The organism is Lysinibacillus xylanilyticus (genome assembly GCF_001183605.1).
Lineage (GTDB): Bacteria > Bacillota > Bacilli > Bacillales_A > Planococcaceae > Lysinibacillus > Lysinibacillus xylanilyticus.
Window position 1 is genome coordinate 233,186 of sequence record NZ_LFXJ01000002.1, and the last position, 57,671, is coordinate 290,856.

Consider the following 57,671-nt stretch of genomic DNA (forward strand, 5'->3'; position numbering starts at 1 on the left):
AAGAATTTGCCACTATGGTAAAACGTACAATTGATGCAGTTACAAATGTAACACCAGCTGTAGCATCTGTAAAAGGGCTTAATGCGAAGGAACTTGAAGTAAAGTTCAACACAGCTGTTGATAAAAAAGACGCTGAATTGACAACAAACTATGCTATCACAGGTGTAGCTATCACGAAAGCAACAGTATCTGAAGACGGTATGACTGTTATTTTAACAACTGATAAAGAGTTAAAATTAACTAATGATAAAGTTACTGTAAAACCAATCAAAACGAAAGCAGATGCTAAAGTTCTAACTGAAGAGTTTAACAAATTGCTAACATTTGCAGACACAACTCCTGTAAGCGTTAATTCTGTTGAAGCAAAAGGTACTGAAGCAGTAATCACTTTCGATGAGCCTGTACAAAGCGCAGGAACAGTAAGTTTAAATGGTACTGAGCTTTCTAAAGATCGCTATGAATTATCTGGTAAAACATTAAAAATCAAAGGCTTAACTGCTGAACAGACTTATAAAGTGGACATTGTTGGCGCTATTGATTTCGCTAACAATATCGCAAACCCTATTGCTGTTAACTTCACAGTTGCTAAAGCAGACGTTGATAGTTCAAATCCAACTGTTTCTACAGCAGTGAACGGTACAGAAATCACTTTTGATTTCTCAGAAGAATTAAAGAAACAAAACATTGATGGAACTGAAGCGTATGCAAAAGTAACTGTTGGAGCAACTACTTTCTTCTTAACAGATAAAGAGATTAAAGATGCTGATGATAAAACAGTATTCACTATTGATGCAAAAGATGCATTAGGTACAAATTCATTTATTAATGCAGACATTAAAGTAGTTAAAGGGTACAAAGATTTAGCTGGTAACGAGGGAGATGCATTTGAGTTCAATGCTACTCTATCTAAGGATTTAACTCCTGCTACACTTGTAACAGTTTCTTCTAAAATGTTAGTAGCTGATGATGTGAATTCTACTAAAGACGTAGATGCTTTATACCTTACTTTCAGTGAACCTGTAACAGTAGATGGAAAATTAACGCTTAAAACTCAAAATGGTATTGCTTACACTGCTGGGAAAACAACAGCGGTAAAAGCTGAAGCTGGTTTCGACGTGGATGGTAACGGTAAAATTGAGGGTGCTGAGAAAAACACAGTGAAAGTTGACATTGATTTAGATAGCAATTCAACATATACATTTGAATTATCTGCTAAAGCAGTTAAAGATATGGCTGGCAACGTGACTGCAGAAACAATTACATTCAATGTTACAACTGGAACTTTCGAATCTAAACCTGAAACTTCTACAGATTCATTAGTATTTGGAGCAACACCAGTTGTGGTAACAGATAACAATGTATTTACTGTTGAATACGCTGCAGATGTGACTGCATCAGCAACAACAGCTGCTAACTACACACTTGGAGGAAAAGAACTTCCAGCTGGAACTCAACTTCAATTTGTAGATGGTACTAAGAAAGTAAGATTCACTTTACCAGAAGGCTCTATCATTGCTAATGGTCCTTATGTACTTGAAGCTAAAAATGTTGTAGATACTAAAGGGAACACACTTAAAAATGGTAAAGCTACAACTACAGTAACACTTAAAGAAAATGTTGCACCTGTAGCTTCTAAAGTAACTGTAAAAGATAGCAAAACATTTACAGTAGACTTCTCTGAAAGTATTGCTGACCAAGCTACTGTAACAGGTTTAACAGTTAAGATTGCTGGTTCAACTGTAAAACCTACTACTGCTACTGTTACTGGTGGTAAACTTACTGTGACAACTAAAGATGACTTTGCTACAACAGATAGCATTGTAGTTGAATTCAAATCAACTAACTTAGTAGATGCGAATAACAATAAAGTTAAAGACGGTTCTGTTTCAAACTAATAAGTTTGTAATGTAAACTGTTCAATTAGAAAAAGCCTTGTGGAGATTCTCTACAAGGCTTTTCTTTTTTAGAAACAGTATCAGGATTGATATACATATAAAATGGCCAAGTATTTGTGGTTTTTCGGGCAGATGTAAAATTGGGAATATTATCATATTTAGTATAAAATCGAGTGGTGGTGTATGTATATTTTCAAACGATGTTTCATTCAGGAAATAAGACCACTCAATATGGCGAACACGCTGTAAGCCATTCTCCTGCACTTGACGTGGGTAAAAGGGTAAATGCGCTCTTCTTAGTAAAAATTAGTGTACATATAAACATAAAAAAAATACAAACTAATTTTAACGTCAAAATTTTAGGAGGTTACCTTGGCTAATTCAAGACACTCGAAACCGGATGATAGATCCAATAACGTTGAACGAATTCGTGATATCGTTAAGAACACTGAAGAAAAACTTCATGAAGCGGAAATTAGTTTGGAATTTGCAGACCCTATGCAAAGTGAAATGATTAAAGAAAAAAATAAGCGACGTCAAAAGTCAATTGAAGGATTAAATGAAGAAATGAAAGATGAAATGGCGGCACGTAAAAAAGGCGAAGTATAGAATTAGGGACTTAGGAAGAGGAACTAACTTATCTCCATCTTTCTAATGATAAAAAAGTGTTTGCCTACAAAAGCGGATGGTTTAGAAGTTCTATAAAGGACCTCTACATTGCCATCTGCTTTTATTATGAGTGTAAATGACTTATTACACCCCATTTAGAACAAGGATTATCAAACACATGTGGTTTAAAGGTGATATTAAAGGAGGAGGTAAGTATATGAAGATAAGATTAGCTAAATTAGATGACTTACAGCAATTGCTGTATATTTTAAATACCGTTACTTTGGATTTACAACAAAAAGGGATACACCAATGGGATTACCCTTGGGATCACAATAAAATCGCAAATCAAATAAAGAATAATTTCTGTTACGTTTTATTAGTAGATAAAAAAATAATAGGAACCTTTTGTATAAATGAAATAGATAATATCAATGAGTTCCCAGTAGAATTAAAAAGTAAATATTTATATCAGATTGCTATATTACCTGAATTTCAAGGAAGGAATTTTGGTTCCTCAATAACACAATTTGCTTGTTCTTTTGTAAAAGGATTAAGGAAAACACTATATTTAGACTGTTGGGCTGGAAATGAAAAGTTAAAAGAATTTTATTCAAGAAATGGACTGGAATACATCGGGGACTTTCCAGAAGAAGACTATTACATTAGTATTTTTAAATATAGATAAAAATATTCGAGTCAGAAAAAATACATATATTTAGGTGTTAACATCTGATCTTAAAATTAAATATCGATAAAATTTGAGCCACGCATATTGACCAATGTTTCAAAATGCGTGGTTTCTTTATGAATAGAAGCTTTCTCTTCCATTGTGGTTGTGAATAACAAAGTTTGCAAAAATAATTCTATGTAAAAAAAGAATGGATTTACCAAAAAAGATGAACCTTTTCCAATAGTCATTTGTTTATAAAGTATAACGCATAGAAAGGAGTGCCTTGGAGTGACAGAACGAGAATTATTCGATTCTTATAACAAGGATGTATACCGCACATGTTATTACATGTTACGGAACGCACAAGATGCGGAAGATCTCTGCCATGACGTATTTATCACCGTTTTTCGTCAGGATTGGCAAAGCGTTGAGCATACGCGTGCCTGGATCATGCGCATCGCAATGAACCATTGTTTAAACTTGCTAAAGCGAAATCAGACTCAGCGTGATAAACAGGGTCAGGTTCAATGGCTTCATGAGCAGGCCACATCATCAATTAAATCCATAGACACCATTGTAGTAGAAAAAGCGGCTGAGGAAGAATGGGAGGAACTGCTGAAGCAGCTGCCAGACAAATTGATGGCTGTTGTTACCCTCCGTTATATCGGTGAGCTGTCCATGGTAGAGATCGCTGAAACCCTGAAGATTCCTGTGGGTACAGTGAAGTCGAGACACCATAAGGCATTGAAAATCATGCGCAGAAAACTTGAACACAATAACAACTTATGGCTGAAGGGAGAGAACCAATATGGAACGCATTGAAAATAAGGTTAAAAACCAAATGAAGGAATCAAATAATGTTGATTACCCTGACTTTGATCAGATGTGGAGCAGTATCCAGCAGGACGAACTAAAGGTCGCTGGTGGTGAACCCGTTGAGCTCCGTCCTCGAAAGCGAAAGCGTTTTGCATTGGTTGCAGGGCTATCTGTAGCTTTGATGGCTACACCAGTTTACGCAGCTCTGAATTATGATTGGTCCAGCATGCTTTCGCATAGGGAAGGTATTCAGTCCGCATTAGAGCAGGGCTTAGGTCAAACGATTGAGCAATCCGTTACAAAGGATGGTGTTACGTTAACCGTACATACGGCTTTTGTAGATGAGAACAGAACTTTCCTGCTGTATAGTATGAAACCTGGAACATCTCAGGATGTAAAGGATATAGATTTTGAAGTTATCGGACTAAAAGACTCGAAGGGCAACTTTATTGAAGGGAATTATGGGGGTAAGTGGAATGAGGAGCTTGGTGAATTCCAGGGATATTTTGAGACGGACTGGGTTGCCGAAGGGCAGAAGACTGATGTTAAGTTTATAATGGAGAATATTCAATTGATCAGCAATAAGAAGCAGTCCATCAGCTATAATCCTAATGACTCTACTACGCAAGTGTTCCCAATTCAAAAGGATGGGATGGACAGTGTGACCTTGCAGTCTTTTGAACAAGCTGAAGGTAGAACTCTCCTAAAATCAAACGTTACGCTTACGGATCCTGAAATGCAGAAAAGATGGATATATTTTGAGGCAATCAATGACGCGGATAACTCAGTTAAAAAAGCGGAAGGGCCACCTTCATTCCGAGACGGGGGAGCAAATGAGGCTCAAATATTCAAGTCTGACACCCTACGTGAAGAAGGAACTAAATTCCAACTTTCTTATGATCACATATTAGAAACAAAAGAAAGTACTTGGAGCATAAATATGAATCTTTCCAAAAAACAGTTGGAAAATGGGTCATTTAAGCAAGTGCTAGATATCCCTATGGACAATGTGCCTGGCGGAACGAAAATCCACGAAATGAAGGTTACACCGACCCAAGTTCGTTTGAAATTTACTCAAGAAGAATTCAACCGTATTCCTTTTGGGGATTATCAACTGGATGTGGGTGGAATTCTGTTAGATGGGTATTTTATGACAGGTACAGATCCTAAAGAACAAGAGCTACGCTTTGAAATGAAAGGATTGGATGCAGCTTCTCTGGCTAATAAGCCTGTAACCCTCGTCGCGAAGCACCGTATCGATAGTTTTTACGGAGACGAGAACGACAATCCAATTCATTTGACTGACATATCAGAAAAACAACAAACCACTACGTCTAGCATTGCAGGGTATCCAATCTCATGGGCTTATTATTTGAAGGACAATAACCTCTATGTGGAATCCTTGAGCTCAGACCCGACGTTTGGTGGAGTCGAACGAACTTATTATCTGGACGGCAAAGAACAGAACTTAGGGGATCCGGAGCCTACCCTGATGGGCGCGTTTGGTGATGCTGGAAGTAATAAATCTATGGACGTGTATGAAAATTTCGACAAGAAAGAGCTAGATATTTACATTTATAGTTTTTCAACCAATAAGCCAAACGAAGAGCTTCGTATTCCACTTAAGTCTGGAAAATGACCTGCATATGTAAATCGATAAGCACAGGAGAACTTAACTTCTTCCATCATTCCAACGCATTGATAACCATCTATCAAAAAAAGGTAGATGGTTATTGTATTTTTAGGAGGAATAAAAGACAAGTATGCTTGTAAAGTTTTACAGATAAATCACTCTTTTTGTTTTCTTGATATAATAATTATGCAAGACTGCCCTCGATCAGTTGTGTACTTTAACAGCTTTGTGGTTAATCTTATAGAAGGAAATTATACAATAATCCAAGTGCTTTAAAGGTTATCAGCTCAAGGGCAATCTAATTTTCAGGTATTGCATAATCCTTTTGATATAAGTATATTGATGAACAATTTATAAAAATGCAATGAATTGTTATGTCAAATAATAGGGTATAGTTTATTTAGAGTTTAACTTCAAAATTGAATTATTTGTTAATTTCTCTCTCATTTTACCATTAACATGCAAAATAATGGTATGCTATATCACGATAATAGTTTATGGAGGCGGTATTATGTATTACAGTAATGGTAATTATGAGGCTTTTGCACGTCCTAAAAAACCAGTGGGTGTTGATGAGAAATCAGCGTACCTTGTTGGTTCGGGGCTAGCTTCGCTTTCAGCCGCATGCTTTTTAATTCGTGATGGTCAAATGAAGGGAGAGAATATTCATATTCTCGAAGAACTAGATATCTCAGGGGGTAGCCTTGATGGTATTTTAAATCCGACAAGAGGTTTTATTATTCGCGGTGGTCGAGAAATGGAAGATCATTTTGAATGCCTATGGGATCTATTCCGTTCAATCCCATCTTTAGAAATAGAAAATGCTTCTGTTTTAGACGAATTTTATTGGCTAAATAAAGAGGATCCTAACTATTCAAAATGTAGATTGATTGAAAATAGAGGGCAAAGACTTGAGGATGATGGGAAGTTTACATTATCTGATAAAGCATCTGAAGAAATGATTAAATTATTCTTTACTCCTGAAGAGAAATTAGAGGATGTAAAAATTACAGATGTTTTCTCTGAAGAGTTCTTTGAATCGAACTTCTGGCTATATTGGTCTACGATGTTTGCTTTTGAAAAATGGCATTCTGCAATGGAAATGCGTCGTTATATTATGCGTTTTATTCATCATGTTGGGGGTCTACCTGATTTATCTGCTTTGAAATTTACAAAATATAATCAGTACGAATCTTTAGTACTTCCTATGATTAAATATTTAGAAAGTCATAATGTTGATTTCCAATTTAATACTGTTGTAGAGAATGTTTTAGTTGATAAAGTAGGCGATAAAAAAGTAGCACATACTTTAGTGTTAAAACAAAATGGTGTGAAAAAGAATATTGAGCTAACAGAAAATGAATTAGTGTTTGTTACAAATGGAAGTATTACGGAGAGTACAACTTATGGTGACAATAATACGCCAGCTCCTGTAAGTACTGATTTAGGAGGAAGCTGGTCACTTTGGAAAAACATCGCTTCCCAAGATTCTGAGTTTGGTAAACCAGAAAAATTCTGCGATAATCTTCCGGAAGAAAGTTGGTTCGTTTCAGCGACACTTACTACATTGGATGACCGAGTTGCTCCGTATATTGAAAAGATTAGTAAAAGAGATCCATATGCAGGCAAGGTAGTTACAGGTGGTATTGTAACTGCTACAGATTCTAATTGGATGCTAAGCTATACGTTGAACAGACAACCTCATTTTAAAAATCAACCAAAAGACCAATTAGTAGTTTGGATTTATGGTTTACTTTCTAATAAACCAGGTGATTTTATTAAAAAGAGTATCACTGAATGTTCTGGAATTGAGATAGCACAAGAATGGTTGTACCATATGGGTGTACCTGTAGACGAAATACCGGATATAGCACAAAATTCTTGTAATACAATTCCATGTTACATGCCTTATATAACATCTTACTTCATGCCTAGAGCAATGGGAGATCGTCCTTTAGTTGTCCCTAATGGATCTGCTAACTTAGCCTTCATTGGGAACTTTAGTGAAACAGAAAGAGACACAGTATTCACAACTGAATACTCAGTAAGAACGGCGATGGAAGCAGTTTATCAATTATTAGATATTGATCGAGGCGTTCCAGAAGTATTTGCATCTACTTTTGACATTCGTACTTTATTATCTTCAACTGCTCGTTTACTTGATGGTAAGAAATTAACAGATGTAGATGCTCCATTTATCTTAAAACAAATAGGTAAATTTGGTATTCATAAAACGAAAGACACAATTATCTATGATTTATTGAAAGAAAGTAAATTGATTTAAAGATAAAAAGCTGATTCTAATTGATCTGACCCAAAAAAGTTAGACATATTTAGTTAAGCAACTTCTAAGACCTGAGTTCGGTACTCCACCGGGCTTAGGTCTTTTAATTTTTCCTTCATTCGTTTGTGATTGTAATAGTGAATATAGTCTTTGAGTTCCTGTTCAAAATGTGCCATAGATTCAAATTCTTGTAGATACAGGAGTTCAGATTTTAATAAGCCAAAGAAATTTTCAATGACTGCGTTATCCAAACAATTGCCCTTACGGGACATACTCTGCGTAATCCCATATTGTTTTAATGTTTGTTGATACTTTTTCATTTGATAATGCCAACCTTGATCCGAATGAAGAATGACTTGATCATCTGATTGAAGGCGCTCCAAAGCTTGTTCTAACATATTATGGATTAGATTATACACCGGACGATTCATTACCGTGTATGCAATGATTTCGCCATTGCATAAATCAAGGACAGGTGATAAATAGCGTTTCTCACCAAATAGATGGAACTCTATCACGTCAGTTACCCATTTCTCGTTCATTCTTTTCGCTGTAAAATCGCGTTGTAATATGTTTGGGGCAATTTTTCCGACGTTTCCTTTATACGAACGGTATTTCCTCATGCGGACTTCACACTTTATGCCAATGGCATTCATCAAACAGTTAATCGTTTTAGGATCATGATGAAAGCCATATTTTTTTAGTTCTTTGGCAATCCGACGATAACCATAACGTCCCTTATGTTCATGATAAATGGACTGAATTGCGACTTTCACATCAGCGTATTTATCAGTGCGATTCAAACGCTTTTCCCAGTAATAATACGTACTGCGTGGAATATCAGCGACTTTGATTAATTCCACCACTTCATAGATTTCCTTTAGTTCATAAATTACTTGCGCTTTGATTTGATTGGTAATTTTTCTTGCATTTGAACTAAAGTATTCAACTTTTTTAAGTACGCATTCTCCATTTCTAATTGTTTAATACGTGCTTCTAATGCCTCAACAGATCCTTCAGTTGGTGCTGATTTCGTTGTTCTTTTTGTTTCTTTTTTCATGGATGGACGCCCCTTTTTCTTAGAAACAAGGGCATCATAACCACCAACCTCAAACTTTATCTTCCAATTCCGAATCATGCCAGGAGATGAAATATTAAATAGTGCAGCTGTGTCAGTCGAAGATGTACCTGTCTCGTTCATATAATTAAGTACATCCATTTTATAGTCAGCTGAATATTTTGTATAGGACTTTAAGAAAGTCTCACCACCATTTTTTTGATAACGGCGAACCCATTCACTTACAACCTGATCTGACACTCCGATATCTTTCGCGATTTCAATCATAGGTTCAATTCCATTTAAGTATCGGTGGACTGCTTGAATACGTTGTTCAGCATTTACTTTTGCCATAAAAAAACCCCCGTAAAAGTTAGATTGATGTCTAACTTTTACGGGGCAGTTCAAATTGAATCAGCTTTTTTACATTAAATAGTGAATTTTTTCATTTCGTCTCTTAAAGCATCAGCAATAGCATTTAGATCCTTAGCTTTTTCAGAGACAGTCTCGATGCTTTTAAGCTGTTCATTTGCGGAAGCGGAAACTTGTTCTGTTCCAGCAGAGGTTTCTACTGCAGAAGCAGATATACTTTGTACGGCACTAATAATTTGCTCCTTGCGTTCATCCATCTCATGAGATAAATGTTTCACCTCTTGTGCCACTTCACTCGTTTGATCTAGAGCTACCTTTATTGTATTAAAGATCTCACTAGTATCCTTTGTAGCTTTTGCATTTTGTTCGACAATACTAAGGCTTGTGCTGATTTCCTGCACAGCACTTTTAGAAATAGCCTGAATTGCAGAGATTTTATTCTTAATATCCTCAGTAGCATTAGATGTCTGTTCCGATAATTTTCGAATTTCATCCGCAACAACCGCGAAACCTTTACCGGCTTCACCAACGCGAGCTGACTCAATGGAAGCGTTTAGAGCCAATAAATTAGTTTGAGTTGCGATGTCTGTAATTGTATTGACAATACTTGATATATCAGATGAAGTTTTATCTACTTCTTGAACGATGTTACTTACCTGCTGTGAAGATTCGCGATTTTTCTCTGACCAAATAGAAAGTTGGTTGACAGTTTCTACACCTTGATTACTTAAATGATCGATATCTTCTGTCATAGAAGCGATCTTCTCTGTATGCTCAATAACACGATCAATGTTTCCAGATAGTTGATTTAATTGTTCAGCACTTTTTTCTGTATCATGAGCTTGCTCTTCTGTAGCCTTTGCTACTTCATTAATGGCTGAGCTAATTTCATCAGTAGTACGTACCGTATCCTCTGCTATTTGAATAAGAATCTTTGAGGAATCTGATAGCTCGGAGCTAGTTTTATGTATATTGACGGTAACATTCTTTAATGCCGATTGCATGCCAGAGATGCCTTTTGCCATAAGACCAATTTCATCTTGATGATGTAATAGCTTGTTTAACTCTGGATTTTCGGTAAAGTCTAAGCTAGTAGTTTGATGAATGATATTTTCAAGATTCTTAATGGCAGTAACAATGCGGCCAATAATCCACCACATTAAAGCACCTATAATGATGAAACTCACTATGCCTGTAATAATCTGATAGCCAAGTACAGAGTTTGTAATAGATTGAATACCGCTTTCAGGCACCCCAATATCAATTACGCCATAAAGCTTGCCGTCTTTATATATAGGTTCCATGATGTCATATGTCCAAATACCTTGAACTTCAGCATACCATCTCATAAATTGTTTTTTTCCGTGCTTGGCACCATCGATTGTGTATGCATCCTCATACGTTTTCCCTAATTTCCCTTTATCACTATGCGCCACTGCTTCTGCATTGGTATCAATGACAATAGCATAAGTCACATTGTCTTGTTGTGCTTTTGACTCCACAAAATCTTGTAAAGATGAGATGGGATCATTCTCAGAATTTAATATAGTTTCAGCTTGCTTTGCGATTTCATAGACCTGTTCATTGGCTTTATCAATTAAAACTTCCTTACTATTTTTGCCAACAATCCATACACCTAATACGGAGTTAATTACAGATGACAATAACAGCAAACTTAATGTAAAAAACAATAATCGTCGCTTAATACTTTTGTTTTTCAAATTGTTTCCTCCTTTGAATTTTGTTGGAACTTTATGCCTACAAAAACTCGAATTTTAAGTATAGTATTATGGAATGAAGTAGGAATGTCAATGATATATTAAGAGACTTATTACTTAGAATGTTGTGGGTTAGGGTATAAAAGTCCTTTTTTTATGATTGATTTCTTGAGATTTTAACGGATAGGAAATGCCTATTTTGGAGAATGAACAGTAAGTCGTGTTAAAGCGCATAGGTATAAAAAGAAGCTGTTTAAAAATGGAGCTTCTCATTGATAATTATATTAGTAGGTTTTTAGTTCGTCGGTTGCTTTTTTTATCGTTCACCTTTTCTAATTTGTCACCTAACTTTTATATTCATCTCAAAGAGTATGTGCTTCAACAAAATGAGGGGGTGATCTCCGTTCCGACTGGGCCTTCCTAGGAGAGTCCGATGAGCAGCCTTGTTGTTGCTGTCGCTACGCTTTCGCACAGATAAAACATTTGTTGCTGTCGCTACGCTTTCGCACAGAAAACATCCGCATCGCTCCAGGGTCTCATCAGTTTTTCTTTTATTTATAAGTAATAAAGCGTATAGGAATCTATAAAATATCTTTATACTTTGGGTTAAATGGTATATTATGGGTTTAAATAAGAACTGCAAGGGGGATTGTTTTATGAGAAGGTATACGATTTTTGCATAGCAAAGGCTATTGCAATATAAGATAGAGCAAAAATAGCCTTTGCTCTTCCTAAAAGAAAAATTACATTTAGGAGTGCAATATGAGCTATAAAAAAGCAAAGCATATTTTACCGGCTGAGTTGCTAGAGTTAATACAAGAATATGTTGATGGTGAGTATATTTATATACCGCGAAGATCAGAACATAAAAAGAACTGGGGATCTGGTACTACGATAAGAGAAGAATTGGATGTAAGAAATTCTAAAATTTATAACGATTATCTATCGGGAATGGATCCGGCTAATTTGGCTGAAAAATACTATTTATCATCAAAAAGTATTCAAAGAATTGTACTAAAAGAGAAAAGAAGAAGAAAAAAATAAGTCAGTGTGGTTTTAGACTACATTGGCTTATTTTCTTTTATGAAATATAAATGAGGTTTTTTCATGTAATATAGGTCAGATATAATCTAATCAGCTTCTATTGAATTTTCACCTTTAGTTTAATTTGATATTCATAAAAAAATAGGAGGAAAAAAATGAACTTTACCAAATTATTAGGAACATCTTTTCCGTCAGTACAAAATGATCGCATTAAATTAAGAAAGATAAAGTTGGAAGATGCTCCTACGTTATTCAATTATTATTCAAATGAAAATGTATATCGTTATCTTGATTGGAATGGACCAGAAACTTTAGAAAGAAGTTATGAAGTAATTAATTTTTGGAATAAAGGCTATGATGAAGGTTGGATTATTCGTTTTGCTATTGCTAACAAAGAAACCGATGAAATTATTGGTACTATTTTTTTAAGTGAATTTGTAGGCAAACGAGCTGAAATGGGCTATGAATTATCTGAAGAATATTGGCATCGAGGTATTATGTCGGAAGCGGTTAAAGAAGTGTTATCAATAGGATTTAATCAGTTAGGCTTAGTAAGAATACAGGCAGTTGTCACGGAAGAAAATATAGCTTCAAAGAAGTTATTATCGAAATTCAACTTTAAGGAAGAAGGCTGCTTAAGACAATTTGAATGCCATAGTGTTACTGGAGAATGTAAAGATATGTTGATCTATAGTTTGTTGCATACTGAGTATCCGAAGAAGAATATATGAGTTTTATGGTAATTTCAGATGAATTTCCAATAAAAGTGCGACAAAAATCTATTTAATGAGTTTTGTCGCACTTTTATATAATGTTCTATTTTCCTCTACTTTCGAATATTCCTGTAAATAGGATTTCCAATATGTGATGATAACCATAAATTTAGGAGGGGAATGAAATAGAGAAAATAAAGTTAAGTATTAATTATAGCTTAATTAGTTATATCATTATTTTTGCTGTAACCTTAATGATCAAAGGTTTGACAGGTGCAGAACAGTATCAAAACATTTTATCTAAAGATATTATTGAGATTTTAAAACTACTTGCAAGTGCATTTGTACAAAATATAGGAATTGCTTTACCACCCGCAATTATCATTGGTTTCGTTTTTTATTTTTATATTTTTCCTAAACAATCAAGAGAGTAGATAGATCTGCATTCGTTTTTTTACAAAGAATCTTTAGAGTTATACGCATGAGAAGGTGAGAAAAATGCAGATTAAATTTTGGAAAAGTAAAAAGGAAAATAAGGAATGGCGAGGAGGAAATTCAAACGGACGGCCTAAAGTGACCATAAACAAATCGAAGTTGCTGCATTTAAAAGATGCTGGCAAAAGTAATCGAGAAATTGCACGAATACTTCGAGTTTCAGAAGCTACTATTCGGAGACGATTGAAAGATTTAGAGGGGTGATTTTTCTCTTTACTTGTAGAAGTTTTACGTATCGATTTTGTATATGCGCCAGAAAAGAAGTTTATATATTCTTATGTCGAGATTCCAGTGGATTAAAAACAAACTCTTAGGTATGATATCGTAAAGAGTTTGTTTTCTTTTTTCTTACAAATTTGGATTTGGAGTTAACGGACGAGGGGATGAGTTAGCTTGGAAATATCAATTAATAGCTTACAAGAACGTGACGCAGAAGAATTATTTGAGTTTGAAAAGAATAATAGACTATTTTTTGAACAAATGGTACCTAGTCGTGGAGAAGATTATTATAATTTTGAAACGTTTAAAATAAGACATAAAGAGCTTTTGACAGAACAACAAGAAAATAAATCAAAATTCTATTTAATAAGAGATAACTTAGACAAGATTATTGGAAGAATTAATTTAGTAGATATAGATACAACGAATGATATAGCGGAAGTCGGTTATAGAGTGGGTCAAGAATATGGAGGCAAAGGAATAGGGGCTAGAGCCCTAAAGCTATTATTAGAAACAGAAATCAGTGTAAAAAAGATTAAAGCAAAAACAACAACAAATAATATTGCATCTCAAAGGGTTCTTGAAAAGAATGGTTTTAAACAAGTGTCTACAAGTGATGATGAGTTCAAGATGAATGGCAAAAAGCTACAGTTTATCGATTATATTTTGGAACTCTAGTAAAAATCCTGAGAGGGATGGTTGAAAGATAGTGTTTAAACGAATCATGATACTTTTTTCAATTACCGTTGCAATATTTTTGGTGCTCATTACAGCTAGTTATATTATTCATCAAATAAAATTATCTAAGGAAGATAAATTATTTACGCCAACAGGGAAAATGGTAGAAGTGAATGGTCATCAGATGCATGTGTACGTAGAAGGAAATGGAGAAGAAACGCTTGTATTTATGTCTGGAGGAGGAACAAGCTCACCTGTTTTAGATTTTAAATCATTATATTCATTGTTAAGCGATAAATATAAAATCGCTGTTGTTGAAAAGGCAGGTTATGGCTTTAGTGACATTACAGATTCTGAGCCTAATATTGATACTATTTTACAAGAAACAAGAAAAGCTCTATTAAAATCAGGTGTTGAAGGACCATATATTTTAGCTCCTCATTCTATGTCTGGTATTGAAGCATTGTATTGGGCTCAAGTATACCCGAATGAAGTTAAGGCGATTATAGGATTGGATATGGCTGTTCCTGCTGCATATAAAGATTATGATATAAATATGCCTCTAGTTCATTTAAGTGCCTTTGCCACTAATATTGGTTTTACTAGATGGATTCCTGGCCTTTCTGAAAGTGATGCGATCAAATATGGAACTTTGACAGATGAGGAAAAAGAATTGTATAAAGTGATTTTTTATCGTAGAACGGTAACTAAAAATATGGTGAATGAAATTAAGCATATTAAGGAAAATGCCGAAAAGGTAGGAGCGGCTGGAATCCCAAATGTGCCTATACTTTTGTTCTCTTCAAACGGTCAAGGGACAGGTTGGAATGAAGATGAGTGGAATGAATTTCAAAAGGATTTCATTAGTAAGTATAAGGATGGCACATTAATCAAATTAGATTGTTCACACTATATTCATGATATTGAATTTAAGCGAATAGCTGATGAAACAGAAAAATATATAGAGAGTTTAAATCGTTAGATCTCATCACCAAAAGTTGTGTACCAGCGTTATAGTCATAAAAATTACTAATGTTATAGAAAAAAAGGGGGTCTTAATCATAAAATATTTATTGCAAGTTGATTTTCCAATGGACGTGCCATTCGGTGAAGAAATGTCCGAGGCATTCGTTGACTTAGCGAAAAGTATTAACGAAGAGCCGGGTATGATTTGGAAGATTTGGACTGAGAATGCTGCGACTAAAGAAGCTGGTGGGGTATATTTATTTGAAACCAAAACAGATGCTGAGAAATATTTAACTATGCATTCAGAACGACTAGCAAGTTTCGGCATTACCGATATTCGTGTGAAGATCTTCGAGGTGAATGAAGTATTATCAACAATTAATAATGCTCCAATTAAATAGTTAGCTAAAGTTAATTAGGGTCATTATTTGAAGTATTGTCAACTAAATAATTTAAAACAGAAAACATGAGATTGTGATTTAACAATCTCATGTTTTCGTTTTTTTATTGTTAATAATAATTTATTACTTGCAAAATATGTCTGTTGTGTATATATTGTATATAAAGTATATATACATTATTTGAAGTGTTACCTTAAAGAGCTCAAGAAAATGCTAACATTATTGCAAACGGAGGATGGATGATGGAAAATGTCATTGAATTACAACATGTTCATAAATCTTTTAAAGGATTTCAGATAAAGGATTTCTCTATTAACGTAAAAAAGGGCTTCGTAACGGGATTTATCGGGGGAAATGGTGCAGGGAAATCTACAACAATCAAGTTGATTATGAACTTGCTACAGCAAGATAGTGGTACTGTTTCAGTGTTTGGCTTGGATTATAAAAAGCATGAAAAAGAAATAAAGGAACGTATTGGCTTTGTCTATGATGAAAATGTTTTTTATGAATATGTAACGTTAAAGGATATGAAAAGGATTATTAAACCAGCCTATAAAAACTGGGATGATGACGCTTTTCAACGTTATGTTACTCAGTTCGAACTACCACTGAACAAAAATATGAAGACCTTTTCAAAGGGAATGAAGATGAAAGCTTCGTTAGCTATAGCTCTAGCTCATCATGCAGAATTAATTATTATGGATGAGCCAACTGCGGGGCTCGATCCGATATTTCGAAGAGAGCTACTAAATATTCTACATGAATTAATGCAAGATGAAGATAAAACGATTTTCTTCTCGACACATATAACAACAGATTTAGACCGAATTGCGGATTATATTACCTTTGTTCATAACGGTGAACATATATTTACAAAGGAATTTTATAAGATTGAAGAGGAATATGCCATTGTCAAAGGGACGTTGAATTTATTGGATCAGGAAACGGAAAGAGAGTTTGTTGCAATTCGAAAAACGAACACAGGCTTTGAGGCATTAACAGCGGATAAAAATCGTGTGGCAAACATATTTGGGGATTCTGTCATTGTGGAAAAACCAACGCTTGAAGATATTATGTACTATACGAAAAAAGGGTGGTAATGGGATGGTTAATCTAATAATAAAGGATGTTTTAATACAAAAGAAAATAATTTTACTGTACATTCCTATTATAATAATCCTTTTATTGGGAAGTATGAGTTCCCCGTTGTATTTCGGGTTTGTATTTAGTATATCATTTATAATAACTAGTTTCTCTTATGATGAAAAAGATAATGCTAATATCCTTTTTAATTCGCTACCTTACACGAGAAAGGAAATTGTCAGTTCAAAATATATAGGTTCTCTTGTATTTACACTAGCGTTTATATTCATCATTTATAGTAGCAACTTCCTCTTAAATGGAAAAGGGATGATGTTTTTATGGAAAGAAATCCTGCTTATTATTGGTCTTGTAATGGTCGCTATTTCATTCATGTTTCCGATTTATTATAAATTTAAAATGAAAAATTTGCCAATTATTGCAAGTGCTTTAGTCGGTATCTTGCTGCTAATAACTACTTTTTTTATTCCTAATTTATTTGGTGAAATAAGAGAGCTGACTCTAAAGTTTCTGACCTTACAAGAAACACAAATGTATTTCGTAACTATCCTTACGATCATTATTTTATATATTGGATCGTGGCTACTATCTATTCGTATATATACGAGAAAGGCTTTTTGAAATAAAACAGCTTGAGCCGGTTGATGTAGGCTCAAGCTATTTAAGTACGCTTAAACAAAAAGTCCCATATAACAAAATCTGAGTATCGCCGACCTTGACTTCCGATGTCGATGTAACAAATAACAGTGTACAAATGGGTTAAACATTATTTTCGTGAGGCAGAAAATTATACTCTAAACAATAGACAATGTATTCTTTATGTGGAAAGACATTATAAATATAAATTGCTTTATATTTCCCTGAATGTCCAAGCATAAGTACAACTGACGAAAGCATGCTGAAATAAAAACTGCTCATGCTAACGGAATAACCAACGTCTTCTGTGCTGATCACATAAAAATAAAGAAGAGGTATTTGCATGCAAATTATTATTTCCAACAGCTCAAAAGAACCGATTTATGAGCAAATTTATACTCAAATCAAAAAGCTAATTTTATCAGGTGAATTACAAGAGGGGCAGTCATTGCCGTCTATGCGACAGCTTGCAAAGGATTTAGAAATTAGCGTTATTACTACAAAACGCGCTTATGAAGAGCTAGAGAAAAACGGATTTATTTATTCTATTGTGGGGAAAGGTTCGTTCATCTCAGAACAAAATAAGGAAATGATGAGAGAAAGAAAAGTAAAGGTAATCGAAGAAAATCTATTGATTGCCATTCAAAATGCTAAAGAAATGAACATTGGCTTAGCAGAGCTCAAAGAAATGCTGACACTAGTGTATTCAGAGGATGAGTGAAGGAGACAACTGCTAAATTCGTGTGGTGAATATATTTAGAGATGCGGTTATTGTGAAAAGGTCTATCCTCGAAGACAGTATGTAATATACGAAAAAAGGAAGGTAATTGGATGATTAACCTTATACTTAAGGATTTTTTAATACAAAAGAAATTAATTTTATTTTACATTGCTACTATAATAATCTACTTATTGGCAGGTGTACCCCTAATATTTTTGGGATTTCTTTATAGTGTAATATATATACTAAATGCTTTCGCTTACGATGAAAAAGACAATGCTAATATTTTGCTCAATTCTCTGCCATATACGAGAAAGGAAATTGTCAGTTCAAAATATATAGGTTCACTAATATTTACAACATTATTTATTTTCATGATTTACGTGGGGGATTTCCTCATAAATGGAAAAGGGGATCTTTTTATTTGGAAAGAAATGTTGCTTATTATTGGTCTAGTTATGGTCGCTATATCATTCATGTTTCCAATCTCCTATAAATTTAAAACGCAATATTTATTGATTGCTTCAGGTGTTTTATTTGGTATTTATATGTTAACAATTAATTTACTAGTTCCTATAAATGATATATTAAGAGAACTAACACGAAAGTTCTTGACTCTACAAGAAACGCAAATGTATTTTGTAGCTAGCATTACGGTTGCTATTTTATATATTGGGTCGTGGCTACTATCTATTCGTATATATGAAAGAAAAGCTTTTTAAAATAAAACGGCTTGAGCTCAGGCTCAGGCCGTTTTCGTACGCTTAAAAGCAAGCTTCCATAGAACGAAATTCGTGATGACAAGCACGAATAAGTAAATAATTGCCCCATAAGTAGTATGAGTAGTTAGGAAGTAATGCAGTGCCGCTAGAGCCCCTAATGGGATAAGCAATATAAGAGTTTTCCAGCTCTGACCATCGCCAACTTCATTATAGGGCTTTGTGAAAGGAATTTTGCTTCCGAAGCCGACATAACAAATGACGGTGTACATGAAGCTTGTTACTAAAACAATCAATAAATCTGGGATAATTCTCGTACCATAAATGAAGCAGAAAATGATGCTTAGAAAGATATACAATGGGATATACAACTTAATCAAAAATGCTTTTAAACTACCTTTTTTCAAGTTTGTATAATCTTTAATTGGAAAGACTTTATAGATCCAAGCTGCTTTATATTTTCCTGAATGTCCTAGCATAAGCACAGCCGACGGAATAATTAGCATGCTGAAATAAATATTTAAATAGCCCATGCTAACGGCATAATCAACAGTTTCGGACCTTGAAAAAGAAAACATAAAAATAAATGGAATGACAAAAGAAAATCCTAAAGATGGATATACTTTCAGTTTAAACTCTCGCTCCTGTTTCATCATAAGGGAGGCGAAGCGGTAGAATGCTCTTTCTTCATTAGTTCTACAAATGATTGTTAACAAAAGCGTTTTAAGTAGATTGTTCTTCTCTTTTTTCGATTTGCTTGTGTTTAATAGTTTTTGCAGATTACGTTCAAAGGTTGGTATCAGCTTTAGATATAGCCATATCGAGATGATTGGCATGACGACAGCAAATATACTGAAGACCACTGTAAATATAGAGTTGTCACCGTGTAGCAGTAACTCATAAGGAGCGGAAAACCACATAGGAATTAGAAAAATACTCCACCAATGAAACACTACCACCATATCAAAATTAACGAATTCGAAGGACCTAATAAGAACTTGATAGCCAATCATCAACATTAATGATAATCCGATTTGTACATAATTGATGATGTCTTTCAGTTTTTCTCCGTCAAAAAATCTTAAAATAGTAATATATAAAATAGCGGTTAAAACAACAATAAAAATATTAATTAAAACTAGTAAGACCACAGTTAAAAGAAAGAATACAATTCCTTGATTATATAGGCCCACCATAAGAGGGATGGCAGTAAATGCGATAGTTAAATACGTCAAGTAGATGAAAATATGCATAAATTTGGCCGCATTGATCGTTCTAGCAGAGATAGGCTTGGTCGATAGGATACTTCTGTCCCGTACATCCAAAAGTACCGAAGAAAAATCGGAAATCAATGTTGTCATGATGATAAAAATAATCATTGCATAAGCAATACTCATCTGGAAAAGATAGTTTTGACCAATTCCCATAAAAGGAATTAACATAAGTCCTATTAGAACATAAATCCATAAAGATTTGATGTAGCCACTTTTTTGCTCTTCCTTGTTTTTATTTGATGCTTGGTTAAATATTGTCGGTACTTTACGCTCATCCATTGTTAGTTTAATATGGAGGATCTTTCTCATGATCTCGTAATCGATGCCCATTTTCACAAAAACAAATTGAATCTTATCAAGTAGTTGAAGCGTTTTGAAATCTTTCATGATCATACCTCTTGCACAATTGAAACGAATTTCTCACCAATTTCCTGATGATCATGGAAGCCTGTCAATTGGTTGAAAATCTTTTCCAGAGTTCCTTCGGTATTGTCTGCCTGTAGTTGGGCAAATGTCCCATCAGCAGCAATTTTCCCATCATTCAGCAGGATGATGCGACTACTGATTTTTTCGACAACATCCATGATATGAGAGGAATAAAATATTGTTTTTCCTTGGGCAGCCAGTTGAGTCAAAATTTCTTTGAAGATCATCACACTATTCGCATCTAATCCATTGATTGGTTCATCTAAAAATAACAAATCAGGATTATGTATAAGGCTAGCGATAATCAATAGCTTTTGCCGCATTCCTTTTGAATAAGAAGATATCCTTGAATGATACGCTTCTCCAACACCAAATAACTCCATTAAGGATTTTGATTTATCAGCAGCGACTTCTAATTCAAGGCCATAAAGCTGGCCGATGAAGGTTAAATACTCATAACCAGTTAAATTATCATAAACATCTGCTATTTCTGGTACATAGCCAATTCTCCGTCTATATTCAATGCTGTCATTTCCGATATTCTCTCCGAAAAGCTTAATTTCTCCACCGTAATCGCCTTCGATTCCTAAAATGATTTTGACAGTGGTACTTTTACCTGCACCATTCGGACCGATATAACCAATTATTTCTCCTCTCGAGACGTGCAAGTCGATTCCTTTTAATATCTCCTTACTACCATAACTCTTCGTCAAATTCGTAATCGTGAAGATTTCTTCCATGTTGCAACTCCTTTCTGTTGATCCTACATTAACGGCGGTAATTCATCTGGTACCGCCTGTAAAAGCCCAATCGATGGAGGATGAAGAAAACCCCCCCTCTGATTAAAGTTCACTTTATCTTATGTTTAGTGTAATTGATTTAGATAAAATATCCATAAATATAATGTAACATATAATAAATGGGGTAATATTCCTATTTTTAGAGAAACAGTTGCAGCAAATGATTTTACTGCTTGATCCACATTGTATCGTTTTAGGAGGAGGCTTTTTTAATCATCATCCTAAAATTATTGACTATATTAAAGAAGCGATTAAGCAGGGCTTTGTAGGGACACCTTTTGCAGGGAAGGAACAAATCATTGAAAGTAGCATTCATAAAGGTGAAGCGGGTCTTTACGGAGCAACGATAAAATAACAAAATGCAGTAAACAAATGAACGTTTGTTTGCTGCATTTTTCTATTAATAATTTTAAAGGATACGAAGGTGTAATTTACGTAGGTTAAGGAAGGGAAGCGGATATATCAATTAAGCCTCGGCATAATTGCGTCCGGAATCGGCTTTGTGTTTAGGCCTGCAGATGTTTTTTGCGCGAAAGCGAAGCGTCAGCAGCAGATGTTTTTTGCGCGAAAGCGAAGCGACAGCAGCAGATGTTTTTTTGTGCGAAAGCGAAGCGACAGCAACAGATGTTTTTTTGTGCGAAAGCGAAGCGACAGCAACAACATGAGGGCCGACATGATGTCGGTCATTTCGGTAATGCTACAGGACGTGGCTCTTTACCGATGCAGGTCAGTTAGCCGTTATCGTATGGATGCGATAACGGCTATGACATCCCCGGAGGCTTTAACCTTAACGAATGCGTTTCTCTGTTTCTAAGTCAAAGAAATGAACGCGTGACATGTCAAATAGTAGATGTGCGACCTGACCTTGTGTGATTTTTGTATCGGAGTTCACCCGCGCGATATAAGGCTGACCATTTAACTGCGCATGTAACATCAGCTCAGCACCTGTTAATTCTGATACTTCAATATTCGCGTCAACTGCTGTGAAGAACGGTTCAGGATTTACAGAAGATTTTTCATAAATATGCTCTGGTCGAATGCCAAGAAGCAGTTCTTTTTGTAAATAACCTCGTTCTTTTAATAATTTACTTTTTTCTGCTGGAATAGTTAGCGTAATATCATTAATTTGAATCCCGTTTTCTTGGAATACTCCTTTAAAGAAGTTCATTGATGGTGAGCCGATAAAGCCGCCAACAAATTTGTTCTCTGGTGTTCCATATACTTCTTCAGGTGTCCCGATTTGTTGAACTATACCATCCTTCATTACAACGAGACGAGTGGCCATTGTCATTGCTTCTGTCTGATCGTGTGTTACATAAATAGTAGTCGTTTTTAATCGTTGGTGAAGTTTTGTAATTTCAGCGCGCATTTGTACGCGAAGCTTTGCATCTAAATTGGACAGAGGCTCGTCCATTAAGAAAATATTTGCATCGCGGACGATTGCTCGACCAAGCGCTACACGTTGACGCTGCCCACCTGATAGAGCTTTCGGTTTGCGATCTAAATACTTTTCTAAATCGAGAATTGCAGCTGCATTGTGGACACGCTCTTTTATTTCCTGCTTAGAAAACTTGCGAAGCTTTAAGCCAAATGCCATATTATCGTATACTGTCATATGTGGATATAGTGCGTAGTTTTGGAAAACCATCGCGATATCTCGATCCTTAGAAGGTACATTGTTCATTTTCTTGCCATCTATTAAAAAATCACCAGACGAAATTTCCTCTAAGCCGGCAATCATTCGTAATGTTGTCGATTTCCCACAACCGGAAGGCCCAACAAGTACAATAAACTCCCGATCTTGAATCGCTAAATTAAAGTCAGATACAGCTGTTACACCGCCATCATATGTTTTAATAATATTTTTAAGTATGATTTTTTCCATGTTTATAAGCCCCTTTGTTCGTTTTTTTAAGTGTATAAAAGTGCAGGGGGAAACTAAATATTTAAAATGCATAATTTTCAGTCGTTATTTTTGTGCATTTTGTAATTTTGATCGAAGAAAGCTAGCAATATAGACGAGTATAGCGCCGTCTATATTTTTAGTAGAAATATTTGTTGTTTCTTGAAATTTTACTAAACGGTATTTAAGCGTATTACGATGTATATGTAGTTTCTTTGATGTCAAAGAAATATTTAAACCATATACGTAAAATATCTTGACTGTATCAAACAACTCCATATCAGACTGCAAAGGTATTAAAATTTGTTCTTCTATAAATTTCAATATGGAAGCAGGCATTTGTTGCGTTAATAAAATAGGGAATATCGTTTCAAATGAATAAAATTGTTCAGCATTTTTATAATGTAAGCATTCCTCAAACCATTGAGCTTCTCGTTGGAACTTACTTGGGAATTGCTTATTTATTTCATAAGCTTCGCCTTGATACAAGTGAATTTGAACGAAAAAATCTGTTTCAATTGTGCTAATAAGTGCAATAAAATCTCCCTTTTTATTAATCGAACTATCCATAGTCTCAATTAATAGAAAGCGATTTGTGGCAACCTGAAGTAATACCGTATCTTGCTGGAAAAAATTCAAAGTAGCTTCTTTTAATTCTTCAGCAGGAGGATTATCATTTAAAAAGATTAGCTGAATAACGCGAGCTTTGCTATATGATAGATCCTTTGATTTTCTGTAATCAAATATGACCTGCTTCCTGATAAGCAGACAGTAGAAATAATAAAAATATTTTAAGCGGTTTGAGCCCTGTATTCCAATGGGCTTAAGCCGTTTAGTCCTTCTTGGGAATGTTCTTATTTTTGTTGTCGATGTACGATACAGCCATTTACAATAAGCTGCGCGAGATATACTAGCTATTTCAGTGTAACATTTTGTATTTCAATGAACATTAGGAAGTGTCAAAACTAATAGAAGGAGAGATCGGAAGAAAGATTGATAATATTCTTGGAGGGTTATCCCATATAATAAAAAGATGGAATATAAAATGTATTTTTAATAATTTATAATAGGTGCAATTCTTCATTTTGAAGGATTGCATTTTTAGTGAGCAAGACCATACCACTAGGAAGGGAAAATCCTTATACTGTGGACCTTTTGAGTCAGATACAGTTATGTAAAAATAAAGCAAGGGGGTCAAGGAAGTGTTTAATGATTTTAAGCTTATCGATGATCGTCCGGTTTATATTCAATTAAAAGACTATTTAAAAGAAATGATAATGAAGGGACACTTGTTGGAGCATCAGAAGCTTCCTTCTACCCGTGAACTTAGTAAATTATTATCGATCAGTAGAAATACGGTACTGAATGCATATGCAGATTTAGAGCAAGAGGGCATTATTTATGCAGTGAAAGGAAAAGGGAATTTTGTAGGGAAAGTCGAAACGTTGAAAGCTTCATCTATCGAATTTAATTGGAAGGAGAGGCTTAATAACGTTACCTTGTTAGCTGATGAATTCGATTTAATGAAGCAAGATATTCATTGGGAAAAAGGCATGATTTCCTTCAATAGTATTGCCCCCGAAGAAAAGCTTTTTGATGTTGAAAATTTTAAAAGAGCTTTTCTGACCCGGATGTCCCTTGAAGGAGATATCGTTTTGAATTATGGATACGCAAAGGGCTATAAACCTTTAATCGAGTACCTTCTTCACTATATGGAAATGAAGGGTGTAGATATCTCCAATAAGGATATTTTGATTACGAATGGCTTTACCGAGGGACTGGATATTTTATTATCTTCCTTAGCAAAAAAATCTGGACGTGTTATTTGCGAAAATCCTACTCACCATGCAGCATTAAAGCTTTTTCGCCTGCATGGATTTGATATTCACGGAATTGATATGAAAGATGACGGTATCGATATTGAACAAGTTGAGAAAAGCTTATCGGAAAAGGAATTTGATTTTGCCTACTTAATCCCGTCCTATCATAATCCGACAGGTATTGTTACATCCTCTGAAAAAAGAGCTGAAATTATTAGGCTTTTTTCACAATATCAAATTCCGATTGTGGAAGATGGCTTTAATGAGGAATTACTTTATTCAGGCTCGCATTTAGCACCGCTAATGACTTTTATCGGTGAAGGCAACAATATTATTTATATCAGTAGCTTTTCTAAAATTCTTTTTCCGGGCTTACGTGTCGGGTGGATATTAGCTGATAAGGAGCTCATCCACTGTCTGGAAAGTATGAAAAGAGCACGTACTATTCATACATCGACACTAGATCAGGCTGTGCTTTATCAATATTTACAGGATGGTTATTTTGAAAAATATTTAAAAAAGGCCAAGTTCGTATATAAGAAAAAATATGAACTAGCCCGTCAAGCTTGCAATCAATACATTCCTTTTAAAAGAATGACAGGGGATGGTGGACTTCATCTCTTTATTGAGCTAAAAGAAGGAATGGATGCTCGTACACTATTAAAAAAGTGCTATCAAAGGGGAGTTGTTTTTTATCCTGGTGATGTATTTTACAGCAATGGCGAAGGCAGTAACACATTTCGCTTAGGATTTTCTCGGCTAAAAGAAGAGGATATTGTGCGTGGTATTAAGATTATTGGTGATACCTTGAAAAATGAAATGGGGAGTTGAACATATGAAAGTTGGCGTTATTATGGGGGGCGTCTCCTCTGAAAAGCAAGTCTCTATCATGACAGGGGAAGAGATGATCGCTCATTTAGATAAGAGTAAATACGAAGTGGTAGCTATTAAACTCAATGAAGATAACACTTCAGAGCTTATGGAAAAGGTGAGAGATATTGATATTGCTTTATTAGCACTACATGGCAAGTTTGGAGAGGATGGCACGATTCAAGGTGTACTAGAGACTATGGATGTTCCATATACAGGTAGTGGCATACTTTCAAGCAGTATTTGTATGGATAAAAATATTTCGAAAAAAATTCTACGTTATGAAGGCATTGAGACACCGGATTGGCTTTATCTTTCGAATAGCGAGGAGCTTCAGTTGGATGAATTAGACAAAATGGGATACCCGTTAGTGGTAAAACCTAATTCGGGTGGCTCCAGTGTAGGGGTAAAAATAGTTTATGATAAAGATGCTTTACTAACATCGCTTGCAGAAGTATTTAAATGGGATTCTGAAATCATTATTGAGAAATATATAAAGGGCGAGGAAATAACATGCTCCATTTTGGACGGGGAGCTATTACCAATCATTTCGATTCGCCATACAGCACAATTCTTTGACTATAAAGCGAAATATGAGGATGCCGCTACGATAGAGGAGGTTGTAGAACTTTCACCTACCATACATGGACGTGTTGCTGAAGCCGCAAAAGCCTGCTATAGCGCATTAAAATGTAGTGTTTATGCCAGAATCGATATGATGGTCAAGGATGGAATCCCATATGTCATGGAGGTTAACACATTGCCAGGGATGACAAAAAACAGCCTACTCCCAAAAAGCGCATTCTCGGCAGGAATTACTTACACGCTACTTTTAGATAGGATTATTGATATTTCCTTACATGGTAGGGAATAAAGGGTTCACTAAAATTTAGATGAACCATATATAAGGTGATTGGAGTGGACGCTGGACGCCCCCAGAAAAGCGGTCAGCCGGAACGGTAATCAACCCCACGTTATGGTGATAATCCAAAGTGGATAAGTATGAGTCTAAAAATAGTTCAATGGAAAAAACACCTTTATGTTGATAAGGGATTAAACCCATTTTCAACAAAAGGTGTTTTCTCAATTTCTTAATTAAGCCTTAGACAATTCAATAAATCCATGTCCAAAAACATCTCGTACATCATGAATAGCAATAAAGGCATCTGTGTCTATTTCTTTTACGATTTTCTTTAGCTTTACGACTTCCTGTTTACTAATAACAATATACAGAATTTCTTTTTGCTCCTTCGTATAATAGCCGTGGCCAGATAGGACCGTCACGCCTCGATTCATATAACCATTTACATGACTGGCAATCTCTTCTGGCTTTTTCGAAATAATCGTAACTGCCTTTTTTGGGTTTACACCTTCAATAACAAACTCCATCACCTTTGTTCCGACATAAAGCATAATGACAGTAAGCATTAATGCTTCTGCTCCGATAATAAAGTAAGATGAAAAAGCAACTATTAAATCAAAAAACAATAAACCGTAACTAATACTCCAGCCTAAATATTTGTTGGTCATTCTAGCTAAGATTGTTGAACCTGCTGTTGTTCCACCAACTCTAATAATTAAGCCTATACCAACTCCAGCAAACACTCCGCCAAAAATAGCATTCACAATAATTTCATTTGAAGAAATTGACCACGATTCTGTTAAATGTAAAAACAGTGAATGGAGGGATACTGCAATAATCGTATAAATAGTCGTTTGTCTACTTAAAAATTTATAGCCAACTACTAATAAAGCTGCGTTTAGCAATAAGCTCACAATACTTGGCGACCATCCAAACAAATAATAGGCGATGATTGTTATACCTGTTACGCCACCTTCACCTAAATCATTAGGTATAACAAATAAGTTTACAGCCAGTGCAAAAAGCATCGCCCCGATTGCAATCATTAAAAAATCCGTAATAAACTTCTTCATATATACACCACCGAAACAAATTGAATTTTTTCCTAAATACATACTATATCAAGTTCTAGGTATTTTATATACTTTTTGGAATGTTTGTTTATGATAAATCTATAATTGTTAGTATGTCCTTTATTAGAGAAAAAGTCGAACTGAAAAAATGTTCATGAAACTGCTATTAAACATCAATGTGGAATCACACTGAAATCAGCTTATAATATATACTATATCCGAAACTTAAAGTTTGAAGTTGAAATTTTAAAAAAGCAATCTTTAAAAACCGGGTGTGAAATAATTGGGGAAGGAATATCTTTAAAGAAAAAATAATAAGGGGTGCTAGAAGCAGTTATGGATCAATCGTTAGCAATTCGTAATATTAAAATGAGTTTGAGAATATTAAATGTATTATTAATAGCTACTATAGTTATTGTATCATCATGTATCTTATTGCTTTTGGGTTTATTTGTTGTAGCTTTAACAGTCTCTGGTGAGAAGATTAGTAAACTAGTTTTAGATTCTAACATTGACATTTCTTTTAAATTTAATGGAATGACTATTTTTTTAAATAAAGATATAATGAGTAATTTTGTTTACGATAAAAGTGAAGCAACCATATTAATTTTACTCTTGATGATCTTTACGTTGATTTTTTTGTCAATTTTTATTTTACTAAGGAAGTTTGTTAAATCAGTAATTGTTGGGGATGTATTTACTCTTAGGAATAGTAAAAGAATAGAGTTAGTGGGATATAGTTTATTAATTTTAAGTTTTTTAAGTAATACGGTTCAAGCATACTTAGTTTCAACGGTAGTACATATTTTTTTAAACAATAATGAAATAGACAATATTGAATGGATTCAATCTGTTTCTTTTAGATTTTTTGATATAAATTGGAGCATACTGCTATGTAGTTTTATAGTTTGGACAATTGGTAGGATATTTAGATATGGCTCTTTTTTACAAGAAGAGTATGATGAAACAGTATAGGAAGTGAAGAAATTGACGATTATCGTAAGGTTGGATCGTGTATTAGCTGATAGGAAAATGCAATTGAGTGAACTTGCAGAAGCGGTAGATATATCGATTGTCAATTTATCAAATTTAAAAACGGGAAAGGTAAAGGCAATACGTTTTTCCACGTTAAATGCAATTTGTAAAGTCTTGCATTGCCAACCGGGGGATATTTTAGAGTATGATGAGGACACCCTGGAGTAAAAAATATATTGTTTTATCTAAAATGACTTCAGTAATTTGACTGAAGTCATTTATATTTTGTAAGCCGTACTACAGAATGGAAACACGTATTAGTACATTTCTAGAACAAGTTGCATAGGATAACCTTATAATGTGTGAGGGGATTGAGAAAATGTACTACATTCCTTATTACGGAAACATGCCTATGTATAACTATGGAGATCAGCTTGTTTATTGGACACCCCCTTATCAGACAGGGTATGCGAACAGAGCTGAACCTTCTCATTTTTCTAATGGTGGAAGAATTGAATTAAAAGATTATGGAGACCAGCCGCTTGTCATCAAACTTGATAATGCGACTAAGCAAAACGATACGTATCGTACTGCTCTGTGGACGGGAAAGAACTTACAAGTTACGTTAATGAGTATTAATGTTGGTGATAATATCGGTTTAGAAGTACACCCAAATGTTGATCAATTTTTATATATTGAACAGGGTGAGGGATACGCTCAAATGGGCCCAAGTAAAAACAATTTAAACTATGAAAGAAGGGTCTATGAGAATTATGCTGTAGTAGTGCCTGCTGGAACTTGGCATAACGTCACGAATACAGGGAATGTGCCACTAAAGCTTTATTCGATATATGCTCCTCCTAACCATCCATTTGGTACGGTCCATGTAACGAAAGCAGACGCTGAGGCCTCGGAAGCAGGATATGGTCAGGGTAATCAATAATCGATTTTAGATATGAAGCTAGTTCCTCGATAATACAAGCATAACTACAAAAGACAACTCCTACTTAGAGAAGTTGTCTTTTTGTCGTCGTTTTAATGAAATATATATAGATAATAAGCCATTCAATGTTAAAAGAGTAACCAGTGTTATGGCCAAAAATGCAATATCAGGAGCAAAATATCTAATAGTGTCCCAAGGTGTTCCTGTACTATAACTTAATAATGGAATGGAGATAATGGCCAAAACTAAAAGTATAAGACCGAATATACCCAACACGCCTCTTTTGTTCACATTTTTAGCTTTAACTTTTATTAGAAGATAAATAAACATCACAAAAAGTAAACATAAAATAGCAATTGTTATGACTTGAGAAGTAGGTTTATATTTAGGCGCATTAACGGGCTCTTTTCCATTTAAAATGTCGATAATCCCTTGTTTCAAGTATAGAAGTGATTTTTCCTCTAATATATGACTTTTGTTAGTAAGAATCACACCGCCCCAATCGGTTTCTGGGAGATAAAATACTTCTGAGCGTGCGTCAGGATTTGAACCAGAATGCCATATCATTTCTTCTTTTGATTCTGGATATGATATTCGTACACCAAGGCCGTAATATCGATATTGACTAGTTTGAACAAACGGCGATATATAAAGGTTCAACGCATTTTTACTTAAAAAGTTGTTATGTTCATGGTGACTAAGAAGTTTAATGTACTGCACCAAATCTGATGCACTTGCAGTTATATATCCATATGGTGTCCCACCATTATCATAAGTGACAGAGCTTTTTACAGGGTGACCAAACCATGATTGATAGCCAGATAAGTATCCTTTTTCATAGGCCATGCTACTATTAGCGGCTGCATTTTTCATCCCTAATGGAGAAAAAACTTGTTCCTCCATATATTCAGAAAATGGTTGTTTGGTAACCTCTTCGATGAGAGCTCCAAGAATAGAAAAGTTAGCATTGCTATACTGATGCTTTTCTCCAGGAACAGCAGTCAGCTTAACATTCGATAAACTTTCTACATTTTCCTTTATAGCACTTAAATTATTAGATTCCTTGTCCGATATAGATAAGCCAGAATAAGTGCTTATCCCACTTGTTTGCGTAAGTAAATGTTTAATTGTTATTTGTGAAGCGGCTTGTTTATCTTTCAGGGTAAACCAGGGCATATACTTTTGAACGGGATCATCTAATTGAATAATGCCTGCATCAACAAGTCTCATGATGGCTAAGCCTGTTAGTGATTTACTAATAGAGCCGACTACAAATGGAGTTTCAGCAGTTACCTTTTCTTCGGACTCTCCCGTTACGCCCCACGATTTAGAATAAAAGATATCATTTTTATGAACAATCGCAATAGATGCCCCTGGAATTCGCTGCTCTTCTAAAAAGTTTTCAACATACTTATCTATTGTACTCTTAACGTCTTGTTCTGCAGCTTCTGTGGAGATTTGTAAGACTGGTTGAAATAGATAGAGTGGAATTAATAATAAACATACTAATATTGTTTTATATATTGGTTTTTTTTTCATTGTTGTTTTCACCTATTCCCTCCGAAAATTTTCCCTTTATATCATGAACTTTAATCCATGAAGAAGATTTACAAAAATATACACTTCTTTATAATATATGATATTTGTTGTGTATACTATTCGAAAAAACGTTGTCTTTAAAAACAGCATACGGATATTTTACATATGATGACTTTTCTTTTTACACCACTTAACAAAAAACTTTCGGGAGGATTATACGAATTGGACTATAAACTATTCGAAGATGAAATTGAAGATTTAGTGGAATTATTAACCCAAAACAAGTGGGTTTATCACACCGACCAAAATTTAAAAGAGGAATCCATTCGAAAAACATATACAGAAGGATACTATCACAGCGATCGCGAAACGCATTGGATAATTGATAATGAAGAAAAGGTCGGGATTATTATCATTCATGACATAAGTGATACGATCCCATTATTCGATATCCGTTTAGATACACGTTTTAGAGGAAAGGGATACGGAGTAAAAACCCTCCTTTGGTTACAAGATTACCTGTTCGGAGAAAAAGGCAAGATTCGTATCGAAGGTTATACGAGAGCTGATAATATTGGAATGAGAAAATGTTTTTCGAACGCTGGTTTTGTAAAAGAGGGCTATTTAAGAAATGCTTGGGAAAATGCAGATGGTACTGTCACAGATAGTATCGTTTATGGTGCAATCAAAGAAGATTGGATTTTAGGTAGAACAACGCCTATTAAGATCGATGACAAACCTTTTTAAAGATAACTATAGAAAAGGGCGCTGAAGAATGTATACAGAAAATGATCTGTTAAGAGCTTTAAGAAAATCTTGGTCAATTCAATCTAGCTCAAAATGGAGTATAGATAATCCTGCAAAAGGACAATGCGGAGTTACTGCATTAGTTGTAAATGATATTCTCGGTGGCAAAATATATAAAACGTGGCTTGATGAAGGCTGGCATTTCTATAATACTTTCGATGGGGAAAGAAAGGATTTTACACAAGAACAATTCTCGTACAACCTCGAGTATCAGGATGTTCGTTCAAACAGGGAAGAGGCTTTTCAAGATACGAATGATATTCAATATAGCTATCTAAAATCACAAGTTTATGAGTCTTTAAGAGAAAGCTAGGGAGTGATAGTGTTATTCCGGAAGAAAATCCACCTTGGTTTATTTTTAAATTTAAAAGCTATTCACCGGATGTTGGGGATGGTATATGTGATGTAAAATAAGTTGATTGGAGTGGAGACTGGGCGACTCCTTGGGGATCAGCGTCACAGATGAGACCCTGGAGCGAGCACATAAGGGAACGAAGGCTAAGAACATCACATCCTGTGATAACGCCTTCGTGACCAACATCCTGTTGCCCCAAGCGGCTCATCGGACGCCCCCAGGAAAGCGCCCAGTCGGAACGGAAATCAACCACTCGTTATAGTGACGAGCCATATTAATTAAAAAGCTATGCAGAGATGTTGTAACCCTATACCATCTCTGCTCTTTTAAAATATTAAACAAACATGTTGACGTAAATAAAACCATCGTGTTATTATTATCTCGAATTCAAGATAACTAAATTCAAGATAAATGAATTCGAACCTTTTAATCCGTGTAAAAAGTTAATTTTTTTACAGCACAAGGAGGTAATCATATTGGGTTTTTTAAATAAATTATTTGCTTCAAAAAAAGAGGAGGAAAAAACAATGGCAGAATTAAATATCGGTATTATTATAGGATCAACACGTGAAGGGCGTGTAAGTCCACAAGTAGCACAATGGGTAAAAGAAATCGCAGATCAACGTGGAGATGCAAACTATACAATTATCGATATCGCAGATTACAAATTACCTTTACTAGGTGAACCAGGGCAAGACGCTTCAGGCGCTCAAGGTTGGTCAGAAATTATTGCAAAACAAGATGGATTTGTATTTATCGTACAAGAGTACAATCACTCTATTACAGGTGCTCTAAAAAATGCACTAGATTATTTACGTGTAGAATGGAATAACAAAGCTGCAGGTATTGTATCGTATGGTTCTGTAGGTGGTGCGCGTGCAGCTGAACATTTACGCGGTATTATGGGTGAGCTTTTAATTGCAGATGTACGTGTACATCCAGCATTGTCACTATTCACAGACTTTGAAAATGGTACTGACTTTAAACCAAAAGAAGTGCAAGCTGATTCAGTTAACCAGATGTTAGATCAATTAATTCCTTGGTCAAAAGCTTTATATACAATTCGTTAATAATCATGTTCAAAGATTGATGTAAAACGGTATTGGGTAAAGTATAGGTGAAAAATACATTTATCATGAAAGGGACTGTTAACATGGAAAAACATACTGCGGGTATTCACCATATCACAGCCATTGTAGGGCATCCACAAGAAAACATTGATTTTTATGCTGGTGTATTAGGCCTACGTTTAGTTAAACAAACGGTAAACTTCGATGACCCAGGCACATATCATCTTTACTTCGGTAACAAAGGTGGTAAACCAGGGACTATTATTACATTCTTCCCATGGGCAAATGCTTATCAAGGTCGCATTGGTGATGGTCAAGTTGGTGTAACTACTTATGTTGTACCGGAGGGAGCGCTATCTTTTTGGGTTAATCGCCTTGCAAAATTCTCTATTCCATTCCAAAAAATAGAACGCTTTGGTGAACAAGTAGTACAATTTGATGATCCACATGGACTTCATATTGAATTAGTTGCACGTGCAGAAGGGGAACTGAATGACTGGACATTTGGTGAAGTAACACCTGAGGTTGCGATTAAAGGATTTGGTGGTGCAACACTGTATTCAAGTCATCCTGAAGAAACAGCAAAAGTCTTAACTGAAGTTATGGGGCTTGAGAAAGTAGCGACAGAAGGCGAGTATACTCGTTACAAATCCAGCGCAGATATCGGCAATACAGTAGATTTAAAAGTAGTTCCTGGTATGCGCGGTCAAATGGGAGTCGGAACGGTTCATCATATTGCTTGGAGAGCCCAGGATAATGCGGATCACCTAGAATGGCAAGAGTATGTAATGAATCATGGACAACATGTAACTGAAGTGAAAGATCGTAATTATTTTAATGCGATTTATTTCCGTGAACCTGGTGAGATTTTATTTGAAATTGCAACAGACCCACCTGGATTCGCTCATGATGAAACACCTGAGACAATGGGTAGCCAATTAATGTTACCATCTCAATACGAACAGCATCGTGAACAATTAGAAAGAACATTAATTCCAATCGAAGTACGTGAGCTTGATTAAGGAGGATGAGTCGTTTGATTTCAATTGATCCTACGAAAAATACTGAGCGTGAAAACTATAAATTATTAATTGGCAGTATTATTCCGAGACCAATTGCCTTTGTTACGACGAAGTCAGAGCAAGGAGTCATCAATGGCGCACCTTTTAGTTTCTTTAATATTGTGTCATCAAATCCACCGATGATTTCTCTAGCGGTTCAAAGACCACAGGGGCACTTAAAAGATACCGCTCGACATATTCATCATCAGCAACAATTTGTTGTGCATATTGTAGATGAGGATAATGTTAAGCAGGTGAATGAAACGGCAGCTTCATTACCTGTAACTGAAAGCGAAATTGATAGGGCTCAATTTACATTAACCGATAGTCAGCGTATATCTGTACCAGGTATAAAAGAGGCAAAGGCTCGAATGGAATGTCGTTTAGTACAGACGATCCCTTTGATGAATGGTGACGAACAGACAGGTGATTTGTTCATTGGTGAGGTTGTACAATTTCATATAGATGAGACTATTTATAATGAAGGTCATATTGACCCAATGAAATTAAAAGCGGTTAGCAGACTAGCTGGCTCAAATTACGCAAAAATTGGAGATATATTTGCGCTAGAACGTCCTCAATAAAAAAATGCGAAAATGTTGATGTAACAACATTTTCGCATTTTTATTTTATTCTAAAATTCTTTCTATATTCACTAAATCTTCTTTAGTTAAAAGGATATCGGTTGCTTTCACATTGGTAGCCACTTGATTTTTATGTTTTCCGCCGGGGATAACTGTATCAACGCCATCTTGAGCTAATAACCAAGCAAGAGCTAAATTTGGTAATGTCGTTTGCTTTTCCTCTGCAATTCCTTTTAATCCATCTACTTTTATTAATGTTTGTTCAAATAATTCACCTTGGAATAAAGGATCTGAAATTCTCCAGTCTCCACTGCCTAACTTAAAGTCTTTTGTATACTTTCCACCAAGTAGGCCATATGCAAGTGGACCGTATGGAACAAATGAAATATCATTTTTTACACAGTATGGCAATAATTCTTGTTCTGCTGAACGGTTTAACATATTGTACGGAGATTGTAATACTGAAATATCATTGTGCACATTAGCTTCTATAAGTTGGTCTAATGTTACGTTTGAAATGCCTATTGCTCGGATTTTTCCTTCTTCTTTTAAGCGTGATAATTCACCAATCGCCTCCGCAAGTGGGGTCTTGTTGTCTGGGAAGTGTAAATAGTAAAGGTCTACATAATCCATCTGTAGTCGATTTAAGCTATTTTCAAGTGCGCTTCGTAAATATTGCGGATGATTATTTGTTTTTACTGACCCATCCTCAAACCAATGTCTACCTCCCTTTGTCGCTAAAACAAAACCTTCCCTTGGATATTTATTTAATACTTCGCCAACAAGTTCTTCTGAACGCCCTTTACCATAGATATCTGCTGTATCAAAAAGAGTTATCCCTAAGTCAAGGGCAGCGGAAACTAGCTCCTTTCCATCTTGTTCATTTAAGTTTTCATATAAGTTATGGCCACCTACAGCATTTGTCCCAAGACCAATTTCGGAAATCGTAATATTTGCTTTCTTTAATGTATGAAATTTCATATTTCTACCTCCTCGTTTTTCTGTAATCAGAATAGAGTAAAAAAAATATTTTACCAACATACATAGTTATAGTTTCATATATAGAAACAAAAGCGTTTTAATTGCAATTAGAAGACTGATTGAAATTTCCGTTATGCTAACAAGTAATTGATTTCTTCCGTCAATTGCCGACTTGCCTCTTCTAATTTTTTTACAAAGGATCGAATGGCAGTTTTTTTAATTTGATTCGTCGAACCGTGCAAAGCAATTGCACCGATGACTTCTTCATTCACATAAATCGGAACTGCAATACAACATTTACCTACATTCGTTTCTTCATTATCAACAGCATATCCTTGTGCTTTAATGACCTGTAAATGAGGGATCAATAGACCATAATCATAGAAGGTCTTTGTTGTAAATGTATTGAGTTCAATACTGTTTAATATTTCACGTTGTTTTCTTGCTGACAGATGAGCTAATACTACTTTTCCAAGCGCGCTTGAATGCATAGGTGTACGAGTATCGATTGCGTGAAAAGTAGGCTGTTCAAAAGGCTCCCTAATCACATTTTTTATTACCATCTCACAGTCTTCCAAAATAGCAATATAAGTAGTTATTTCTTCTTGGCGGGCTAATTGGTATGGGGCTACTATAGACGACCATTGGATATCTTTATGCCAATATAAGTGTTCATCTCTAAAAATATGAGGATTTAATTGATAATACTTATTATATTTAATTACATAATTCATTTTTTCGAGCGTAAAAAGCATACGAAAGACAGATGTTTTATTCATTGATAGTTCTTCCATTATTTCAGTTAATGTAAGAGAATGCTTCTGACGTAATACATCTAAAATCAAAAGACCCTTTTTTAAGGTAGATACTTCATAGGAATCCATTTTGCCCTCTCCTAACATCTTGATTTATAGCTTGTACAATAGCATCTTTAATACTTATTTACTAGTTTGGATCGTTTTCGGGAGAAGTAAGTCGCCGCAAGGGAAGTTGATAGATGGAATCTCTATAATATTTCTATCTCTCCGTGGAATAGAGATTTCGCAAGAAAAGTGAGGTAGCTATGCCGCGATTACAATAAAATAGTATTGCAAAAGTTTCATATAAACGATTAACTCGGTAGATAGTAAAAGATATATTGCTATATTAATCTAATTGTTGACTCGACTCGAAAATATAGCTAATATACTGATTATTGATAAAAATGCGTAAAAATAAAAGTTATTACCTTTTTCGTTGGAAATGGAGTGGTTATTATGGCGAATTTTTTTCGAAAGAAGTCAATCGAGCAAGCCAATAAAATAACTGAAGTCGAACGCTTTAAACTAAAGCGTGAACTAGGATCGTTGCAATTATTGCTGTATGTACTAGGGGCTACAATAGGAGCTGGGATTTTTGTACTGCCAGGAACTACTGCTGCTCTACATGCGGGTCCCGGTGTTGTTGTTTCATTCTTAATAGGGGGGCTTGTAACAATTGCAGTTGGATTAGCCTATGTCGAATTCGCAGCGATGGCCCCTGTTGCCGGGAGCGCTTACACCTATTCTTATATTGCGTTAGGTGAAATTATTGCTTGGATAATCGGTTGGGATTTATTATTGGAATTTATCGTTATTTCTAGTACAGTCGCAGTTGGCTGGAGTGGCTACGTCAACTCGTTTTTACAATCTGTGGGAATCCACTTGCCAGGAGTTTTAACAAAGGATATTGCTCATGGTGGGATTGTGAATCTACCTGCTGTAGCTGGTTGGCTTATTGTAGCTTGGATTGCAATGAGCGGAATTAAAAATGTGGGTCGATCAAATATGTTATTTACAGCTGCAAAGGTTGGCGCGATTATCTTATTCCTTGCTATTGGGACTTTTCACGTTAACCCTATAAACTGGACACCATTTACACCGTTTGGATGGTCAGGTGTAATGGCGGGAGCGGCATTAGTGTTCTTTGCCTTCACTGGATTTGATGGTGTAACAACTGTTTTGGAGGAAGTAAAAAATCCACAAAAGACAATACCAAAAGCTTTAATTGGTGGTCTAAGTATACTAACGCTTATTTATGCATTTGTTGCACTAATATTAACAGGTATTGTACCATCCCCTGAGTTGGATGTTCCAAATCCTACTGTATATGCATTACAATCTGTTGGTATTCAATGGGGTGGTGCTATCATTGCAGTATCGGTTATTTTTGGATTGCTTGCTACGATGATTGCAAATACAACAAGTGCTACACGCGTGCTGTTTGCAATGAGCCGTGATGGACTTCTACCAGAACGTATCGCACAAACAAATAAAAAAACAGGAGTACCTGTATTATCAACTTTAATTGTTGTTGTAACAGGTATTCTCCTATCAGGATTTTTATCGATCGGAGAATTAGCGGAATTTGCTAACATCGGCGGTTTAACTGCTTTTGCTTTAACAACAGTTAGTGTTGTTGTTCTTCGCTATACACGACCAGAACAACCACGTGTATTCAAAGTACCTGCGTTATGGCTTGTAGCAACTGTAGGTGTTGGAGGATGTATTGTATTAATTTTTAGTCTGCCGCCATTTACTATAGTGCGCTTTTTGATTTGGTTAGCGCTAGGTTTAGTTATTTATATAGGCTATGGATACAAGCATGCTAAAATAAGCTCTAAAAATGAAAATCTATAAATGAGATGATGAGGCTAGGACAAAACTAGTCGTAAAAAGTGCGAGAAATCAATTTTAGAAACGTTGATTTCCCGCACTTTTCTAATTATGGATTTTAAATTAAAAATATACTTATGTCCCGGGCTTCATTTTTATTACAAAATTTAATACAAATTTGGACGCACGCTCTTGTTAATTTCAACATAATATAAGTTTACATATCCTTACAAGCCCAGGCATCAATCTCAACCTTTAGGGAAGGTGCTGCAAGCGCAACTACATACATCAATGTCATACACGGAAGGTGATCACCAAGAAAATCGTTTATTATTTGCTTTCTTTGATCTGCATTAATGTCCCCAACCAAATAAAGGGCTATCTTTGTTAAATCTTGAATTTCCATATTCGCACTTTCAAGATTCTTCCTGATATTTTCTAATGCCAATTTCATTTGAGCTAATGGCTCTTCAGGTATAGTCCCGTCTTCTTCCATTCCTATTTGTCCAGATAGTGTTAACCATCTCTGTGGTCCTGTTACTTCTATTTGATGTACATAAGGAGCAACTGGTTGATGAATGTTCTTCGGATTTCTTGCAACTTTCACATAATCAATCCTTTCTATATAATTTTAGTTAAATATTCCTTTATGAATATAATACTAAGGCTAAAGATAAAAAATCTAATTTTAGTACTATCATAAAAGAACTTACATTAGCTATGATGGTGTTCAAAGGGTTATAATAGACTAATAGAATTAAGGCTTATAACGCTGATACAGCTTTCAAAAATATTGTTATTAAAATTTGATAAGGCAAACTATTCATTTCGCTCCTTGGATTCATTAATTTCTTATGAGACTTATAAAGCGCAAGCATTTAAGTCTTATTCTAAGTATTGATGGGAATAATAATCCAATGAAGGGGGCGTTTACATAAGAATGATACGTAATGTTCTACATCAATTTATTAATCGTTTTTATTCATTTGATAGCGAAACCCAGGCAGTAAAGGCAGGAAAGCCGTTTTGTAGAAGGAGTGAATACATGAGTAATTTCTTTCGAAGCAATGGATTTAAACGTTTTTTAATCCTAGCTGGGATTGCTATTGCACTATATATGATGCGAAGTATGATCAATCTTATTCTTCTCACGTTCATTATTACTTACTTGATGAATCAACTTACAACGAAGACAACAAAAGTGATCAGAAAGTATGTACGGATGGGCGAGAAGGCAGTGACAGTTACCCTCTATCTTTTACTTGTTGCAGGTATTGTTGCAATTATCTACAAGTATTTGCCTATCGTGACCCAACAAATCACACAGCTCTTTGATCTTATTGCTAGCTTCAGTCTCAATCCAAATGATAACGAGATTGCGAGGTATTTAGCTCCAACCTTTGAGAAGATTGAACTGGGTAAATATTTAGAGCAGGGTGTAGACCTGACGCTAAAAAATATTACGAATATTGGTAAAATCATTTTGCATGTTTTCATCGCACTAATTTTGAGCTTGTTTATTTTACTTGAGAAGAAACGTATTATAGAATTTACAGCAAAATTTAAAGATAGTAAAATGAGCCATCTCTACGATGAACTACATTATTTCTCAAAGATATTTATTCGTTCTTTCGGTAAAGTTATTGAGGCGCAGTTCATTATTGCCGCTGTTAACTGTGGTTTATCTGTTATTGCATTATACATTATGGGCTTCCCGCATTTAATTGCGTTGGGAATTATGCTCTTTATACTGGGATTGGTGCCAGTTGCAGGGGTCATCATGTCCTTGATTCCTCTAACTATAATCGCATATAGTATCGGTGGTCCTATGTACATCGTCTATATCTTGATGATCGTTATGGTACTACATGCTATGGAGGCATACTTCTTAAATCCAAAGCTGATGTCTGCTAAGACAAATCTTCCAATTTTTTATACATTCATCGTCATTCTCTTCTCAGAGCATTTTCTTGGTGTATGGGGATTAATTATTGGTATTCCATTATTCATGTTCCTTCTTGATATTCTCGGAGTTACGTCCTCAGAGGATGATCGGCAAAAGGTAATGGAAATACAAGAGGATAAATAATTTGAATAAAGTCACGTTCAAAAAGGAATCAGTGTGTCTGATTCCTTTTTGTTTTATTTATTGAAAATATATACATATGCTAAGATGAACTGTGACACAAGTTAGGGGGGATAGATGTGAGTAATTATGTTAAGTTGCTAGATACGGAAGTAGCCCATGCAAAGCCTAATTTTGATATGGCAATACTTTGCATGGGGTAAATTTCAACTTATTTCAGCAAAGACATTTGTAACTGCCGTTTCACTTTCGTTACAGAAAACATTGCTGAAATAGAGGAACTCAGTCTAAGAACGCCACGTCCTGTGGCAACGACTGAGTGACCAACTTCGTGTTGGCCTAAAGCCTCCGGCGGATGCCACGGAATCGGAAAGGAGTTCAATAAAGGATGTTAGCCTAAATTCATCGCATCCATGCGATAACGGCTAACTGACCTGCATCACGCAGGCCTAAGCACAAAGCCGATTCCGGACGCAATTATGCCGAGGCATAATTGATTATTTGCCCTGAAGTATTTCTTATAAAATTAGCTTTGCTACCTTATTTTATTAAAATAAAAATGAGGGGTTGGCATAAATGGCTTATAAGAAGGCTTCAGTTATTTTACCAAAAGAGCTTTTATTAGAAATCCAAAAATATGTTCAAGGTGAAATGATTTATATTCCTAAAGTAGAAAACACTTATTTAGAGTGGGGTACTCGTTCAGGCACAAAGAAATTTATTGAGGATAGGAATAAGTCTATAAAAGAAGCATTTACTCATGGAGTTTCCATTGAACAATTATCTACAGAGTATCATTTAGCGATAGAAACGATAAAAAAAATCATATATACGAAGTAAATTTTAAGGCACTAGCAGTTGATATGTTAGTGCTTTTCATATGTCTAGAACGTTTCTTAACTGAACTAGGTATTTTCATTCTACTTAAAATCTTGTTCAATAATAGTTAAAGGGAGGGGTTTTTTATGATTACAGGGCAAGGTGTATTTTTAAGACCAGTTACTGAAAATGATGTAGATAGTATCTACAAGTGCTTTCAAAATGAAGAAATTATGTATATGACGGGTACACGTAACATTTTAACGAAGGATCAGGTTAGAGAGGCTTTGATTCGATTTAGCGAAGATTCCACACGCTATGATTTTGCTATTTGTTTAGTAGAAAATGGCCAAATTATTGGTGATTTAACCATTATGGAAATAGACTTAGACAATAAAAAGGCAATATTTCGCATAGCTTTACATAGTACAGAAGATTGCGGCAAAGGATATGGGACTGAAGCGGTTCAGCTTGTTCAAAAATATACGTTCGAGGAGCTTCAGCTTAATCGCCTAGAGTTACAAGTTTTCTCTCATAATATTCGAGGAATCAAATCGTACGAAAAGGTAGGCTTCAAAAAGGAAGGAACTTTAAGGCAATCATTATATATAAATAGTAAGTATTCTGATGAAATCATTATGAGTATTCTACGTGATGAATATATGGAATTAAAAAAGAGCCATTAGTATATAGGTCCATGATTTGGCGGTATCTTGCTAGCGGTTTATGGAAAACAACCATGGCCTTCAAATCCCTTATAGATAAGTTATTCTTTTATTTAGGTAAAGGGAAATTTATTAAATGGTTCATCACCAAAAGTTGTGTATGACATTTGTTAAAGTATATGTCAAATGTATAAGTTGATTGGAGTGGAGGCTGGGTGACTCCTTGGGGATTAGCGATAGAGGAACGATGGCTAAAACCATCACATCCTGTGATAACGCCTTCGTGACCAACATCCTGTTGCCCCTAGCGGCTCATCGGACGCCCCCAGGAAGCTCTGCTCTGCGCGAAAGCGAAGCGTCAGCGGCAAATGTTTTATCTGTGCGAAAGCGAAGCGTCAGCAACAAAGCGCCCGGTCGAAACGGAAATCAACCACACATTATGGAAATGGTTATAATAAATGGAAAATATGATATACTATTAAAATAAATCTTTGTTAAAGGGGGCGGTCATTATGACAAACAAAACTTTTTTTATCTTTAAATACTGGGGGATAACGCCGAATTAACAAAAGATAAAGCGTTTCCCTGAATTCGGAAGGGGAAAAAATGATATGAGTAAAGATTCTGTGAAGATTGTAGAAGTCAATGCAGAGAATTGGTATGAGTGTTGTCTATTAGAAATTTCAAATGAACAAAGAAATTATATTGAACCAAACGCTATTTCAATAGCACAATCAAAGTTTGAGCAAACATTAAGACCATACGTTATTTATTTTGAAGAGAAGGTAGTAGGTTTTTTAATGTTTAATTCTGTCAAAGAAGAGCTTGATGGCTATTGGATTTATCGAATTATGATAGATAAGCATTTTCAAGGTAAAGGGATAGGAAAAGAAGCTACTAAGCTAATGATTTCAGAAATAGCTAAATTGCCAAATGCGCAAAAAATTATAGTAGGTTACCATCCAGAAAATAAAGGTGCTCATAATTTATACAGAAGTATGGGATTTGAAGATCATGGTAATCGCTTTGGTAAAGAGATGGCTGTCATCAAATATTTAAATGAATAATATCCAAAAGGGTCCAATTCAATCTCCCTTTTGGTTGGCTTATGAAAGATAGAAATTAAACAGCTAACCCCCTTTCGATTAGTATTGAAAGGGGGTTAGTTTTATTTATAGCGCCTTTAAAGAACTTGCTTCTGAGAAAATTGTATGTGTTTTTTTCTTCATAAATATAAAAATTAGCAATGCGGTAATACCTTCTGCAACAGGGAATGTCCACCAAATAGCTTGTGGGCCAAGGAATTTAGGCAATAATACGAGAGCAGGGATAAATAATATAATACTACGAAGTAACATAATAGTTGTTGCAAGACGTATTTTTTCAATTGATTGGAAGAATTCCGCAAACACCATGTTCACGCCAAGGAATGCATATCCAATTGCAAAGTGTACAAAGCCTTGTGCTGCCATATTGCGAATTTCAAATGTACTATCACCAAATAATGCTATTAGCTGAGAAGGGAATAACGTAGCAATTATGACAGTAGTTAAACCCAGAATAAATGCAGTGGCTATACCGATTTTCAATAACGCTGTTAATCTTTCTATTAATCTCGCGCCGTGGTGATAACTAACGAGGGGCTGTAGGGCCATGCCGATACCAAGGAACACAGTTAATAGTACGGTGTGAATATAGTTAATCATTGCGTAGGCAGTCACTCCATCTGAGCCCAAATAGCGTAAAAATGTCACATTATATAAAATAACCATAACAGCGACGGAGGCTTCAACGATAAAGCTTGGTAGCCCAATAGCAAATATTTTCTTTAAATCAGATAGGCTGAAAAATTTACGTACAAATTTTAATTCGGATTGCTTTCGGAAGAAATGTAGGCAAAGCACCGACATACCGATTATTGTGGAGAGCGCTGTAGCCAGGGCACAGCCAGTTACGCCGTAATTGAGCACGAAAATAAAGATGTAGTTTAAGATAATATTTAACACGGATGTAGTGATTAAGCCCATCATCGCAAGCTTTGGATTGCCATCATTTCGAATAAAAATACTTAGTAAGTTTTCAATTGTATAGAACACGCCGAAAATTAAAATGACATGTAAGTACTCTTGGACATAAGGGAAGGTAGCATCACTTGCTCCGAATATATAGGAGATTTTCTTTAAATTTAATAACAGTATTAGAATCAGTGTCATAACGACAACAATCATTGTTGTAAATGCTAATGTAAAGAGCTGGTTCGCTCGTTTTTTATTGCCCTCACCGAGCGAAATTGAAAATAATGTTGCCCCACCCATACCAATCCAAAGGGAAATAGATAGTAAAATCGAGAAAATGGGTACGGCGATATTTACTCCTGCTAAAGCGGTTGGTCCAACTCCGTGACTAACGAAAATACCATCCACTAAAATATTCACAGACATCAGCAACATACCTATCATAGCTGGAAATAAGTATGATAAAAACAAGGGCCTTAGTGGTCTTGTTTCAATTGGATTAATGGTAGTCATGAGCATGTACCTCCTTTACCATCACCTTTTCACCTTTTTCATCTAGCTCACCGTTAAAGGCGAATCCAAATTTTTTATATAACTGAATAGCTACTATATTGTTGTCATAAACGCTTAAATATATATTTTGACAGCTGTATTTAACTACTAAATAATTTATAAGCTGTTGTAAAAAGTATTTTCCTAATCCTTTGTGCTGATGACGCTCATCAATGAAGTAGCGATCTAACCAAACACGTTGTGTATTATCTTCATGCGGGAACACACCGTACATAGCGAAGCCGACTGCAATCTCGTCCCTATACAATCCAACAGGAATAAAGCGTTTATCTGTTTCAGCCTCCGCTAAGCATTGCGTTGTACTTTCAATAAAATCTTGCTGATTATCTGCAATATTTAATGCCAATATTTCTTCTTCGTTTAAAGCTGTAATGTCACGAATTTCCGTGAACATAATGTCAAAACCTTTCTATTTTTAATTTCTTTCAGGATGTCCAGACGTCCGCTGAAGTAGAGGAACTTAGTCTAAGAACTCCACGTCTTGTCGCAATTCATCAGCAAAAAACATTTGTTGGCCTAAAGCCTCTGGCGGGTGTCTGGAAATCGGAAAGGAGTTCACAAAGTATGTTAGGCTAACATCATCGCATCCATGCGATAATGGCTAACTGATCTGTATCGGTAAAACGCCAAGTCCTGTGGCATAATTAATTGTGAATAGCTACAATCTAATGTATATAGTAACTATATAGTCAAGGAAGGAAACTTAAAGATGTTTAATAAAAATGTAAAATATTTTACAACTGGTGAGTTCGCTAAAATTTGTAAGGTTAATAAACAAACGTTAATTTATTACGATCAAATCGGTTTATTATCACCAATTATGAAGGATAGTAAAGACTATCGTTATTATTCCATTGCACAATATGAATTTTTCAGTGTGATTGAGCTATTAAAGGCGGTTGGCATGTCTTTAAAGGATATTCAAAAATATATGGCAGAAAAATCACCTGAAAATTTCTTAGACTTAATGTATCAGCAAAAGGAAATCGTAGCGAAAAAACGTCGAGAGCTGGAGATGATTGAAAGTATTATTGATGTGAAAATCGATTTAACAGAGGAAGCTTTACACCTTGATTTTAATAGTATTACGATCGAACATCTGCCAGAGGCCACATTGTATTTAAGTAAAAATATCGAGGATTCGAAGGAGGAACAGTTTACGAAGGCTGTTTCAGACTTTATAGATGAATTAGATCGTTTCCAATTAGACACAGGTTATCCCATTGGAGGGATTACAAGAAGAGAGCAAGTATTAGCTGGAAACTATGATAATTATAGTTTCTTGTATATAGAGCAGCCACACCTACGAGAAGGTCATCCTTATTTTAAAGCGATTGAAGGGGATTTTATTGTAGGATACCATGTAGGAAATTCCACTACACTTGGAGAGTCTTACGAGCGATTATTTAAGGTCATGCGGGAGAAGGGCTTTGAACTTGGGGAATACGTATATGAGGAATATATTTATGACGCCGTTATTAAAAATCGTGAAGAGGATTATGTAACAAAAATTATGATAGAAATTAAAAAAGGTTGTTGATAAGTATAGAAGTATAAAAAAATGTCTCTTTATAGAACATTTGAATGTAACTATAAAAAGGCTTACAGGGATACGGGCGATATGACAAATGATGCAGCAAGAAATTGCGCCAACAACATGTGTAGATAAAGACAATTGCTTGCTTTTTGGAAGGAAAACGAAATACTACGGAAAAATAAACAGCTGTTTAACCAAGCTCTTGCAGGCTTAGATAGTTGGTGAATAAAAGGGGAGAGAAGAATGAACTATTTCACTATATTTGCATCTAAGAACAACATTGATGATATTGAAGTGAAAATTTCAGATGTTTTTGCAAAAGGCTTTGCTATCGAAAAAAATGACAATGAGTATGTAATAAAATCCAAGGCGTTGTTTAAAAAATATAAATTAATAATTAGAGTCATGTCTGAAGATACGAATCCAGATTACTTCGCTAATAATATTCCTGGGATGATGGGGTATTATGACAATATTCCTTTTGAAGATGACAATTTAAAAGAATTAGTTTTGACTCAAATATCTGTTTTAAATACAGTGATTGCAATCGAATCGCAAAAAGAGATAAATGAAGAACAGATGCAGTTATTTACGAACCTACTATCAAGTATAGTGGGGATTGGCTTTTTACCGAATGGCACTTTACTAGACGATGAAGGGAGCGTTATTGTTTATCCTGACGGGCAATCAGGACCATCTGATTTTAGACCCCACGCTTGTACACGAAAGGTAAGGAGACAAGAGGTGTCATCAGAAGAAGGTGAACAAAGAAAAAATAAAACGATAGCATATTTAAAAGAAAAAGCTATTCCAAATACAGCTTCCCTTCCTCAACTCCCAACATTAGAGGCTTGTCAGTTTAAAACCCAAGAAGACATTGCTAGAAGAGCTGTAGCCCTGTTAATTGTCATTCAATTTGCCTGTGATGTGGCGCAAGGGGGAAATATAGAAGAATCGCGAGACTTTTTCATCAATATGTTACGCACATATAAAGTGGAAGACTATTTAACTAGCAATGAAAGAGACTTTTTACAAGATTCAGAACCAGATGTCCAAGAAGCCATTAATATTTCATGGCAATACGAGGCTTATTGGACACTTATTTGGGCACTTGGATTTGTTGATAAGCTCAATTTTCCTGATGAAGTATGTGATTGCGAGTATGCCATTCAAGTTGTTTCTAACTGTGAATCGTTTGAACAATTTTATCTTCAAACTGTCATGCGTAGTCAGGAAGAGATACTGGATGAAGCCGATAAGATTTACAGATACCATTGGGCTTGTGTAGATAGTCGGATAAAAGACCAAGCGGCTCCTGCCGGGATGAATGAAAGTATCGTCATGGAAAGGCGAAGAGGCTTGTTCTGGATGATAGGGCATCGAAGTGACGAATGGGATAACATGTCGATGGATACTTAAATATAAAAGAAAAATAGCAAACTAGAACAAGCTAGTTTGCTATTTTTACATTATTATTTTATATAATGAGGTTTACTTACTTTATCAATCAGCAGAAGGCCATCATATTGATCCCGTGGAACAAGACTTTCCTGAATCACTCCCCAGCTATACGATAAACGTGGCTCAAACATCCATGAGTTTCCTCGTTCATTTTGACGGTTTCGCATATCGATAAATGTGTATGGTTTATTTGAAGATGAAACAATATCCTCGATTGATCCTTTCGTTGGCGGTAAAACGGCCATAGGTTCACCCATATTGTTTGCTGTTTCGCCACCAGCCATATAAAGACCAAGCACATAACTATATTTCTTGTAGATATCTGGTAGACGTTCACCCATAAATTTTACCAGAAAAGGAGAGCCCATTACTTCGGATTGTGCTTTACGAATATGGTCATTATGCGCCCAGACGATAAACTTTTCAGTTGGATAAACTTCCTCTGCTAACCAAAGTAAGTTTTCCATCATCGATTGGTCACGCCATTCCATTGTCTTAAAATAAGAATCGTATTTATTTTGTTCTACTTCAATGTTGGATTGAATTGATAATTCTACATATTCGTCTGCAAAACGGATACGGTCAGCTAAAGTACGTTCCATAAGCTTTACAATATGTGGTTCGCTCGGATAAGCTGCTTTTAACTCTTTTTCTTTAAGCTGTACTTGTGATTTTACTTGCTTATATATATTAATAATGCTTGGTTTTACCTTTTGATAGCCCTTTAAATCCTTACCGAAGGTCCATTCTGCAAGTTGATCCTCTACTTCACTGAACTGTTTCGCCAGTTGACTATTTTGTAGCCAGTCACCATTCGTAAATGCATTTTGCTGTAGAACATCAAAGCCTGCCAATTTTAATGGTTTATCTGTTTTCTGTGTTTTTTGAGCATATTCAAATAACGGCAGTGTTTCTTTTGACCACCATACAGGATAAATAGCATTCTTCATCGTTTGTTTCGCTGTTTGTTTATCAATTTGTCCTTGAGCATTCATGGCATTCCCCATACCGCTTTCGAAAGCTAGGACATTGTAGCCCATTTCTTGGTGTAAAAATTGAATTAAACGTGTTTTCGCTAGGCTAAATTCTGCCGCGCCATGTGAACTTTCTCCTAAAAAAACAATGCGCTTATCATGCAATAAAGGTTTTAACATCTCTAAATCTTCAAATTTAGTAGATGGGATGTTTTGTTGACCAACTGCTTCAGGTTGAATGGATGTTAAGCTGTAAGCATGGTCGCTTGTCCACTTTTTCCAATCTTGAAGAGTTTCACTAGATGTGCGAGCTTGCTTTACTTCAAAATTGTTCTCCAAAGCTACGCGTCCTTCTATCGCTGGAACCGCTGCCGATGCATTTGATACTCCGCTGAACGCTACAAAGCTTGTTAACGCAATACTTAATGATAATAGAACCTTACGTTTCTTACCTTTTGACACTTTCTATCAGTCCTTCGCTATATGTTAAGACTAATTATAGATGATGAAATTTAAAGAAAAAAGGGGGCTTTGTTTAAATTTTGTTTAAATTTGGTCAAATGTCTTTATTTTGGATTGGTTGAGTGGGGGCAAATAAAAAAACATCCCCTAAGCGTAAGTACACTGTGGAGATGTTAATTATTTTATTTGTAGTGATAAGTGCTAGCTCTTTGATTATTCCGCTGTATGTGATTGAACCATGCACGATCTTTTTCCTCTTGTTTTAATGTACTAACAAGGGTTGATGAGCAGCTTACACAGATTTTTGCCTGAGTAATTTGTCCGCAGCGTTCGCAGGGTGCGCCTAAATTAGGGAATATCGATTTTTTTAATTTTCCTGCTTTTACCCATTTATAGAGTAGCTCAGATGAAACCCCAGTTAATGCAACTAGCTCATCATTCGTTAAGTAGCGATTATTTTTTCTCAGTAAAAAATGATGTAGTTCTGAAAAAATATCTTCTTCTCTCACATCAATCCTTTTGGTAAATAGCTGCATGATTGTTACTCTCCTCGTTTTACTTCAATTAATGACTTCTTCTATAGTTTTATTCTCTTTGTTCGGTTGCTCATCGTATTTATAGTTTTCCCAGCGATTTCGTGCCAGTTTTCTATATTTATTAGAAACATTTCGATCTGCTATTAATCGAGAGAATCCTTTTTTCGCCTCAGCAATATCTCCAAGTCGGAGGCTTAATTCTGCATGTAAAAATTGAATTCTCTCTCCGCCCTCTTGATTGGATGCAAAAGATTTGCTGTAAAAATCTCTGGCAGCAAAAAGGTAGCGCATTTCCGATTCACTATCATTTTTTAAGCGATATAGCCAGGCTATTTTTAATGCGAAATTGGCCATAAGAAGGGACTCTTCCATGGATGCTCTTGATACAAGATAAGCTAATTTAAAGCTTACAATGGCATCATCGATCGTACGTTCCTTGCAAATATCCATTGGTTTTTGTAGCTCTTTTATGTACAGCTCATCAATAAGAAGCATGAAAGGCCCATATGTTCTTGTCATAGATTTATGGTAAGCATAGCCACAATGTGGACAAACGGCAACTTCATACAATAACGGGTTTAAACCTTCGTAAACTGGCATGAAGTCTGTTTGTTCTTCGATAACTTTATATCGATTAGGGCGAACTTTATATGTAGTAAAATGCCTTTTGCAAAACTTGCAATCTACACTACTTTCATAGTAATAAATGTTAAATGCCATAAGAATCAACTCCTTTACATACAGACGATTATTATTTCTTTTGTTCTATTTATATGATGGATAGTATCGTTCAATGTATTTAATTTATTTATCTTTATATTAACAATTCTATGTTCTTTGGTATACTCCTTTAGAATTATTAAAATAAAAATGTTTATTACCTTCTTAGTTATTTGAAATTTCGATATGTACCCGTAATAGTGTTTATCGGTGTAGTTGAAGTAATTTATACGATCAGCTTAGTTTGTCATAATACGTACAAATATTTAATTAATAAAAAATGTTATATAAGTAATAATGCCTACGATTCATTTTGATATAAAGATGTTTCTTAATGTAAAATTAAAAGTGTGTTGTTTGGGAAAATATAGGGTTATTTTGACTGATAAAAAGGTTCACTACAGGAGCGGAAATCACCCCTCGTGATGCCTCTAATTAATGGAAATGATAAAAGTGGTCAATCAATATACCTGATGAAAATATACAAAATGATAAGGAGAGAACGATGGACTATAAAATTGTATTTTTTGACGTAGATGGAACGCTTGTTAATTATGAAGATGGTCGTATTGTAGAGAGTGCAAAGAATGCTATTGAGCAATTAAAAAACAAAGGAATGCATATTGTTGTTGCTACAGGAAGACCATTATCAATGTGCCAGGATTTAAGAAATGTAGGAATAGAGACGTTTATTACAGCTAATGGTGCTTATGTTAAGCATCAAGATCAAGTAATACATAAAATACCTGTTGCAAAAGAAATTGTCCAGGAAGTTAAGGTTTTTGCTGATGAAAATAAGCAAAGTCTATCTTTTTTTACAGAACAATTGTCAATGAATAACGTCAAAGAAGAAAAGACATTAAAAGCTATGCAAGAAACATTATCTTTACTAGAGTTCCCTAATATTAATGAAGATATTTCAGTGCATGAGGTTTATTTAATGTGTTTATATGGTGATGAGGATATAGAGAAAAAGTATACTTCAAAATTTCCTCATTTATTATTTAAAAGATGGCATCCGTACATTACAAATGTTTTGCAACATGATGTTTCCAAATCAATTGCTGTCCAAGCTGTACTAGATTATTTCGACGTGAGTCCTGAGGAAGCACTTGCTTTTGGTGATGGAGATAATGATATTGACATGCTGGAGCAGGTTGGCATTGGTATTGCAATGGGCAATGGTAGCGAAGCATTAAAAAAAGTCGCTGACTATGTAACGAAGAAATCAACTGAGGATGGTATTGATTTTGCTCTACGTGAGCTACAAATAATTTAATGGAGAAAACTGTATTAATCCATAATACTCATAATGTTGTCTCCTTTGAGTTATGATAAAGCTAACTATTAAAAAATATTATGCTTTAGGTGGGATGGATTTATGGCGCATCATGTGCAATCTCTTATTGAACATTATGGATATTTTGGCATCATTCTTATCCTAGTAGGGGGAATTGTCGGGCTGCCACTTCCTGATGAAATATTTTTGACATATGTAGGGTATAGCGTATATCGTGAAACTCTTGCACATATTCCGGCATTAATCAGTGCTATGGTTGGCGCAGCAGGGGGAATTACCTTGAGCTACTATATAGGCTATAAATTCGGGCTACCTTTATTACGAAAATACGGTTCGAAAGTCCATATTACTGAACAGAAAATTGATTTCACTAAAAATTTATTTGAAAAAATTGGACCAGTATTATTATTAGTAGGGTATTTTATTCCTGGTGTACGTCATCTTACAGCGTATATTGCGGCTATCAATAATTATCCTTTTAAAAAATTTGCTTTCTTTGCTTATACGGGAGCAATTATATGGACATTTACTTTTATTACTTTAGGAAAAGTACTTGGAGAGAAATGGCATTATGTTGCGTTTTATTTATCCCACTACAGTATTTATCTCATAGTATTGTTCTTAATAATTATGTTGATTGTTTATTTTGTTTTCAAAAGAAAGAATTCACCAAATAATTTATAAGGAAAGGTCTGGTTCAATATTTATTGAATCAGACCTATTGCTTTATTAAGGTAATATTGCGAATGAACGGACAGGGAATCCAGATGCTTTTTCAGGCTTCGGTACAATATTGAATATTACAGCGCCTTTTGGAGGTAGCTTATCTAAATTTGTCATAAGCTCAATTTGGTAAGTATCTTGCTCTAGCACAAAGTATTCGCCGTCTAACTTACCATCTTTACGAAAATCTGTTGCCGAATCCGTATCGAAGGTTTCGTGGCCAATAGCGCTTACTTTTCGTTCGTTGAATAAAAACTGTAACGCTTCTAATCCCCAGCCAGGAAGATGATTATTGCCATCAGCATCTTTGTTGCTGAAAGACTCTTTATCTGGCCAACGTTTACTCCAATCTGTACGCAACGCAACAAAGGTACCTGCTTCAATTTCTCCATATTCGGCTTCAAAGTTAAGAATATCCTGAACACTTAACGTATAGTCGTTATTAACTTCAGCTTCCTTCGATTTATCAATAACGATAAGTGGTAGCACTAGTTCTTTTAGCTCCAATTCCTCTAAATAGCGTGTATCTCGCACGAAATGGATAGGTGGGTCGATATGTGTTCCGTATTGCCCTGGGAAAGTGAATTGCTGTGCAAAGAAGCCATCATCATGTGAAAATAATGTTTCAAATTTTGCATCATCAAACATAAAGAAATGTGGAGAATTTGGACCAAATGTATGTGTTAAATCTACCCATTCTTTCGATTTCAATAGTTGAATTGCTTGTAAAAGTTCGTTTGCCATAATATTTCCCTGCTTTCTGTTAATTATTTTGAATGTAACAATAAAAAAAGAGTCCTCCTTGTAGAAGAGGACTCTTATGCAAAGCAACTGCAGTAAGTCTTCTCATCTCTCAAGGCTGAATTTTGCCAAGTTGGAATTAGCACCATACCTATAGGCTGGTTGCTGAGACTTCATAGGGCCAATCCCTCCGTCTCTCTTGATAAGAAAATGCGATATAAGAATTTTCAGAAATAAAGTTTACGAATACTTTAGCATATTTATTTATAGTTTACAAGTTCAATAGGGATACATGGTTAAAATACATAAAGAGCTAAAGGCAAAAAAAAGAGGCCCTCATCAAAGGACCAATTCTTCACCAACCCCAAATTAGTGTTAGCTTACAACAGCTAATTTCAGTAAATGTTATTCGAAGTCCATCTGGTGTGTAGGTAGTTTCGAATTTGATAGTAATGCCTGTTGACGCAATTAACTTTTCAACTTCTGTTTTATTTGATTGTTGTGCTGCGTTCATAAGATCGTGCGCAAATTGCTCTGATTCATCAATTTTATCCGTAAGTAATTGTGCTTGCTGCATAAGAACCTTGATCTGTTTCGCGGAAGTCTTCAATTTCTTTGTATTGACGATTGGGAATGGACTTCTATTCGTTGGGTTTGTCGGCATTGCTAGATGGCCAGAAGGGTGTTGAATTGTTGGTTGATTTGCCATTACCCATGCCGGATAATAATTAGGATAGACAAAATACGGATAAGGATTGTAATACAACTAAATTCCTCCTATCCTATAGCTGATACTTTATCTTATGTACAATAAAGAATTTCGGTGTTAACGGCTGATGCTTATTAAGCTCTTTTGGGATTCAGTTCTCGGCATTAGAATTTTTTACGGCCTATTTTAACGATGCTTTCCTTAAAATGGGATAAAAATAAAAAGGAAGCCTTATGTCTGGTTAAGGCTTCCTTTCATTATTTTTATCCTAGAGAGAACTAGTCCTTATTTTTATCAAAGAGTAACCATAGTAACGTAGTAACTGCAGCAACCATCACCATACCGAATCCGTATATAGGAGTATGAGCTAATGATTGTTGGCGAACGATGATTCCTCCCATGTATGATCCTAGAAAAATACCGATGTTAAAGGCCGAAATATTTAATGCTGAAGCCATTGAAATAGCTGATGGTATATATTTTTCTGAAATCTGAACGGCATAAAGCTGTAATCCCGGTACATTCATAAACATAAATAGCCCCATAATTAAGACCATTATTAATCCACCGATTGATGATTCTAAAAAGAAGTTGATGCCGAGTAGCGCTAATGCTAAGCCAATAAGGATAATAAAAATAGAACGTAAAGGGTTATTATTCGCAAAATAACCACCTAATGTATTACCGATGGCAACACAAATACCGTATACAACTAAAATCACGACTATTGCTTTAGGTGAGTAGCCCATATACTGCTCTAAAATAGGAGAAATATACGTATACACTACGAATGCGCCACCATATCCAATTGCAGTAATAAAGAGAATTAAGAGCATTCTTATATTTCCTAATACTTTCCCGATATCTCGAATAGATATTGGATCCCCTTTAGTTAATTGACTAGGTACAAGTAGGGCATTACTAATTAAGCCAATAATACCTATGATAACTATGAAAATGAATGACATTCGCCAATCAGTTATTTGTCCAATAAAAGTTCCTAGTGGGACACCAGTCACAGTTGCTAATGTTAGTCCTGTAAACATAAAAGCTATTGCACTTGCTCGTTTATTAGGTGCCACAACATCTGCAGCTATAACAGAGGCAATGGACATAAACACACCATGTGCCAATGCTGCAATAACACGCCCAGTTAGTAGTAATGAGAATGAGGGTGCTAAGGCTGCAAGTAAGTTACCGATAATAAATAGCACCATAACGAGCAGTAACACATTTTTGCGACTAAGGCGCGATGTTAATGCTGTTAAAAGTGGTGCACCAATAGTTACACCTAGTGCATATATGGATACGGTTAAACCCGCAGTACTTAAAGTTATATCAAAATCTTTTGTAATTAATGGAAGTAGTCCGACACTTATAAATTCTGTAGAGCCGATACCAAATGCACTAATCGCAAGTGCGAGTAATGTTAGTTTGGCATTCGGCACTTTTGTATCTTTCATTTTAATAATATCTCCTTTGATTTTTTTTATAGTATATAGTAATATTCATATACACCTAAAAGTTATATAGGGTACTTTTAGTTACTTTTGAATATTACAGGGGGTTTACAATGAAAAAAGCTTATAATATTGGTGTTGAAGCCACTCTTGAAGTCATTGGGGGCAAATGGAAACCTATTATTCTTTGTCATCTTAACCACCATGGTAAGATTCGTACGAATGAATTTCGCCGATTTATCCCAGGCATTTCGCAAAAAATGCTAACGAGCCAATTACGTGAATTAGAGCAGTCTGGGTTAATTAATCGCAAGGTTTTCAATCAAGTACCGCCAAAAGTTGAATATTCGCTAACACCTTATGGTCAAGAGATGGACCCTGTGCTGAACATGCTTTGCACTTGGGGTGAAAAACATATCGAAATGCTTCAAGATAAAGGTGAAGATGTAATGTTAATGCAACGTGATGAAGATATCGCAATAAAGCATACATCTTAAATAGATTGGAAAGAGACTGTCTAAAAAGTTTTCTATACTAAGAAAATAAGACAGTCTCTTTCACGTTTACATAGCTATCGTTTACATTACAAAATCAAACTCATCTGGGTTTGGTCCAACACGTTGATCTAGATTCATGGCGTTAATGATCGCCATTTCTTCATCAGTTAGTGTGAAATCAAAAATATCAGCGTTTTGAAGCATACGTTCTTTGCGCACAGATTTTGGAATTGTGACGATACCATTTTGAATATCCCAGCGCAAGATAACTTGAGGATTTGATTTCCCATATTTTTCAGCTATTTTTGAAATAGTTTCATTTTCAAGAAGTCCACCTTGCATTAATGGTGCCCAAGCTTCCATTTGAATATTGTGCTCTTCGCAGAATGAACGTACCTCAGTTTGTTGTAATCGTGGATGAAGTTCCACTTGGTTAATAACTGGTTTGATACGAGCGATTTTAAGAAGATCCTGTAAGTGTGATACTTGGAAGTTACATACCCCAATAGCTTTAATTTTCCCTTGCTCGTATAAATCTTCAAGTGCTCTCCAAGATTCTGCAAATTTATTTTTACCTGGCCAATGAATAAGATAAAGGTCTAAATAATCTAGCCCTAATTTTTTTAAGCTGTCTTCGTATGCTGCAATTGTCTCTTCATAGCTCAAGCCATCGTTCCATACTTTAGATGTAATAAATAAATCCTCACGTTTTAAACCAGTAGTTGCTAGTGCTTGTCTAATACCTTCACCAACACCTGCTTCATTACCATAAATAGCGGCAGTATCGATACTACGGTAACCAACCTCGATTGAATTTTTTACCATTTCTGCTGTAACATCATTCGGTACTAGGAATACGCCTAGACCCATACCAGGCATTTGTAAGCCGTTATTTAATGTAATTTTATCTTGTAAATGATTAATCATTTTTCTGTCCTCCAATTTTCGTTTGTGCTTTGTTGCTTTCTCATTATGCTGCCATACCATTGCAAAAAAAAGTACGCACTTTTTAGTTTCATAGAAACGTGGAGGTTACTTTTGTGAGATATCAATGGTTCACTGTAAGAAATTTTTATTAGTTTATGTAATTTGGTCTTCTGTGTAGGTTACAATTAGTGGAAGATAAGTAAAACTTATAGGGTGGTGAGTAATGAGTGGTAATGACGAAAAACTTGGCAGATCACTTTGAAATGACGGAAATCAAGATGTTTGAGTCGAGGCTGAATGCAATTAAGGAAATTCAGAACAATGCTATGGGAGTTGAGATTGGTCAATTTTATGGTGCCTATGCTTTCTCCATAAAAAATATCCCCGGTCCCTCTTACAATGTGGTAAAGGGCGATAGTTTTAGTTCGGAGAATACCATAGATAAAATCCTTAGCTTTTATAGAGCAAGAGAAATACCAGCTCGTTTTGATTTAGCTCCACAATACGCAAATGCTATTTCACTACAACAATTACATAACGCCGGTCTTTATCAGAGTGATTTTCATGCAACATTATATTGTGAGCTAAACGAAGAGATGGTTGGGAAATCAAAGGATTCTTCTATTAAAATAAGACAAATCGATGAAGCCGAATTTGATTGTTACGGAAATATCTATGTTGAAGGTTTTGGTATGCCAGCATTTTTATCGGAAAGTGTCACAGCGAATAATCAATTTCGC

The 57,671-nt window shown here is 35.2% G+C and carries 60 protein-coding genes and 1 riboswitch (2 of these 61 running past the window's edge); of the genes, 40 read left to right on the forward strand and 20 right to left on the reverse strand.

The window, feature by feature from the left end; all coding sequences use genetic code 11:
• The 6 genes from ACZ11_RS01350 to ACZ11_RS01380 all read left to right on the forward strand — a co-directional run.
• Nucleotides 1–1,895, forward strand: the 3' portion of a protein-coding gene (locus ACZ11_RS01350; protein ID WP_049662956.1) for an S-layer homology domain-containing protein. 571 nt of this gene lie to the left of the window's left edge; 1,895 of the gene's 2,466 nt are visible here — the last part of the coding sequence; its start codon lies off the left edge, out of view; it ends in the stop codon at nucleotides 1,893–1,895.
• Between the two features lie 372 nt (nucleotides 1,896–2,267).
• Nucleotides 2,268–2,504 carry a small acid-soluble spore protein Tlp gene (locus tag ACZ11_RS01360; protein WP_049662960.1) on the forward strand — a complete coding sequence of 79 codons (237 nt, stop codon included), beginning with the start codon at nucleotides 2,268–2,270 and terminating at the stop codon, nucleotides 2,502–2,504.
• Between the two features lie 217 nt (nucleotides 2,505–2,721).
• Entirely contained in the window at nucleotides 2,722–3,192 is a 471-nt protein-coding gene (locus tag ACZ11_RS01365) for a GNAT family N-acetyltransferase (RefSeq protein ID WP_049662962.1), read from the forward strand.
• A 273-nt stretch (nucleotides 3,193–3,465) separates the two neighbouring features.
• The gene (locus ACZ11_RS01370; protein WP_049662963.1) at nucleotides 3,466–3,999 is read left to right on the forward strand and encodes an RNA polymerase sigma factor; all 534 of its coding nucleotides are present in this window, start codon (nucleotides 3,466–3,468) and stop codon (nucleotides 3,997–3,999) included.
• Entirely contained in the window at nucleotides 3,986–5,632 is a 1,647-nt protein-coding gene (locus tag ACZ11_RS01375; protein ID WP_049662965.1) for a DUF4179 domain-containing protein, read from the forward strand. Before ACZ11_RS01370 ends, ACZ11_RS01375 begins: the two co-directional genes overlap by 14 nt.
• Before the next feature lie 505 nt (nucleotides 5,633–6,137).
• Entirely contained in the window at nucleotides 6,138–7,910 is a 1,773-nt protein-coding gene (locus tag ACZ11_RS01380) for an oleate hydratase (RefSeq protein ID WP_049662968.1), read from the forward strand.
• Between the two features lie 53 nt (nucleotides 7,911–7,963).
• On the opposite strand, the gene ACZ11_RS24815 is transcribed toward ACZ11_RS01380, so the two are convergent.
• Together ACZ11_RS24815 and ACZ11_RS01395 are read right to left on the reverse strand one after the other, a co-directional pair.
• Nucleotides 7,964–9,321, reverse strand: a protein-coding gene (locus tag ACZ11_RS24815; RefSeq protein WP_134008290.1) for an IS3 family transposase whose coding sequence is annotated in 2 segments (ribosomal slippage) — nucleotides 7,964–8,868 and nucleotides 8,868–9,321 — 1,359 coding nt in all. Because the reading frame shifts where the segments join, the coding sequence is not laid out codon by codon here.
• Nucleotides 9,322–9,395: 74 nt separating this feature from the next.
• The gene (locus tag ACZ11_RS01395) at nucleotides 9,396–11,060 is read right to left on the reverse strand and encodes a methyl-accepting chemotaxis protein (protein ID WP_049662972.1); all 1,665 of its coding nucleotides are present in this window, start codon (nucleotides 11,058–11,060) and stop codon (nucleotides 9,396–9,398) included.
• Nucleotides 11,061–11,819: 759 nt separating this feature from the next.
• On the opposite strand from ACZ11_RS01395, the gene ACZ11_RS01400 reads away from it, so the two are divergent.
• The 11 genes from ACZ11_RS01400 to ACZ11_RS01450 all read left to right on the forward strand — a co-directional run bounded on the left by ACZ11_RS01400 (nucleotide 11,820) and on the right by ACZ11_RS01450 (nucleotide 18,753).
• Entirely contained in the window at nucleotides 11,820–12,101 is a 282-nt protein-coding gene (locus tag ACZ11_RS01400) for a CD3324 family protein (protein WP_049662974.1), read from the forward strand.
• A 155-nt stretch (nucleotides 12,102–12,256) separates the two neighbouring features.
• Entirely contained in the window at nucleotides 12,257–12,832 is a 576-nt protein-coding gene (locus ACZ11_RS01405) for a GNAT family N-acetyltransferase (RefSeq protein ID WP_049662975.1), read from the forward strand.
• 236 nt (nucleotides 12,833–13,068) lie between these two features.
• Nucleotides 13,069–13,248: a hypothetical protein gene (locus tag ACZ11_RS01410; protein WP_049662976.1), complete on the forward strand. Its 180-nt coding sequence runs from the start codon at nucleotides 13,069–13,071 to the stop codon at nucleotides 13,246–13,248.
• Between the two features lie 64 nt (nucleotides 13,249–13,312).
• Nucleotides 13,313–13,513, forward strand: a complete 201-nt coding sequence (locus ACZ11_RS01415) for a helix-turn-helix domain-containing protein (protein ID WP_049662978.1) — start codon at nucleotides 13,313–13,315, stop codon at nucleotides 13,511–13,513.
• A gap of 189 nt (nucleotides 13,514–13,702) precedes the next feature.
• Entirely contained in the window at nucleotides 13,703–14,206 is a 504-nt protein-coding gene (locus ACZ11_RS01420; protein ID WP_049662979.1) for a GNAT family N-acetyltransferase, read from the forward strand.
• 31 nt (nucleotides 14,207–14,237) lie between these two features.
• Nucleotides 14,238–15,188 carry an alpha/beta hydrolase gene (locus ACZ11_RS01425; RefSeq protein ID WP_236690757.1) on the forward strand — a complete coding sequence of 317 codons (951 nt, stop codon included), beginning with the start codon at nucleotides 14,238–14,240 and terminating at the stop codon, nucleotides 15,186–15,188.
• A 79-nt stretch (nucleotides 15,189–15,267) separates the two neighbouring features.
• Complete coding sequence (locus ACZ11_RS01430; protein ID WP_082172641.1) at nucleotides 15,268–15,573, forward strand: monooxygenase; 306 nt, start codon at nucleotides 15,268–15,270, stop codon at nucleotides 15,571–15,573.
• A gap of 242 nt (nucleotides 15,574–15,815) precedes the next feature.
• Nucleotides 15,816–16,673 carry an ABC transporter ATP-binding protein gene (locus ACZ11_RS01435; RefSeq protein WP_049662981.1) on the forward strand — a complete coding sequence of 286 codons (858 nt, stop codon included), beginning with the start codon at nucleotides 15,816–15,818 and terminating at the stop codon, nucleotides 16,671–16,673.
• Between the two features lie 4 nt (nucleotides 16,674–16,677).
• Nucleotides 16,678–17,295: an ABC-2 transporter permease gene (locus ACZ11_RS01440; RefSeq protein ID WP_049662984.1), complete on the forward strand. Its 618-nt coding sequence runs from the start codon at nucleotides 16,678–16,680 to the stop codon at nucleotides 17,293–17,295.
• A gap of 358 nt (nucleotides 17,296–17,653) precedes the next feature.
• Complete coding sequence (locus tag ACZ11_RS01445; protein WP_049662986.1) at nucleotides 17,654–18,031, forward strand: GntR family transcriptional regulator; 378 nt, start codon at nucleotides 17,654–17,656, stop codon at nucleotides 18,029–18,031.
• A gap of 110 nt (nucleotides 18,032–18,141) precedes the next feature.
• On the forward strand, nucleotides 18,142–18,753 hold the full coding sequence (locus tag ACZ11_RS01450; RefSeq protein WP_049662988.1) for an ABC-2 transporter permease: 612 nt from the start codon (nucleotides 18,142–18,144) through the stop codon (nucleotides 18,751–18,753).
• A gap of 23 nt (nucleotides 18,754–18,776) precedes the next feature.
• Here the strand turns inward: ACZ11_RS01450 and ACZ11_RS01455 are convergent, their stop codons facing one another.
• Both ACZ11_RS01455 and ACZ11_RS01460 read right to left on the reverse strand, forming a co-directional pair.
• Nucleotides 18,777–20,411 (reverse strand): hypothetical protein, encoded by a 1,635-nt coding sequence (locus ACZ11_RS01455; protein WP_049662990.1) that lies wholly within the window; start codon nucleotides 20,409–20,411, stop codon nucleotides 18,777–18,779.
• A 2-nt stretch (nucleotides 20,412–20,413) separates the two neighbouring features.
• On the reverse strand, nucleotides 20,414–21,190 hold the full coding sequence (locus tag ACZ11_RS01460; RefSeq protein ID WP_049662992.1) for an ABC transporter ATP-binding protein: 777 nt from the start codon (nucleotides 21,188–21,190) through the stop codon (nucleotides 20,414–20,416).
• Between the two features lie 211 nt (nucleotides 21,191–21,401).
• Here ACZ11_RS01460 and ACZ11_RS01465 point away from each other — a divergent pair, with 211 nt between their 5' ends.
• On the forward strand, nucleotides 21,402–21,605 hold the full coding sequence (locus ACZ11_RS01465) for an ROK family protein (protein ID WP_049662994.1): 204 nt from the start codon (nucleotides 21,402–21,404) through the stop codon (nucleotides 21,603–21,605).
• A 170-nt stretch (nucleotides 21,606–21,775) separates the two neighbouring features.
• Entirely contained in the window at nucleotides 21,776–21,985 is a 210-nt protein-coding gene (locus ACZ11_RS01470) for a hypothetical protein (protein ID WP_049662996.1), read from the forward strand.
• A gap of 52 nt (nucleotides 21,986–22,037) precedes the next feature.
• Here the strand turns inward: ACZ11_RS01470 and ACZ11_RS01475 are convergent, their stop codons facing one another.
• Entirely contained in the window at nucleotides 22,038–23,135 is a 1,098-nt protein-coding gene (locus tag ACZ11_RS01475) for an ABC transporter ATP-binding protein (protein WP_049662997.1), read from the reverse strand.
• 84 nt (nucleotides 23,136–23,219) lie between these two features.
• On the reverse strand, nucleotides 23,220–23,792 hold the full coding sequence (locus tag ACZ11_RS01480) for a helix-turn-helix domain-containing protein (protein ID WP_053093183.1): 573 nt from the start codon (nucleotides 23,790–23,792) through the stop codon (nucleotides 23,220–23,222).
• A gap of 563 nt (nucleotides 23,793–24,355) precedes the next feature.
• Here ACZ11_RS01480 and pdxR point away from each other — a divergent pair.
• Entirely contained in the window at nucleotides 24,356–25,804 is a 1,449-nt protein-coding gene (pdxR, locus tag ACZ11_RS01485; RefSeq protein WP_049662999.1) for a MocR-like pyridoxine biosynthesis transcription factor PdxR, read from the forward strand.
• A 4-nt stretch (nucleotides 25,805–25,808) separates the two neighbouring features.
• Nucleotides 25,809–26,717 (forward strand): D-alanine--D-alanine ligase, encoded by a 909-nt coding sequence (locus ACZ11_RS01490; RefSeq protein ID WP_049663000.1) that lies wholly within the window; start codon nucleotides 25,809–25,811, stop codon nucleotides 26,715–26,717.
• A 221-nt stretch (nucleotides 26,718–26,938) separates the two neighbouring features.
• Here the strand turns inward: ACZ11_RS01490 and ACZ11_RS01495 are convergent, their stop codons facing one another.
• Nucleotides 26,939–27,778 carry a YitT family protein gene (locus ACZ11_RS01495; protein ID WP_049663002.1) on the reverse strand — a complete coding sequence of 280 codons (840 nt, stop codon included), beginning with the start codon at nucleotides 27,776–27,778 and terminating at the stop codon, nucleotides 26,939–26,941.
• Nucleotides 27,779–28,114: 336 nt separating this feature from the next.
• Here ACZ11_RS01495 and ACZ11_RS01500 point away from each other — a divergent pair, with 336 nt between their 5' ends.
• From ACZ11_RS01500 to ACZ11_RS01510, 3 genes are all read left to right on the forward strand, one after another.
• A complete protein-coding gene (locus tag ACZ11_RS01500; protein ID WP_049663005.1) occupies nucleotides 28,115–28,753 on the forward strand; it encodes a DUF2975 domain-containing protein in 639 nt (212 codons plus the stop codon).
• A 12-nt stretch (nucleotides 28,754–28,765) separates the two neighbouring features.
• Nucleotides 28,766–28,981 (forward strand): helix-turn-helix domain-containing protein, encoded by a 216-nt coding sequence (locus ACZ11_RS01505; protein ID WP_082172633.1) that lies wholly within the window; start codon nucleotides 28,766–28,768, stop codon nucleotides 28,979–28,981.
• A gap of 151 nt (nucleotides 28,982–29,132) precedes the next feature.
• A complete protein-coding gene (locus ACZ11_RS01510; RefSeq protein ID WP_049663007.1) occupies nucleotides 29,133–29,696 on the forward strand; it encodes a cupin domain-containing protein in 564 nt (187 codons plus the stop codon).
• A gap of 60 nt (nucleotides 29,697–29,756) precedes the next feature.
• On the opposite strand, the gene ACZ11_RS01515 is transcribed toward ACZ11_RS01510, so the two are convergent.
• Nucleotides 29,757–31,235, reverse strand: a complete 1,479-nt coding sequence (locus ACZ11_RS01515) for a serine hydrolase domain-containing protein (RefSeq protein ID WP_049663506.1) — start codon at nucleotides 31,233–31,235, stop codon at nucleotides 29,757–29,759.
• A 222-nt stretch (nucleotides 31,236–31,457) separates the two neighbouring features.
• Between ACZ11_RS01515 and ACZ11_RS01520 the strand changes: the two genes are divergently transcribed.
• The 5 genes from ACZ11_RS01520 (at nucleotide 31,458) to ACZ11_RS01545 (ending at nucleotide 35,112) form a co-directional block, all read left to right on the forward strand.
• A complete protein-coding gene (locus tag ACZ11_RS01520; protein WP_049663009.1) occupies nucleotides 31,458–31,982 on the forward strand; it encodes a GNAT family N-acetyltransferase in 525 nt (174 codons plus the stop codon).
• Between the two features lie 28 nt (nucleotides 31,983–32,010).
• Nucleotides 32,011–32,355, forward strand: coding sequence for a YunG family protein (locus ACZ11_RS01525; protein WP_049663010.1), 345 nt, complete (start codon nucleotides 32,011–32,013; stop codon nucleotides 32,353–32,355).
• A 518-nt stretch (nucleotides 32,356–32,873) separates the two neighbouring features.
• Nucleotides 32,874–33,467, forward strand: a complete 594-nt coding sequence (locus tag ACZ11_RS01535; RefSeq protein ID WP_049663014.1) for an NADPH-dependent FMN reductase — start codon at nucleotides 32,874–32,876, stop codon at nucleotides 33,465–33,467.
• An 83-nt stretch (nucleotides 33,468–33,550) separates the two neighbouring features.
• Nucleotides 33,551–34,489 (forward strand): ring-cleaving dioxygenase, encoded by a 939-nt coding sequence (locus ACZ11_RS01540; RefSeq protein WP_049663016.1) that lies wholly within the window; start codon nucleotides 33,551–33,553, stop codon nucleotides 34,487–34,489.
• Between the two features lie 14 nt (nucleotides 34,490–34,503).
• Complete coding sequence (locus tag ACZ11_RS01545; RefSeq protein ID WP_049663017.1) at nucleotides 34,504–35,112, forward strand: flavin reductase family protein; 609 nt, start codon at nucleotides 34,504–34,506, stop codon at nucleotides 35,110–35,112.
• 45 nt (nucleotides 35,113–35,157) lie between these two features.
• Here the strand turns inward: ACZ11_RS01545 and ACZ11_RS01550 are convergent, their stop codons facing one another.
• Both ACZ11_RS01550 and ACZ11_RS01555 read right to left on the reverse strand, forming a co-directional pair.
• A complete protein-coding gene (locus tag ACZ11_RS01550; RefSeq protein WP_049663019.1) occupies nucleotides 35,158–36,093 on the reverse strand; it encodes an aldo/keto reductase in 936 nt (311 codons plus the stop codon).
• 131 nt (nucleotides 36,094–36,224) lie between these two features.
• Nucleotides 36,225–36,977 (reverse strand): IclR family transcriptional regulator, encoded by a 753-nt coding sequence (locus ACZ11_RS01555; protein WP_049663021.1) that lies wholly within the window; start codon nucleotides 36,975–36,977, stop codon nucleotides 36,225–36,227.
• Nucleotides 36,978–37,349: 372 nt separating this feature from the next.
• Between ACZ11_RS01555 and ACZ11_RS01560 the strand changes: the two genes are divergently transcribed.
• The gene (locus ACZ11_RS01560) at nucleotides 37,350–38,750 is read left to right on the forward strand and encodes an amino acid permease (RefSeq protein WP_049663022.1); all 1,401 of its coding nucleotides are present in this window, start codon (nucleotides 37,350–37,352) and stop codon (nucleotides 38,748–38,750) included.
• Nucleotides 38,751–38,943: 193 nt separating this feature from the next.
• On the opposite strand, the gene ACZ11_RS01565 is transcribed toward ACZ11_RS01560, so the two are convergent.
• A complete protein-coding gene (locus tag ACZ11_RS01565; protein WP_049663024.1) occupies nucleotides 38,944–39,333 on the reverse strand; it encodes a RidA family protein in 390 nt (129 codons plus the stop codon).
• A gap of 438 nt (nucleotides 39,334–39,771) precedes the next feature.
• Between ACZ11_RS01565 and ACZ11_RS01570 the strand changes: the two genes are divergently transcribed.
• From ACZ11_RS01570 to ACZ11_RS01590, 4 genes are all read left to right on the forward strand, one after another.
• Nucleotides 39,772–40,815, forward strand: a complete 1,044-nt coding sequence (locus ACZ11_RS01570; protein ID WP_049663509.1) for an AI-2E family transporter — start codon at nucleotides 39,772–39,774, stop codon at nucleotides 40,813–40,815.
• Nucleotides 40,816–41,388: 573 nt separating this feature from the next.
• Nucleotides 41,389–41,652 carry a CD3324 family protein gene (locus ACZ11_RS01575; protein WP_049663026.1) on the forward strand — a complete coding sequence of 88 codons (264 nt, stop codon included), beginning with the start codon at nucleotides 41,389–41,391 and terminating at the stop codon, nucleotides 41,650–41,652.
• Nucleotides 41,653–41,777: 125 nt separating this feature from the next.
• Entirely contained in the window at nucleotides 41,778–42,317 is a 540-nt protein-coding gene (locus ACZ11_RS01580; RefSeq protein WP_049663031.1) for a GNAT family N-acetyltransferase, read from the forward strand.
• A 590-nt stretch (nucleotides 42,318–42,907) separates the two neighbouring features.
• Nucleotides 42,908–43,363, forward strand: coding sequence for a GNAT family N-acetyltransferase (locus ACZ11_RS01590; RefSeq protein ID WP_049663035.1), 456 nt, complete (start codon nucleotides 42,908–42,910; stop codon nucleotides 43,361–43,363).
• A 105-nt stretch (nucleotides 43,364–43,468) separates the two neighbouring features.
• On the opposite strand, the gene ACZ11_RS01595 is transcribed toward ACZ11_RS01590, so the two are convergent.
• Together ACZ11_RS01595 and ACZ11_RS01600 are read right to left on the reverse strand one after the other, a co-directional pair.
• Entirely contained in the window at nucleotides 43,469–44,824 is a 1,356-nt protein-coding gene (locus ACZ11_RS01595) for an MATE family efflux transporter (RefSeq protein ID WP_049663037.1), read from the reverse strand.
• Entirely contained in the window at nucleotides 44,811–45,278 is a 468-nt protein-coding gene (locus ACZ11_RS01600) for a GNAT family N-acetyltransferase (protein WP_049663039.1), read from the reverse strand. Before ACZ11_RS01600 ends, ACZ11_RS01595 begins: the two co-directional genes overlap by 14 nt.
• 315 nt (nucleotides 45,279–45,593) lie before the next feature.
• Here ACZ11_RS01600 and ACZ11_RS01605 point away from each other — a divergent pair, with 315 nt between their 5' ends.
• Complete coding sequence (locus tag ACZ11_RS01605) at nucleotides 45,594–46,424, forward strand: MerR family transcriptional regulator (RefSeq protein WP_049663042.1); 831 nt, start codon at nucleotides 45,594–45,596, stop codon at nucleotides 46,422–46,424.
• 240 nt (nucleotides 46,425–46,664) lie between these two features.
• Complete coding sequence (locus ACZ11_RS01610) at nucleotides 46,665–47,840, forward strand: DUF4272 domain-containing protein (protein ID WP_049663044.1); 1,176 nt, start codon at nucleotides 46,665–46,667, stop codon at nucleotides 47,838–47,840.
• A 53-nt stretch (nucleotides 47,841–47,893) separates the two neighbouring features.
• Here the strand turns inward: ACZ11_RS01610 and ACZ11_RS01615 are convergent, their stop codons facing one another.
• The 3 genes from ACZ11_RS01615 to ACZ11_RS01625 all read right to left on the reverse strand — a co-directional run bounded on the left by ACZ11_RS01615 (nucleotide 47,894) and on the right by ACZ11_RS01625 (nucleotide 50,574).
• A complete protein-coding gene (locus tag ACZ11_RS01615) occupies nucleotides 47,894–49,318 on the reverse strand; it encodes an erythromycin esterase family protein (protein WP_049663046.1) in 1,425 nt (474 codons plus the stop codon).
• A gap of 182 nt (nucleotides 49,319–49,500) precedes the next feature.
• Entirely contained in the window at nucleotides 49,501–49,854 is a 354-nt protein-coding gene (locus ACZ11_RS01620; protein ID WP_049663048.1) for a hypothetical protein, read from the reverse strand.
• A gap of 24 nt (nucleotides 49,855–49,878) precedes the next feature.
• Nucleotides 49,879–50,574 (reverse strand): DUF2225 domain-containing protein, encoded by a 696-nt coding sequence (locus tag ACZ11_RS01625; protein WP_049663052.1) that lies wholly within the window; start codon nucleotides 50,572–50,574, stop codon nucleotides 49,879–49,881.
• Nucleotides 50,575–51,079: 505 nt separating this feature from the next.
• Between ACZ11_RS01625 and ACZ11_RS01630 the strand changes: the two genes are divergently transcribed.
• Together ACZ11_RS01630 and ACZ11_RS01635 are read left to right on the forward strand one after the other, a co-directional pair.
• Nucleotides 51,080–51,853 (forward strand): Cof-type HAD-IIB family hydrolase, encoded by a 774-nt coding sequence (locus tag ACZ11_RS01630; protein ID WP_049663055.1) that lies wholly within the window; start codon nucleotides 51,080–51,082, stop codon nucleotides 51,851–51,853.
• Nucleotides 51,854–51,955: 102 nt separating this feature from the next.
• Nucleotides 51,956–52,558, forward strand: coding sequence for a DedA family protein (locus ACZ11_RS01635; protein ID WP_049663057.1), 603 nt, complete (start codon nucleotides 51,956–51,958; stop codon nucleotides 52,556–52,558).
• Nucleotides 52,559–52,603: 45 nt separating this feature from the next.
• Here ACZ11_RS01635 and ACZ11_RS01640 read toward each other — a convergent pair whose 3' ends face one another.
• The 3 genes from ACZ11_RS01640 to ACZ11_RS01650 form a co-directional block, all read right to left on the reverse strand.
• Nucleotides 52,604–53,341, reverse strand: a complete 738-nt coding sequence (locus ACZ11_RS01640; RefSeq protein ID WP_049663059.1) for a cyclase family protein — start codon at nucleotides 53,339–53,341, stop codon at nucleotides 52,604–52,606.
• Between the two features lie 99 nt (nucleotides 53,342–53,440).
• Nucleotides 53,441–53,547, reverse strand: a riboswitch (SAM riboswitch).
• A 146-nt stretch (nucleotides 53,548–53,693) separates the two neighbouring features.
• A complete protein-coding gene (locus ACZ11_RS01645; protein ID WP_049663061.1) occupies nucleotides 53,694–54,104 on the reverse strand; it encodes a hypothetical protein in 411 nt (136 codons plus the stop codon).
• Between the two features lie 221 nt (nucleotides 54,105–54,325).
• On the reverse strand, nucleotides 54,326–55,510 hold the full coding sequence (locus ACZ11_RS01650; protein ID WP_049663063.1) for an MFS transporter: 1,185 nt from the start codon (nucleotides 55,508–55,510) through the stop codon (nucleotides 54,326–54,328).
• A 110-nt stretch (nucleotides 55,511–55,620) separates the two neighbouring features.
• On the opposite strand from ACZ11_RS01650, the gene ACZ11_RS01655 reads away from it, so the two are divergent.
• Nucleotides 55,621–56,004, forward strand: a complete 384-nt coding sequence (locus tag ACZ11_RS01655; RefSeq protein ID WP_049663065.1) for a winged helix-turn-helix transcriptional regulator — start codon at nucleotides 55,621–55,623, stop codon at nucleotides 56,002–56,004.
• Between the two features lie 81 nt (nucleotides 56,005–56,085).
• Here ACZ11_RS01655 and ACZ11_RS01660 read toward each other — a convergent pair whose 3' ends face one another.
• Nucleotides 56,086–56,931 carry an aldo/keto reductase gene (locus ACZ11_RS01660; protein WP_049663067.1) on the reverse strand — a complete coding sequence of 282 codons (846 nt, stop codon included), beginning with the start codon at nucleotides 56,929–56,931 and terminating at the stop codon, nucleotides 56,086–56,088.
• Between the two features lie 227 nt (nucleotides 56,932–57,158).
• Between ACZ11_RS01660 and ACZ11_RS01665 the strand changes: the two genes are divergently transcribed.
• Nucleotides 57,159–57,671 carry the 5' portion of a hypothetical protein gene (locus ACZ11_RS01665; protein WP_049663070.1) on the forward strand. 27 nt of this gene lie beyond the right edge of the window, so the window shows 513 of its 540 coding nt (coding positions 1–513); it begins with the start codon at nucleotides 57,159–57,161; its stop codon lies off the right edge, out of view.

Excerpts from the sequence above, each read along its gene's own strand:
- ACZ11_RS01575 (WP_049663026.1), top strand. The coding sequence starts at position 41,389 with ATGGCTTATAAGAAGGCTTCAGTTATTTTACCAAAAGAGCTTTTATTA.
- ACZ11_RS01635 (WP_049663057.1), top strand. The coding sequence starts at position 51,956 with ATGGCGCATCATGTGCAATCTCTTATTGAACATTATGGATATTTTGGC.
- ACZ11_RS01455 (WP_049662990.1), bottom strand. The coding sequence starts at position 20,411 with ATGAAAGATTTCAAAACGCTTCAACTACTTGATAAGATTCAATTTGTT.
- ACZ11_RS01510 (WP_049663007.1), top strand. The coding sequence starts at position 29,133 with ATGTACTACATTCCTTATTACGGAAACATGCCTATGTATAACTATGGA.
- ACZ11_RS01365 (WP_049662962.1), top strand. The coding sequence starts at position 2,722 with ATGAAGATAAGATTAGCTAAATTAGATGACTTACAGCAATTGCTGTAT.
- ACZ11_RS01560 (WP_049663022.1), top strand. The coding sequence starts at position 37,350 with ATGGCGAATTTTTTTCGAAAGAAGTCAATCGAGCAAGCCAATAAAATA.
- ACZ11_RS01570 (WP_049663509.1), top strand. The coding sequence starts at position 39,772 with ATGAGTAATTTCTTTCGAAGCAATGGATTTAAACGTTTTTTAATCCTA.
- ACZ11_RS01445 (WP_049662986.1), top strand. The coding sequence starts at position 17,654 with ATGCAAATTATTATTTCCAACAGCTCAAAAGAACCGATTTATGAGCAA.
- ACZ11_RS01650 (WP_049663063.1), bottom strand. The coding sequence starts at position 55,510 with ATGAAAGATACAAAAGTGCCGAATGCCAAACTAACATTACTCGCACTT.
- ACZ11_RS01450 (WP_049662988.1), top strand. The coding sequence starts at position 18,142 with ATGATTAACCTTATACTTAAGGATTTTTTAATACAAAAGAAATTAATT.
- ACZ11_RS01620 (WP_049663048.1), bottom strand. The coding sequence starts at position 49,854 with ATGCAGCTATTTACCAAAAGGATTGATGTGAGAGAAGAAGATATTTTT.
- ACZ11_RS01610 (WP_049663044.1), top strand. The coding sequence starts at position 46,665 with ATGAACTATTTCACTATATTTGCATCTAAGAACAACATTGATGATATT.
- ACZ11_RS01380 (WP_049662968.1), top strand. The coding sequence starts at position 6,138 with ATGTATTACAGTAATGGTAATTATGAGGCTTTTGCACGTCCTAAAAAA.
- ACZ11_RS01435 (WP_049662981.1), top strand. The coding sequence starts at position 15,816 with ATGGAAAATGTCATTGAATTACAACATGTTCATAAATCTTTTAAAGGA.
- ACZ11_RS01460 (WP_049662992.1), bottom strand. The coding sequence starts at position 21,190 with ATGGAAGAAATCTTCACGATTACGAATTTGACGAAGAGTTATGGTAGT.
- ACZ11_RS01515 (WP_049663506.1), bottom strand. The coding sequence starts at position 31,235 with ATGAAAAAAAAACCAATATATAAAACAATATTAGTATGTTTATTATTA.
- ACZ11_RS01640 (WP_049663059.1), bottom strand. The coding sequence starts at position 53,341 with ATGGCAAACGAACTTTTACAAGCAATTCAACTATTGAAATCGAAAGAA.
- ACZ11_RS01590 (WP_049663035.1), top strand. The coding sequence starts at position 42,908 with ATGAGTAAAGATTCTGTGAAGATTGTAGAAGTCAATGCAGAGAATTGG.
- ACZ11_RS01490 (WP_049663000.1), top strand. The coding sequence starts at position 25,809 with ATGAAAGTTGGCGTTATTATGGGGGGCGTCTCCTCTGAAAAGCAAGTC.
- ACZ11_RS01655 (WP_049663065.1), top strand. The coding sequence starts at position 55,621 with ATGAAAAAAGCTTATAATATTGGTGTTGAAGCCACTCTTGAAGTCATT.
- ACZ11_RS01415 (WP_049662978.1), top strand. The coding sequence starts at position 13,313 with ATGCAGATTAAATTTTGGAAAAGTAAAAAGGAAAATAAGGAATGGCGA.
- ACZ11_RS01595 (WP_049663037.1), bottom strand. The coding sequence starts at position 44,824 with ATGACTACCATTAATCCAATTGAAACAAGACCACTAAGGCCCTTGTTT.
- ACZ11_RS01540 (WP_049663016.1), top strand. The coding sequence starts at position 33,551 with ATGGAAAAACATACTGCGGGTATTCACCATATCACAGCCATTGTAGGG.
- ACZ11_RS01440 (WP_049662984.1), top strand. The coding sequence starts at position 16,678 with ATGGTTAATCTAATAATAAAGGATGTTTTAATACAAAAGAAAATAATT.
- ACZ11_RS01625 (WP_049663052.1), bottom strand. The coding sequence starts at position 50,574 with ATGGCATTTAACATTTATTACTATGAAAGTAGTGTAGATTGCAAGTTT.
- ACZ11_RS01600 (WP_049663039.1), bottom strand. The coding sequence starts at position 45,278 with ATGTTCACGGAAATTCGTGACATTACAGCTTTAAACGAAGAAGAAATA.
- ACZ11_RS01660 (WP_049663067.1), bottom strand. The coding sequence starts at position 56,931 with ATGATTAATCATTTACAAGATAAAATTACATTAAATAACGGCTTACAA.
- ACZ11_RS01580 (WP_049663031.1), top strand. The coding sequence starts at position 41,778 with ATGATTACAGGGCAAGGTGTATTTTTAAGACCAGTTACTGAAAATGAT.
- ACZ11_RS01475 (WP_049662997.1), bottom strand. The coding sequence starts at position 23,135 with ATGGAAAAAATCATACTTAAAAATATTATTAAAACATATGATGGCGGT.
- ACZ11_RS01550 (WP_049663019.1), bottom strand. The coding sequence starts at position 36,093 with ATGAAATTTCATACATTAAAGAAAGCAAATATTACGATTTCCGAAATT.
- ACZ11_RS01375 (WP_049662965.1), top strand. The coding sequence starts at position 3,986 with ATGGAACGCATTGAAAATAAGGTTAAAAACCAAATGAAGGAATCAAAT.
- ACZ11_RS01405 (WP_049662975.1), top strand. The coding sequence starts at position 12,257 with ATGAACTTTACCAAATTATTAGGAACATCTTTTCCGTCAGTACAAAAT.
- ACZ11_RS01630 (WP_049663055.1), top strand. The coding sequence starts at position 51,080 with ATGGACTATAAAATTGTATTTTTTGACGTAGATGGAACGCTTGTTAAT.
- ACZ11_RS01495 (WP_049663002.1), bottom strand. The coding sequence starts at position 27,778 with ATGAAGAAGTTTATTACGGATTTTTTAATGATTGCAATCGGGGCGATG.
- ACZ11_RS01500 (WP_049663005.1), top strand. The coding sequence starts at position 28,115 with ATGGATCAATCGTTAGCAATTCGTAATATTAAAATGAGTTTGAGAATA.
- ACZ11_RS01400 (WP_049662974.1), top strand. The coding sequence starts at position 11,820 with ATGAGCTATAAAAAAGCAAAGCATATTTTACCGGCTGAGTTGCTAGAG.
- ACZ11_RS01410 (WP_049662976.1), top strand. The coding sequence starts at position 13,069 with ATGATCAAAGGTTTGACAGGTGCAGAACAGTATCAAAACATTTTATCT.
- ACZ11_RS01555 (WP_049663021.1), bottom strand. The coding sequence starts at position 36,977 with ATGGATTCCTATGAAGTATCTACCTTAAAAAAGGGTCTTTTGATTTTA.
- ACZ11_RS01605 (WP_049663042.1), top strand. The coding sequence starts at position 45,594 with ATGTTTAATAAAAATGTAAAATATTTTACAACTGGTGAGTTCGCTAAA.
- ACZ11_RS01525 (WP_049663010.1), top strand. The coding sequence starts at position 32,011 with ATGTATACAGAAAATGATCTGTTAAGAGCTTTAAGAAAATCTTGGTCA.